Source organism: Arthrobacter sp. 05T47 (assembly GCF_056395825.1).
Map to the genome: position 1 here is coordinate 1 of NZ_JBFTKG010000027.1, position 57,671 is coordinate 57,671.

The following is a 57,671-nucleotide window of genomic DNA, read 5'->3' on the forward strand; positions in this document are numbered from 1 at the left end:
CCATGGCGTTCCACGGCCTCCACGTCCCCGGCTGACCCTGGCCCGTGGCGCCACGGAGTCGCATTGACGCCGCGGCGCCCCGGGTCCACGCTGTGAGGATGGCCACCAGATTATCGAAGGTGCTTATTGGCGCTTTCCCCCACCTGCGCTACGAACCCACTGCCAAAAGGATCCGCGCGAGCCTGGACGGGACCCCCCTCGTCGACACGACACAGGCATGGCTGGTCTGGGAACCGCACCGGGTCACCCCCATCTTCGCCGTGCCGGAGCAGGACCTGCTGGCGGAACTCGCCCCACCGGCCCTCCCGGCTGCCGCGGTGCAGGAGCATGCCTTCGCACTCCGGCAAGGCGAGGCACGGACCTCCCTGGACCCCGGAACGAAGTTCGGCAAACACACCTGCGCCGGCGAGGAACTCGACGTCGTGACTGCGAAGGCAACGGCCCCCCGGGCAGGCTTCCGGCCCGAGGACCCGGACCTGGCYGGCTACGTSGTGCTGGATTTCTCCGCCTTCGACTGGCTGGAAGACGATGAGGAAATCATCGGCCACCCCCGGGACCCGTTCCACCGCGTCGATATCCGCGCGTCGGGCCTGGATGTGGAGGTGGCGCTCGACGGCGTGACGCTCGCCCGGACGACCGGCGCACAGTTCCTCTACGAGACGCTGCTGCCGGTGCGGTACTACATCCCGCCGTCGGACGTGCGGCTGGATCTGATGGAGGAGAGCGCAAAGCGGACCGTCTGCCCCTATAAAGGCCAGGCGAGTTACTGGAGCTTCCCGGGGTCGGTGGAGGGCCGGAACGTCGCGTGGAGCTACGACCGCCGGTACCGCGACGCCGCCCAGATCCACGGCCTCATCAGCTTCTTCAACGAGCGCGTGGACCTGAGGGTCGACGGCGTCCTCCAGCCCCGCCCCGTGACGCCCTGGTCCCGCCGGGACACTCCGGGCGGTCCGGGCGGTCCGGGCGGTCCGGGCGGTCCGGGGGCACTTTGACGACTGCTGCCCGCTGTTCGCCGGCAAACATCGGCGTGTCCGCGTCAATGTGGCCCCGCCCGGCAGGCTCGGGCAGAGAAGAAGCGCCCCSGCTCTCGCCGGGGCGCTTCTCCTGTGGCGCTACTTCTGTGGCGCTTCTTCTGTGGCAGACCACCCAGGGCTGGGCTCAGAGCTGGTAGTCGGCCGCCGTGGTGATGTCCTCGTGCACGCACAGAATGTTGTGCTCGGAGTCCATGAACCAGGCACACTTCTCGGAATCCGTCGTACAAATGTGGTTCTCGGTCTTGAGATCCGGGAGGTCGTAGTCCTGGAACATGACTCCCTTGGCTTCCATCTCCTGTACGGTGCGTTCGATCTCGCTGACTTCGAAACTCAGGGTGGTGTGCTCTGAATGCTTACCATCCTTGACTGGCATGAGCTGCAGCATGGGGCCGCCTGCCGAGCCGAACAATTCACTTCCGTCTTCTGCCACTCCCCGGTGCGGGAGGCCGAGCGTCTCGGCATAGAAACGCCGGGCGCGTTCGGCATCATCGACTGGCAGGACTGTTGTGGCTTTGTTGAGTACTAGGGTCATTTCGCCACCTCCTACGAGCAAGATTTTACGCCGCAGCGGGGTGGAAAGAGCCTGCAAATTGGCCCGCAGACACGTGCCGCCCGCCCCGGCCCCTCTCCGGTTGAGCTATCACTTGTGGCTGCCATTTCGACCCTTTGACAGCCACAAGTGATAGAGCACCGGGGAAGGAAGCGGCTACTTCTCGACGAGGGTCAGGACGTCGTAGGTCGCCACGATTTCGTCGTTCTGGTTGGTCAGGACGGCGTCCCAGGCCACCTCGCCGTATTCGTCGGTCTCGCGCGGGGTGATCTTCTTGGCCGTCAGCGTGACCCTGATGGAGTCGCCTGCGGCCACCGGGGTGATGAAGCGCAGGTTCTCCAGGCCGTAGTTGGCCAGCACCGGGCCCGGCGCGGGCTCCACGAACAGGCCCGCCGCCCAGCTGAGCAGCAGGTATCCGTGCGCCACGATGCCCGGGAAGAACGGGTTGGCCTCGGCGGCTTCCTGGTTGGTGTGGGCGTAGAAGGTGTCGCCCGTGGAGTTCGCGAACTTGGTGATTTCCTCCAGGCTCACTTCGCGCAGCTCCGAGCGGATGGCGTCGCCGATGTGCAGCGTGGCCAGGGACTTCCGGAACGGGTGCTGGCCCTCGGTCTCGAGCGTGAAGTTGCGGTCCGCGCCGGTGTGCCAGAGTCCGGTGACGGCGGTCAGCATGTTGGGGGAACCCTGGATGGCGGTGCGCTGCATGTGGTGCATCACCGAGCGGATGCCACCGAGCTCTTCGCCGCCGCCGGCGCGGCCGGGCCCGCCGTGGACCAGGTGCGGGACCGGGGAACCGTGGCCGGTGGAGCTGCGGGCGTCCTCGCGGTTSAGCATGAGCACGCGSCCGTGGTGGGCGGCAATTCCGGTGACGAGTTCGCGGGCAACCTCGGGATCRTTCGTGCAGACCGAGGCGACCAGCGAGCCGCCGCCGCGGGCGGCGAGGCGGACGGCGTCRGYCAGGTCCGTGTAGCCGATCACCGAGGACACSGGRCCGAAGGCCTCGAGCGARTGGACCTCCTCGGCYTCCGGGTTSGCCCAGCTCAGCAGGACCGGKGACATRAAGGCRCCGCCGTCGACGACGCCGACGCTKCCGTCCGCGCTGGTGACCTTCGGCGCATCGAGGGTGCCGTAGGCAAGCTCCCCGCCGGCGTCGAGCATTGACTGGACGGCGGCGCGCACGTCGGCGAGCTGCTCAAGGGAAGCCAGGGCGCCCATGGTGACGCCCTCGGCGCGGGGGTCACCGAGCACGACGCGTTCGCGGATGCGGTCCCCCACGGCGGCGGTGACATCGGCGACGAGTTCCTGCGGCACGATCGCGCGGCGGATCGAGGTGCATTTCTGGCCGGCCTTGGCGGTCATCTCGGTGACGAGGGACTTGATGAAGGCGTCGAATTCCGGCGTGCCCTTGACGGCGTCCGGGCCCAGGATCGCGGCGTTGAGGGAGTCGGTCTCGGAAGTGAAGCGGACSCCGCCCTTGACYACGTTGGGGTGGGACTTCAGCGTGTTGGCRGTCGAGGCSGAACCSGTGAAGGCMACGAGGTCGCGGTAGTCCAGGTGGTCCAGCAGGGTGCGGACGGAGCCGGAAATCAGCTGCAGCGAGCCCGTGGGCAGGATGCCGGATTCGTCGATCGCCTTGACCACGGCGGCGGCCACGTAGCCGGTGGGGGTGGCCGGCTTGACGATGGTGGGAACGCCGGCGAGGAAAGCCGGGGCGAGCTTCTCGAGCATGCCCCAGACCGGGAAGTTGAAGGCGTTGATCTGCACGGCGACGCCGGGGATGCGGGTGTAGATGTGCTCGCCGGCGAACGATCCGTCSCGGGACAGCACCTCCATGGGGCCATCCACCACCACCTGGGMGTTGGGCAGTTCMCGGCGGCCCTTGGASCCGAASGTGAACAGGACGCCGATSCCGCCGTCGATGTCGATCATCGAGTCGATYTTGGTGGCRCCGGTCTGSGCCGAGAGCGCGTARAACTCCTCGCGSCGGCCGTTGAGGTACTGCGCCAGCTCCTTGAGCTTGAGCGCGCGCTGGTGGAAGGTCAGCGTGCCMAGTCCCGCCTGGCCGGTGGTGCGGCYGTARTCCACGACGSCGGCGAGGTCRAGYCCYTCGGTGCTCACCTTGGCCAGGAGCTCGCCGGTGCTGGCGTCCAGGACCGGCGCGGCACCGGCAGCGGAGGCGGCGTCGGGGGTCCACCAGGAACCCCGGATGAAGCTGGGGACGATCTCTACAGTGTCTATGGTGGGTACGGCTGTGGTGGTCATCGTTGACGGGTCCTTCCATCGCGGGGCAAGATCAACACGGCCGGAACATTACTGACCGTCCGTTCGGTAATATGTTCTAGAGTACATGAATGAGGCCTGCCGCACACTAGCCGCGGCGGCACCGACCGGCATGGCCCCTCCGCCGGCCGGCAACAAAGGAGACGCAATGACGCCCGAGACCGGCAGCACCGAGATGTGGAAAATCACSCTCGGGGAACTCGACGAGAAAATGGGCGTGAAGATCCTCGAGGAGTCCGTGGACCGGGTTGTGGCGACCATGCCGGTGGAAGGCAACCGGCAATCGTTCGGGCTCCTGCACGGCGGCGCCTCACTGGCAGTCGGCGAGGCGGTGGGCTCCTGGGCCGCCGTCATCCACGCCAGCACCCTGGGCAAGACGGCGGTGGGCGTGGACGTCTCGGCCACGCACCACAAGTCCGCCCGCGAGGGGCTGATCACYATCACGGCGACCCCCATCCACCTGGGCGGCACCCTGACCACGCACGAAGTGCTGATCACCAACGAGGCKGGCCAGCGGCTTTGCACGCTGCGGATCACCAACCTGCTGCTGGACCGCAAGGGCTGAGCCCCGGGGTCCCCGGCCCGCGGGTTCGCCCCGGCCCACCCCGGCCCGCGGGTTCGCCGGAACCCTGCGGGCCCGCCGGTTATTTACGGCGTTCTGGCAGCGTACCGGCGAACTCGGGCGCACTCCTTACCTCGATATTCCACAGCGACGTAGGGCCGATGGACCCGGAAGGCCCGCTCCCCGGACTGTTAGCTTGGAAGGGCCGAGTCGCCCGGCACCGCCGGGTTTCACCGGTCGCACCGGAAAGGGTCCGCCATGCTCTCAGACACCTCGCGTCCCGTCATCCAGGCAACGCTTCCTGTGGTCGGCGAGCACATAGAGGAGATCGCCAAGCGCTTCTACAAACACATGTTCGAAGCACGGCCTGACCTCCTGGACGGCCTCTTCAACCGGGGAAACCAGGCAGACGGCCGCCAGCAGCAGGCACTCGCCGGATCCATCGCGGCATTCGCCAGCACGCTCGTGGAGCATCCTGACCAAGTGCCGGATCATCTGCTCTCCAGGGTGGCGCACAAGCACGTGTCGCTAGGACTTAGTCCGGACCAGTACCAGGTTGTCCACGACCACCTCATGTGGGCGATCGTGGATGTCCTCGGGGACGCCGTCACTGACGAGGTCGCCGCGGCCTGGGACGAGGTCTACTGGCTGATGGCAAACCTGCTCATCAACAAGGAGCGCGGGCTGTACAACGCCGTGCACCTGTCCCCGGAGACCATCTGGCGGACGTGGAGGGTGGTACGGCGGATCCAGGAGACCGATGACGTCATCTCCTTCGTAGTTGAGCGGACCGACGAGCGCGACGTCAAGCCGTCCCTGCCCGGGCAGTACGTCACCATCAAGATGACCATGCCCGACGGCGTGCAGCAGCCGCGGCAATACAGCCTGACCAAGGCCGACGACGGCCAGCACCGGCAGTTCGCGGTCAAGCGGGTCCACAGTCCTGGGAAACCCGACGGCGAGATGTCCACGCTGCTCCACAACAACGTCCAAGTGGGCGACGAGGTGGTGCTCTCGGCACCGTTCGGCGACGTGGTGCTGGAGTACACGGACCGGCCCCTCGTCATGGCCAGCGCCGGAATCGGCGTCACTCCGATGGCAGGAATGCTCTCCCATCTAGTGCAGTCCACTTCCCAACGCCAGGTGATGCTCCTGCATGCCGATGACAGCGAGGCATCCTTCCCGCTCCGCGCGCAGGTCCAAGAGGATCTTGCGAAGCTGGCTGACGGGACGCTAAAGACGTGGTTCCTGACCCCTGCTGAGGCCGGAGAGTCGTCCGGAGCCGCGTTTTCCGGCTTCATGGACGTCAGTGCTGTAGAGCTCCCCGACGACGCCGAATACTACCTCTGCGGTCCCCTGCCGTTCCTGAAGTCGGTTCGCAGTGCCTTGATCGCCGGCGGTGTCGCTGCCAAGGACATTCAATACGAGGTATTCGGCCCGGATCTCTGGTTGGCTGATTTCCAGTAGCCGCGGCTCGCTGCCCTGCCCTCCTGCCCCCGAGCCCTCGAATTCGCCGGAACGCTGCGGGCTCGCCGATTAATTGCGGCGTACTGGCAGCTTTCCGGCGAACTCGAGCCAGGAGCCGGAGCCCGGTAGGCCCGCGGCCCCGAGCCAGGAGCCGGTAGGCCCGGAGGCCCGGAGTCCCGGAGATTCTGCTAGCGGCGTGCCCGGCGCCGGCCGAAGGCCACGAAGGCCGCGCCGAGCAGCAAGGCCGCGGCGCCGAGACCGGCAGCGGGTAACAGCCCGGCGGCGCCCGTGCTGGCCAGCTGGTCCGCATTATCCGGCGAACCGCCCGGCGTTTGGCCGCGGGCCGTCACGGAGGCGTCCGACGGCGGGACGGGAGACGGCGCCGGGGCGGCCGAGGTTACCGGCTGCTGCGGAAGCGGTTGCTGAGCGATCGGTTGCTGCGCGGCCGGCGCGGTTGGGGTTACCGGCTGCTGCACGGCCGGTTCCTGCGGGAGCGGCTGCTGCGCGGCTGGCGCGGCCGGGGTTACCGGCTGCTGCGCCGCCGGTTGCCCCGCGATCGGCTGCTGCGCGATCGGCTGCTGCGCCGCCGGTTGCCCCGCGATCGGCTGCTGCGCGATCGGCTGCTGCGCCGCCGGTTGCCCCGCGATCGGCTGCTGCGCGATCGGCTGCTGCGCGATCGGCTGCTGCGCCGCCGGCTGCTGGTTGGCCGGCGGGCCGGGAGCTGCGGGCTGGCCCGGCGCCGGGGTCCCGTCAGGGCTGCCCGCCGAAACAGCTGCGGCGTCGACGGTGAACGCAACGGTGGCCGGAAGCGATGTGACACCGTCAATGGCTTGGGTCACCGTCAGAGTGTGCGCTCCGGCGGCCAGTTCTGCGGGGAACGCGACACTCCACTGGGCACCGCCGGCCAGGTTTCGTGGAATCCGCGGCTGAAGCGCGGCCAGCGTCCCTGCCGCTGACCCGCCGGAGCCGGCCTGCGCTGATCCAACGGGCGCACCGTCCACGGCCACGGTCACCGTGGCACCGTCAATGGCTGTGCCGGACATGCCGGCGGGCAGGGCGTCTTGGCGCACACGTCTGCCATCCCGGGGGCTCGACACCGCCGGGGCCGGCGGAATGATGGAGAGCGTGCGGGTCACTGCGGGACTGTCAGATTCCCCGGGAGCCGTGAGCACCGCCGTGAGCGAAACCTTCCCGAAGACCGGCTGGTCGGCCACCTTGATGCTCCACCGGCCGTCTGCGGCGACTTTGCCCGTTCCGGTGAAGCCGCCGGAAAGTCGTACCGTGCGGCCGGCTTCACCGGTGCCCTCGATCGTGTCGACGGCGGTAAGCGCCGGGCCCTCCGCCGGAGAGGTGATGGCAGGGGCGGCGAGGACGGATACGTCGACGGACAGGGAGACTGCCCCGGAGCGGCTGAATCCGTTCACCGTTTCAGCCGAGAACGTGTAATGCCCAGCCTTTGAGGGCGCGGGGACCCGCCAGTTTCCCGATGCGTCGATTGGTACTGCCACCGATTGGGCGGCCTTCTGGCCAGATTTCTGGCTTTGGACCGTGATGCGGACTTTGGAATTGGGAGCCACCACGGAGGCCGGACCGGCGTCCACATGCCCGGTAATGGGCTCGCCGGCCGTGACAGCTCCGTTGGCGGCCTTCGTGAGCGTTGGCTTGGTCAGGAACAGCTGCAGCTGGACGCCGCCGGGGACCCGTCCGGTGGCGTCCACGAGAGTGGTAGCGATGGCCCGGGTCTGTACGCCGTTTTCGCTCTCGGCCCCGGTGTGCATGCCGACCGCGAAGTTCCCGCTGATCCATGGTCCGCCTGAGTCTCCGGGGCGGGATTTGACGGTGCTGGAGTCGAAGCCGTTGAGCGCACGGAGGTCGTTGTTGTAGTCCGGCGGGAGGGAGTGCGGTCCAGCGATGACCCAGGTTCCCACCGAGTCCACGGTCCCGCACGACCAGCCGAGCGTCCGGCCGGACCGGCACACGGGCTGGCCCTGAAACGGGGCCACGGTTCCGACGATCTTTACGGACGTCGGCCCCGGGTTGGCGGGGTTGTCCCACCGCGTGATGGCGGGCTGGAGATCCACGCCGCTCCGGATGCCCTTGAGGACGGCGATGTCCGTTCCGACGTTGGTACCGTCCGACGCCACAGTGGTGTTGCCCGGACCGCCGAACTGGCTGAACCCGAACGTCCCCAGGATCCCGGCGGCCTTGCCCGAGCCCGGGGTGGCTGAACCGGCGGCGCTGGCCGCCGGCGCCCCTGCCGGGTCTTCAATCCGGGCCTGTTTCGCGGCACCGTCATCGGCGCAGTGTCCTGCCGTCAGGACCAGCGGCTCACCCGCGGGGTCGTAGGCACCGAACCCGGCCGAGCACAGTGTGCGCCCGTCAATGATGTAGCCCTGGCCGCCAAAGAAGTCCCCCTCCGTGGCGACCCGCGATCCTTGTTCCAGCGCAACGTTTGCGTAGCGGGCCACGAAGTCGGCCGCGGACATCTTCGCCGTCGCATTCGGCCCTGCCGCCGGTTGCCCGGCCAGGCTGGCGTCGGCGCCAGGGTCGGCGTGGGGCTTGGTGCCGGCGTCGGCCTCGGCGGCCGGAGCAGACTGCGCGGTGTTGGTGCCGCCGGTGCGGATGACGAAGTGGCCGTTGGTGTACGTGACCGCCTGCAGCCCGGCGGCCCCGACCTCGCGGACGTAGGCCTCGAACAGTTGCTGCGTGCTGGAGGCCAGGAGCTCCGCGGCAGACGGGACCGCAGCCGTGGCCGCAGGGGCGGAAAGCACGAAGTCGGCCGGGCCGGTCCGGTTCAGTTCGGCCACGCGGGCCAGGAGTTCGGGGCTGCTTCCTTCCACASCGATCTTGCCGCCGGCGAGGCTGATCCCCACATAGCCGGGGAGGGYGCGCAGGGAGGGTGCGGCGTCGGCSGCCCGCCGGGCCAGTGCACCGGCGGCGTCGAATTCCGCCAGGGTCATGCCGAGGTCCCGCTGCACGGCCTCAGCCAGGCCGGCACCGCTGATGGGCGCCGTGGAAGGCTCAGCGGAAGGCGCARTGGAAGGTGCAGCGGAGGGCGCCGAGGACGAGTCAGCCGGTGAAGCATTAGGGAATGAAGAAGCGGAAGTGTCCGACGGCGCCGGGGTCGCCGTCGTCGAGCCGGACGGCGCCGGTGCGGGCGTGCCGGAGCCGGCTTCGGCCAACRCCGGAACGGCGGACAAGGCACCGGCGGACACGGTACCGGCAAGCGCAATCGCGAGGGCCGCGGCCCGCACCATCGGCTGGAACTTCGGAGTCTTCACTGGGCCACCCTACCCGCGGGAGCCCTATCTGCCGAGCTTGGCAAGGATRGCCGCGAGCTCCCCGGACGTCACTCCATGGCGGATCAGGTAGTCCGCGGTGTTCAGGGACCGGACAAATTCCAGCAGACTTTCGCCCCGGGATTCCAGCAGGGGCAAMAGGACGGCGTCGGGCAGGAACCGTTCGTGGGGATGCGGGACAGCGGCGTCCCGGTGGTGCTCGTTGATGCCCCGCATGGAGCGCTGGTAGCCGCGCACAATGGCCTCGTCACTGTGCCCGGCGAGGTCCTGGAGCATGGCGGCAATCATGCCGCTCCGGTCCCGGCCAGCAGAGCAATGGATTACCACGCCGCCCTCCGCGGCGGCCACCGCCTTGAAGACGCCGGCCAGCAGGTCCGGGAACAGCCTGGCGTTGTCGGCGTAGGAGGCCGGGTCGTTCAGGTAGGGCACGCAGAGCGCGCGGAATTCGGCGTTGCCCGGATCTTCGGTGGGTGCCATCACGACGTCGATACCGGCCAGGGCGGCCGGCGCCACCGGCGGGTCGGTCTCCCGGCGCCGAATTTCGGTTTCGTTGCGGAGGTCGACGACGGTCCGGATGCCGTGGCGGTACGCCTGCCGCCAGCCGGCCTCGGTCAGCCATTCGCGGCGTCCCATCCGGTACACGTCCCCGGCCACATGCCACGCGTTGACGGCCCCGTCCCACTCCATCGCTCCGGGCGCCGCCGTCCCGGACCCGTCCGCTCCGCCTGCCCGCTGCAGGCCGCCGGCAGCCATTACCGGACCCTGGCCAGCCGGGCCTCCAGGCCGTTCCGGACCATGGGCCACTCGTGCTCGAGGATGGAAAACACGACAGTATCGCGCAGCGCACCGTCGCCGCTGCGGGTGTGGCTGCGCAGGATGCCGTCCTGCTTGGCGCCCAGCCGCGCGATCGCCTCGCGGGACTGGTGGTTGAGCCAGTGGGTCCGGAATTCGACGGCGGGGCAGCCCAGGGTCTCGAAGGCGTGCCGCAGCAGCAGCAACTTGGAGTCCGGGTTGCTGCCGCTGCCGTGTGCGGACGCCGCGTTCCAGGTGGAGCCGATCTCCACCCGGGGCGTGCCGGCGTCGATGTTCATGTAGGTGGTCATGCCGATCACCCGGCCCGGCCCGCCCGTGGCGGGGTCAAGGAGCCGCGTGGTGAAGGGCAGCATGGACCCCTGTTCCTGCAGGGCCAGGCGCCGCTCAATCTCGGCGGCCATCTGTTCCGGGGCGGGCACGCTGGTGTACCAGAGGTGCCACAGTTCGCCGTCGCGGGCCGCCTCGACCAGGCCGTCGTGGTGGTCCTGGCTCAGCGGCTCAAGGACGACGTATTTGCCGGTCAGGGTGATGGGGGCGATAGCGGGACGGTCCAGGGAAGTCACCGCACCATCCTAGGGGCACGGACCTGCGCCGGTCACTTGGTCCAGTCGAAGAAGCCCTTGCCGGACTTGCGGCCCAGTTCCCCGCGGGCCACCTTGTCGCGGAGGATCTGCGGCGGGGCGAACCGCTCGCCCAGGGTGGACTGCAGGTATTCCGCGATGCCCAGGCGCACGTCCAGGCCCACGATGTCGGTGGTCCGCAGCGGGCCCGTGGGGTGCTTGTAGCCCAGGACCATGGCGTTGTCGATGTCCTCGGCGCTGGCCACGCCCTCTTCCACCATGCGCATCGCTTCGAGGGCGATCGCGACGCCCAGCCGGGAGGAGGCAAAGCCGGGCGCGTCGTTGACCACGACGGCGGTCTTGCCGAGGGCCTCGACCCAGCCGCGGGCGGCCTGGGCCAGGGCCTCGGACGTCTGCTCGCCGAGGACCACCTCGATGAGTGTCGACGCCGGCACCGGGTTGAAGAAGTGCAGGCCCAGGAAGTTCTGCGGCCGCTTCAGCTCACGGGCCAGTCCGTTGACGGACAGCGATGACGTGTTGGACGCGAGGCAGGCGTCCTCGGCAAGCCGCTCCTCGATGCCGCGCAGGGCGGTGACCTTCAGGTCCCAGTCTTCGGGAACGGCCTCGATCACCAGCTGCCGGTCCTTGAAGTCGTCATAGTCCACGGTGACCGCTAGCCGGGAGACCATTTCGTCCAGGTTGCCGTCCACGGCGCCGCGTTCAATGCTCTTGGCGGCGGCGGATTCGACCCGTTCCCGGGCGGCCTCGGCCGAAGCCTCGTCGCGCTCGACGACCAGGACATTGGATCCCTTGATCAGGAACGCGTGGGCGATGCCGGCGCCCATGCGGCCGCCGCCCAGCACTCCGACGGTAGCGGGCAGGTTGGCGGGGAGTACGGGGTTGCCCATGGCTATTTCTGCTTTCCGGGTTCAGTGGCGGACGTCTTGGCGGCTTTCTTGGCTGCTTTCTTATCCAGGAAAGCCTGCATGCGGTCGAACTTGGCCTGGGATTCGAAGAGGATCCCCTGCGCCAGCTGGTCAATCAGGGGATGTGCCTCGGCCGGGGCATGGAACACGGATTTGGTGATCCGAACGGCGAGCGGGTCCTGAGTGGCGATCCTGTCCGCGAGCCTGTGGGCGGCGGCCATCAGCTCGGAGGGTTCATGGATTTCGGTGATGAGGTTGACGGCCAGGGCACGTTCCGCGCGCAGCACGGCTCCGGCCAGCAGCATTTCCTTGGCCACCGGCTCCCCCACCAGTTCCTTGAGGCGCCAACTGGCGCCGGCGGCGGCCAGGATGCCGAGACCGGTTTCGGGGTTGCCGATCCGGACGGACGGGGTGCCGATCCGGAAGTCGGCGGCGTACGCCAGTTCGGMACCGCCGCCGAGGCAGAAGCCGTCCAGGGCGGCGATGACGGGCATCGGCAGCTTGGCGATCCGGACGAAAATGGTGGAGTTAATGCCCTGCAGGGCATCATCGCGGCGGCGTTCGCGCAGCTGACCGATGTCGGCGCCGGACGCGAAAACCCCGTCGGCGCCTGCGATGATGAGGACTTTGGGATGCTGCTCAAGGTGGGCGCACACGGTGTGGAGTTCGTCGACCATCTGCTGGTCGATCGCGTTGCGGACCTCGGGGCGGTTGAGCACCACCACCACGCGGTCCTCGCGCTGGTCCACCAGCAGTGTGCTGAAGCCGGCCGGGTCGAGCGCCGGGGCCGCCACTAAACCCGCTCCAGCAGCATGGCCGTGCCCTGGCCGACGCCGATGCACATAGTGGCCAGGCCGATCTTGGCATCCTCGCGTTCCATCCGTCCCAGCAGCGTGATGGCGATCCGGGAACCGGAGGAACCCAGCGGGTGGCCCAGGGAGATCGCACCGCCGTCGCGGTTCACAATCTCCGGGTCCAGGCCGAGCCGGCGCATACTGGCCAGCGACTGCGTGGCGAACGCTTCGTTAAGTTCGACGGCGCCAAGGTCACCGACGCTGAGGCCGCTGCGCTTGAGGACCTTCTGGGTGGCCGGAACCGGGCCGATGCCCATGATTTCGGGCTCRCAGCCGGCGGAGGCGCCGTCGATGATGCGGGCGCGGGCCGTGAGGCCAAGCTTCTGGATCGCGGCTTCGGAGGCGACGATGATGGCGGAGGCGCCGTCGTTGAGCGTGGAGGAGTTGCCGGCGGTAACGATCGAACCGCCCTTGACCACAGGRCGGAGCCCGGCGAGCACGTCCATGGTGGTGCCGGCGCGGGGGCCTTCATCGGTGTCCACCASGGTTTCGCCCTTGCGGGTTTTGACGGTCACGGGGACGATTTCCTCGGCGAAGCGGCCGGCGGCGATGGCGGCYAGSGCGCGTTCGTGGGAGCGGACGGCGAAGGCGTCGGCGTCCTCGCGCGAGATCCCGTCRACCCGCCCCACTTCCTCCGCCGTCTCCGGCATGGAGTAGGTCATCTTGCCGTCGCGGGAGAGCTCGCCGGTGGTGAACTGCGGGTTGGCGAAGCGCCAGCCGATGGAGGTATCGAAGATTTCGCCCGGCTTGGCGAAGGCGGTCCGGGGCTTTTCCTGGACCCAGGGTGCCCGGCTCATGGATTCGACGCCGCCGGCGATCACGATKTCAGCGGCGCCGGACTTGATCATGTGGCTGGCCATGATGATGGCGCTGAGCCCGGAGGCGCAGAGCCGGTTCACGGTGATGCCGGGGATGTGCAGGGGCAGTCCAGCAAGGAGGGTGGCCATGCGGGCCACGTTGCGGTTCTCTTCGCCGGCGCCGTTGGCGTTGCCGAGGATTACCTCGTCAATGGCGTCAGGATCGACGCCGGCGCGGACCACTGCCTCGCGGACCACCAGTGCGGCCAGGTCATCGGGGCGGACTGCGGAGAGGGCGCCGCCGTAACGGCCCACTGGGGTGCGGGCGCCGCCAACAAGAAAAGCCTCGACCATGAGAACATCCTTCACCAAGAAAGCGGGGCCGGCAGCAGAGTAATTTACCGACCGTTCGTTCTATAAAGATTACACGGCARGGCAAGKGGGTCAACCGGATGCGGCCGGATTACGCGACGACGACGCCCAGGTGGCTTGCGAGCAGCGGCGCCAGCAGGGTGAGCTGGTAGTCGTCGATCACAAGGCCGGCCAGGCTGCCCAGGCCATTGATCGTGCGGAAGTCGGTGCCGCGGAGGTCGAAGTCCTTGAGCCTGGCTCCACTGAAGTCCACGGTGCCGATCGTGCAGTTCTTCAACGCCACCCGGGTGGCGGTGCARGAGCCCAGATCCAGCTCGTTGATGATGCAGTCGCTGATCTGCACGTCCGTAAGCTTGGATCCGCGCAGGTTCACGTAGTCGAGCTTGCCGCCGTCGATCCGCACCGACTGCCAGCCGCTTTCATAGAACTCCGCCGATCCCCAGCGGGGGTTGCCGATCTCCACATCCCGCAGGCTTGCCCGGGCCGCCGTCAGCACCGGCGCGTAGACCTCGGTGAGGATGCAGTCACGGAARGTGGCRCCRCGCAGCTGCGTCTCRYTGAAGGAGACRCCGGCGAATTCGCACTCGGCAAAGTCAGTGCCGCCSAGCTCCAGCCCGTCCGCCGAGGCGCGGCTRTACCGGACGCCGTCGTACCGYTCCCCRCGGCGGAAGTCCGGGGCAGGATCGTCCCGCAACTCCCCCGGCCGGACCGGCGCCAGGCGGGGCGCGGTGACCTTAGGGGCTTTTCCAGCTGCGCGCCCGGCCATYAGAGGGATTCRGCTTTGGCGGCGATTTCCGCCAGGTCTTTCGCAAGCGCCTTGCGGGTAATGCGCATGCCGAGGGGACCAAACACGGTGAGCATGATCTTGCTGAACCGGGTGGGCTTGATGACTTCGGCGCCAAAGGTCAGCGTGAGGTCAGTCCCGCCGTCGCGTTCGGCCAAGGAGAACCGGGAGGTGTAGTCGGCGCCGCCCTGGAGGGCTTTCACCGTGGTGCCGCCCGCCCGTCCGGGCGACGGCGGCTCGCACTGGGAAACCCACATCTCCACGGTTTCCGAGCGCCCCATCATGGTGCGGGTTTCCTTCCAGCGSGTGCCCTCGGCATAGGGCCCGTCGGTGAGCATCTGGATCGCATCGACGCCGGACAGGGTGGCGGCAGATCCGGGAATGTCCGACACCACCGCCCAGACCGAGTCAGCCGGAGCATTGATGTGCTGSGTGAGCGTGGTCTTGTGGTCCATGAYCTCGAGCCTATCGGATCGGYCCGCGSGAYTGACTTGAATTAGTAAGCATGCTTTGTGTTAGTCTGGACGGACAGCAATTTGGACCGGAAACGAAAGGTGGCCYGAACCATGGGTATCGGAGACAAGATTCAGAACGAAGCGGAGCACCTGGGCGGCAAGGCTAAGGAAGCCGCCGGMACTGCCACTGACAACGACCAGCTTCGGGCCGAGGGCCAGCGCGACCAGGTTGTGGCCGACGCCAAGAARGTTGGCGAAAACGTCAAGGACGCCTTCAAGAAGGACTAGTCCTTACAAAGTTTGGCGGCGCCGGATTTTCCTTTGGGGGATGTCCGGCGCCGCTTTTTTGTGCCCGGTTTTATGCCCGGCTTTTGCCCCTCTTTGGCCGCCAGCCTGCAAGAATGGCCGCACAGACCGACGGAGGGGACACCATGGCGGGAACAGGGACGGACCACGGCAGGCACGCGAGCCGGGATCGCAGCAACGTCGACCTGAGCCGGGCCAGCGTTGCCGCCGGCGGGTCGCCGGTGTTGCGCGGCTACCTGGCGGCCCCGGCGGGCGAAGGGCCTTTTCCGGCCGTCCTGATGGTCCATGAAGCCTTCGGCCTGGATGACATCACCGTCCGCCACGCTGACCGGATGGCTGCGGCGGGCTACCTGACGCTGGCCGTTGACCTGTACAGCGACGGCGGCGCCCGCCGCTGCCTCGTGGCCACCATGCGTGCGCTGGCGGCAGGCGARGGCCGGGCCTTCAYCGATCTGGCGGCRGCCCGGGACTGGCTSCAGGAATCCGGCCGGACCACAGGCAAGRTCGGAGTGATCGGCTTCTGCATGGGCGGCGGCTTCGCCCTGCTCCTGGCCAATGACGGCTTTGACGCCGCAGCCGTCAACTACGGCCGGCTCCCCAAGAACCCCGAAGAGACGCTCGCCGGCGCCTGCCCGATCGTGGCCAACTTCGGCGGCAGGGACCGCACGCTGCGCGGCGGGGCGGCGAAGCTCGAGTCCGTGCTCGACCGCATCGGCGTGGCCCACGACGTCAAGGAATTCCCGCACGCTGGGCATGCCTTCCTCAACGATGCGGAGACCGGMCCWAAGGTRCTCCGGCCGCTCTCCCGGGTYATGGGCATCGGCCCTGACYCGCAGTCCGCSCCGGAAGCCTGGCAGCGGATCGAGGACCACTTCGCCMGGYAYCTGRMGGGCTGAGTACCTRAMGGGCTGAGTACCTGACGGGCTCAGCACCTGGGTTGRGCACCCGCGCGCCGGATGGCGCGCGGGTGCYCGGATGTCACACGGTCTTGGTCAGCCCTGTCCGCAGGAGGGGCKCGAAGAACGCGGCCAGGTCCGYCGTCGCCGTCAGCGGCAGGACGTTCGCCACGTACTGGTCCGGGCGGACCACCACGACGACGCCGCCGCGGTCGAKRYCGCGCAGTTCGAAGATGTCCGCCGTGGGATCGGTGCCGTAGACCTTCTCRAGRTAGGTGAGCTTGAACGGCCCGACTTCCGGCTTGAACACGGCAGGCACGGCGCCGATGTCGATGCCTGTGTGGTCCTGCTGGTAGATCACCTTCACGTCGAACCACGCGTCACGGTCSGCCCCATCGGGGGTGGCGGCGAGCGGSGARTCCGGCGCRTTGGCCAGCCACGCGGCGAGGTCGGCGGTCGGCGACGGCGCTCCAGCAACGGCCGCGTCCGCGAAGACGTAGATCCGCCAGCGGCCGTCCGCCGTGGCCTGGTGGCCGAGCTGGACCGGGTTGGTGTCACAGACCCGCACAACGGGCGCGGACTTGAAGCGCTTGCCGACGGGGAAACCGGTGGCCAGGTTCTGATGTGTCGCCTCGGCGACGATCATCGACGGCGAGTACTCGGTCATGAAGCCCGCGGGGAACTCCGCGGTGCGCACGTAGAAGTCCTCAAGCTCGGAGGGGTTCTCGAACTCCTCGGGCTTCTTTGCCATCAGCGTCGACCACACCTTGTCGAAGTCGATCAGGTTCTTCGCGACGACCTGCCGCTCGGCCGAATAGGTGGAGAGCAGGCTTTCCGGGCTGCGGCCCTCCAGCACATGGCCAAGCTTCCAGCCGATGTTGAAGCCGTCCTGCATGGAGACATTCATGCCCTGGCCGGCCTTGGCGCTGTGGGTGTGGCAGGCGTCGCCGGTGATGAAAACCCGCGGCGTGCGGGTGCCGAGCTGCTCCGGCAGGACGTCATCGAACCGGTCGGTGAGGCGGTGGCCCACCTCGTACACGCTGTGCCAGGCCACGTTGCGCACATCGAGCGTGTAGGGCTGGATGATCGCGTTGGCCTTGGCGATGATCTGCTCGATGGTGGTCTTGCGGACGGCACCGTTGTCGTTTGCGGCCACCTCGCCAAGGTCGACGTACATGCGGAACAGATGCCCGCCTTCGCGCGGGATCAGCAGGATGCTGCCGCCGTCGTGGGACTGGATGGCGCACTTGAGSCGGATGTCGGGGAAGTCCGTGTTCGCGAGCACGTCCATGACGCCCCACGCGTGGTTGGCCTGGTCGCCGGCCATGGTGCAGCCGATCGAAGCCCGCACCTTGCTCCGCGCGCCGTCCGCACCCACAACGTACTTCGCCCGGACTATGCGCTCCTGACCCTCGTCGGGGCCGGCCGTGTGAACGAGGGTCACGGTGACCGGGTACTCCCCTTCACCGGTGACCTCAAGGCTGCCGAACTCCAGGCCGTAGTCGGGCGACATGCGGGTGGGTGAGTTCGCCATGAACTCGCCGAAGTAGTCCAGCACGCGGGCCTGGTTGACGATCAGGTGCGGGAACTCGCTGATCCCGCCCGGGTCATCGAGGGTGCGGGCGCTGCGGACGATGCTCGAGGGGTTCTGGGGGTCCGGCTTCCAGAACGCCATCTCAGTGATGCGGTACGCCTCAGCGATGATCCGCTCGGCGAAGCCGAAAGCCTGGAAGGTCTCCACGCTCCGGGCCTGGATGCCGTCGGCCTGGCCGATGGCGAGCCGRCCTGCGCGGCGCTCCACAATGCGGGTTGTGACGCCCGGGAACTGGGACAGCTGGGCGGCCGCGAGCATCCCTGCCGGGCCGGTGCCCACAATGAGCACGTCAACSTCGTCAGGAAGCTGTGTGGGTCGGTCGATGCCGGCGCCGGCGGCCGGCTGGACGCGCGGGTCTCCGGATACGTAACCGTGATGGTGGAAATGCACGGGCTTTCCTCACTTCGTTGTGTGGCGGCCTGTCGCCGTCTTGCGTGTTCGATAATAGAACTTCGTGTTCGATAATCGAAATATATTCTGTGATCCAGAACTGTACGGCAGACATGACGCGGGTTACAAGTGCCTTGAAAACCCCCGGAACAAGGGGTTGACGATCGGCGTTTCTTGGGACATAGTYATCGTATACGATTTCGTACTCGATGAGGAGACAATCTTGGAACAGGTCACCGACCACATCCTGGCCGCGGCCCGCAAGGTCATCGCGGTGCATATCAACTACCCCAGCCGGGCGGCCCAGCGCGGCCGCACACCGGAGCAGCCCTCCTACTTCCTGAAGCCCTCCTCCTCCCTGGCTATCGGTTCGGCGGAGGCCCCTTCATCGGTGGAGCGCCCGGCCGGCTGCGAGCTCCTCGGCTACGAGGGCGAAATCGCTTTGGTCATCGGCAAGGCCGCCCGCCGCGTGGGCATCGAGGACGCGTGGAGCCATGTCGAGTGGGTCACGGCCAGCAACGACCTCGGCGTCTACGACCTCCGCTACGCGGACAAGGGCTCCAACCTCCGGTCCAAGGGCGGCGACGGCTTCACCCCGGTGGGCCCTGGACTGATCGCCGCGGACACCGTTGACCCCGCGGCACTGCGGATCCGCACCTGGCACAACGGCGAACTGGTCCAGGACGACACCACCGAAGACCTCCTCTTCCCCTTCACCCGGCTCGTCGCCGACCTGTCCCAGCTGCTCACCCTCGAAGAGGGCGACATCATCCTCACCGGCACCCCGGCCGGGGCATCCGTGGCCAAGCCGGGGGACGTCGTCGAGGTGGAAGTCAGCACCGAACCCACCGGGCTCTCTACCGGCCGGCTGGTCACCCGGGTTGCGGAAGGCACGACGCCGTTCGCGGACTTCGGCGCCGGGCCCAGGACCGATGATCTCCAGCGGGAGGAAGCGTACGGCTCCCGCGAAGCGGCCGGCCTTCCCGCMGTCGGGCCSGTTACGGTCCTGACCCCGGAGCTGAAGGCGAAGCTGGAAAGCGTCTGCACCGCCACCCTGTCCTCCCAGCTGCGCAAGCGCGGCCTGAACAACGTCAGCATCGACGGCCTGACCTCCACCCGGCCGGACAAGCGGATCGTGGGCCTGGCCCGGACCCTGCGCTACGTGCCCAACCGCGAGGACCTGTTCAAGACCCACGGCGGCGGCTTCAATGCCCAGAAGCAGGCCATCGATTCCGTCAACGAGGGCGAGATCCTGGTGATGGAAGCCCGCGGCGAAAAGGGCACCGGCACCATCGGCGACATCCTGGCCCTCCGCGCCCAGGTCCGCGGCGCCGCCGCCATCATCACCGACGGCGGCGTGCGCGACTTCTCCGCCGTCGCCGCCATGGACATGCCCACCTACTATGCCAACCCGCACCCCGCCGTCCTTGGCCGSCGGCACATCCCGTGGGACACGGACATCACCATCGCCTGCGGCGGCACCACCGTGCAGCCCGGGGACATCATCGTGGCCGACGCCGACGGCATCCTGGTGATCCCGCCGGCCCTCGCCGACGAGCTCGCCGACGAGTCCATCGCCCAGGAACGCGAGGAAACCTTCATCGCCGAGATGGTGCAGCAKGGCCACAGCGTGGACGGGCTCTACCCGCTCAACGCCGCCTGGCGGACCCGCTATGAGGCATGGGAAGCAGGCAAGGCCAATGACTGACACAGCCGCCGCCGCAGGCACCAACATAGCCACCACCGTCAGCAAGTCCGAGCAGGCCTACGCGGCCGTCAAGTCCCGGATCGTGGACGGGACCTACTCCCCCGGCTACCGGCTGGTGCTCGCCAAGATCGCCGAGGACCTGGGCGTCAGCGTGGTCCCGGTCCGCGAAGCCATCCGCCGGCTCGAAGCCGAAGGCCTGGTCAAGTTCGAACGGAACGTCGGCGCCACCGTCTCCGGGATCGACCCCACGGAGTACCTCTATACGATGCAGACCCTCAGCATCGTCGAGGGCGCCGCAACAGCCCTCTCGGCTCCGTTGATCGGGGAGGCAGACGTGGCCCGCGCCCGGGCCGTCAACGCCGAGATGCGCGACTGCCTGCAGCACTTCGACCCGGTCCGGTTCACCGCGCTGAACCAGGACTTCCACAGCGTCCTGTTCGAACACTGCCCCAACCCGCACATCCTGGACCTGGTCCACCGGGGCTGGAACCGGCTCGCGTCACTGCGCTCATCCACGTTCCGCTTCGTCCCCGGCCGCGCCCATGAATCCGTGGAGGAACATGAAGCGCTGCTGCAGCTCATCGAGTCCGGCGCCAGTCCGGACGACATCGAAAAAGCCGCTCGCCGCCACCGCAGCGCCACCCTGGACGCGTACCTCGCCCAAACCACACAGCAGTAAGGAAAAACAATGACGTTCACTGCACCTGAGACCACCACCCACTACGTTCCGCAGGACCTTCCCACCCACATCCAGCACTACATCAACGGCGAGTTCGTTGACTCCGTGGGCGGCAAAACCTTCGACGTCCTGGACCCGGTCTCCAATCAGAATTACGCCACCGCTGCCGCAGGGCAAAAGRAGGACATCGACCTCGCCGTCGCCGCCGCCCGCAACGCGTTCACCAATGGCCCGTGGCCGAAGATGAAGCCCCGCGAGCGCGCCCGCGTCCTGAACAAGATCGCCGACGCCGTCGAGGCCCAGGAGGCCCGGCTCGCCGAGCTGGAAACCTTCGACACCGGCCTGCCGATCACCCAGGCCAAGGGCCAGGCCCTGCGCGCGGCGGAGAACTTCCGCTTCTTCGCGGACCTGATCGTGGCCCAGTTCGACGACGCCATGAAGGTCCCCGGCGCCCAGATCAACTACGTCAACCGCAAGCCGATCGGCGTCGCCGGGCTCATCACGCCGTGGAACACCCCGTTCATGCTCGAGTCCTGGAAGCTCGCCCCCGCCCTTGCCGCCGGCAACACCGTGGTGCTCAAGCCGGCCGAGTTCACCCCGCTCTCGGCCTCGCTGTGGGCACAGATCTTCAAGGACGCGGGCCTGCCGGACGGCGTGTTCAACCTGGTCAACGGCCTGGGCGAGGAGGCAGGCGACGCCCTGGTCAAGCACCCGGACGTGCCGCTGATCTCCTTCACCGGAGAGACCACCACGGGTCAGACGATCTTCCGCAACGCCGCGGCCAACCTCAAGGGCCTGTCCATGGAGCTCGGTGGCAAGTCCCCGTGCGTCGTGTTCGCCGACGCCGACCTCGACGCCGCGATCGACTCGGCCCTGTTCGGCGTCTTCTCGCTCAACGGGGAGCGCTGCACCGCAGGCTCGCGGATCCTGGTGGAGCGCGCCGTGTACGAGGAATTCTGCGAGAAGTACGCCGCCCGCRCCAAGAAGATCGTGGTCGGGGACCCGCACGACCCCAAGACCGAGGTCGGCGCGCTGGTCCACCCGGAGCACTACGCCAAGGTGGCCTCCTATGTGGAGATCGGCAAGTCCGAGGGCCGGCTGCTGGCCGGCGGCGGCCGCCCGGAGCACCTGCCGGAGGGCAACTACATCGCCCCCACCGTCTTCGCGGACGTCGCCCCGGACGCGCGGATCTTCCAGGAGGAGATCTTCGGCCCCGTCGTCGCCATCACCCCCTTCGAGAACGACGCCGAAGCCCTCGCCCTGGCGAACGACACCAAGTACGGGCTCGCGGCCTACATCTGGACCCAGAACCTGACGCGGGCGCACAACTTCTCGCAGAACGTCGAGGCCGGCATGGTCTGGCTCAACAGCCACAAYGTCCGSGACCTCCGCACCCCGTTCGGCGGCGTCAAGGCCTCCGGCCTGGGCCACGAAGGCGGSTACCGCTCCATCGACTTCTACACCGACCAGCAGGCCGTCCACATCACCCTCGGCTCAGTCCRCACCCCYAAATTCGGCGCCTGAATTCCAGCTAGCGCCAACCAGCCCCCTTTCAAMGAAGAGAGAAYMCCATGACCAACTTTGTCCCCACCCCSWCSGTCCCGGCYCCGGACATCGTCCGCTGCGCYTACMTGGAAMTCGTSGTCACSGACCTCGCSAAGTCCCGCGAGTTCTACGTGGACSTCCTCGGMYTGCACGTCACCGAGGAAGACGARAACRCSATCTACCTGCGCTCCCTSGAGGAGTTCATCCACCACAACCTGGTGCTGCGCAAGGGACCTATCGCCGCCGTTGCCGCGTTCGCGTACCGGGTGAAGTCCCCCGCCGAGGTGGACGCCGCCGAGGCCTACTACAAGGAACTGGGCTGCCGCACCGAGCGCCGCAAGGAAGGCTTCACCAAGGGCATCGGCGACGCCGTCCGCGTCGAGGATCCGCTGGGCTTCCCCTACGAATTCTTCTACGAGACCGAGCACGYGGAGCGSCTYACCCAGCGCTACGAYCTCTACTCCGCCGGCGAGCTGGTCCGSCTGGACCACTTCAACCAGGTCACCCCGGACGTCCCCAAGGGCCGCAARTACCTKGAGGACCTSGGCTTCCGCGTCTCSGARGACATCMAGGATTCCGACGGCGTCWCSTACGCCGYSTGGATGCACCGCAAGCARACCGTGCACGACACCGCMCTGACCGGCGGSAACGGCCCGCGSMTGCACCACRTYGCSTTCGCCACSCAYGAGAAGCACAACATCATCCAGATCTGCGACAAGATGGGCGCCCTGCGCATCTCCGAYCGGATYGAACGCGGCCCCGGCCGGCACGGCGTCTCSAACGCCTTCTACCTCTACATCCTGGACCCGGACGGSCACCGCATCGAGATCTACACCCAGGACTACTACACCGGCGACCCGGACAATCCCACCATCACCTGGGACGTCCACGACAACCAGCGCCGCGACTGGTGGGGTAACCCCGTGGTCCCGTCCTGGTACACGGAGGCCTCCCTCGTCCTGGACCTCGACGGCAATCCGCAGCCGGTCATCGAACGCACTGATGCCTCCGAAATGGCCGTCACGGTCGGTGCCGACGGCTTCTCCTACACGCGCAAGGACGCAGACAGTGCTGCCGAGGGCTTCAAGCTCGGCGCGCAGCTCTAGGCCCTCATCGCCCTGCCGGTCCCGCATCCCCCAGATGCGGGACCGGGCCCCAGCTTCCCCCACACTGAGCTGCCCAACCACCTGAGGAGCACCCGAATGCTTGACTCCGCGACCATCGAGGCCATTGCCGACGAGCTGCTGGAGGCCGCCCGGTCCCGGACTCCGGTCCCGCGGCTGACGGCCCGGTACCCGGACATGACGGTGGAGGACTCCTACGCCGTCCAGCAGCTGTGGCGGCGCCGCAACGAGGACGCCGGCCGGAAGCTCGTGGGCCGCAAGATCGGCCTCACGTCCAAGGCCATGCAGGCGGCCACCGGCATCACCGAACCGGACTACGGAGCGATCTTCGATGACATGGTCCTMGAGACCGGGTGTTCGGTGCAGTGGGACCRRTACACCCACCCSCGGGTCGAAGTGGARCTGGCSTTCGTSCTCAARAASGSMCTGRMMGGYCCCGGCTGCACCATCTTYGAYGTCCTSAACGCCACCGACTACGTGGTCCCGGCCCTCGAGATCCTGGACTCCCGGATCGAAATGGAGGGCCGGACCATCGTGGACACCATCGCCGACAACGCGGCAATGGGCGCCATGGTGGTCGGCGGCAACCCGGTGAAGCCGGACGCCGTGGACCTACGCTGGGTCTCCGCGATCCTGTACAAGAACCAGACCGTSGAGGAAACCGGCGTCGCGGCWGGGGTCCTGGACCACCCGGCCAACGGAGTGCACTGGCTGGCCAACAAGATCGCCGCCCACGGGGACGGCATGAAGGCCGGMGACATCATCCTCGCCGGWTCCTTCACCCGGCCSCTCTGGGTGTACCAGGGCGACACCGTCCACGCCGACTACGGACCGYTGGGGAGCATCRCATGCCGCTTCGAGTAGACCCCGACCCCACGTTCCGCGACGCCCTGCGCAACCAAACGGGCGCTGCCGGCCGGCCGCTGGYGGGGATGTGGGTSTGCTCRGGCAGCCCGCTSGTGGCMGARCTSTGYGCCGGKGCCGGCCTGGACTGGCTGCTGATCGAYGCCGAACACAGCCCCAACGGGCTCGAATCGATCCTCGCCCAGCTGCAGGCCGTCCGCGGCTACCCGGTCCAGGCCATGGTCCGGCCGCCGGTCAACGACACGGTGCTGATCAAGCAGTACCTKGACCTCGGGGTCCAGAACCTGCTGRTYCCCATGGTGAACTCCGCCGCCGAGGCCMRGGCCGCGGTGGCCGCCACCCGCTACCCGCCGCACGGCGTCCGMGGGGTGGGCTCCGCCCTGGCCCGGGCCKCGCGCTGGAACCGGATCCCGGACTACCTYGCCCGCGCCTCCGAGACCATCAGCCTCACCGTCCAGATCGAATCCGACGCCGCGGTCGCGTCGGTGGAGGAGATCCTGGCCGTCGASGGCGTGGATGCCATCTTCCTGGGCCCCTCCGACCTCGCCGCCTCCATGGGCGTCCTGGGAGAGCAGGAACACCCCCAGGTGCGCGCCGCCGTCGAACACTGCCTMGCCGCCGCCAAAGCGGCCGGCAARCCCGCCGGCGTGAAYGCCTTCAACCCWGCCACCGCGCWCCATTACMTGGCGGCCGGCGCCGCCTTCATCCTGGTGGGCGCCGAYGTCGCACTGCTGGCCCGCGGCTCCGAAGCACTCGCCGCGGAATACGTCCSGCCGGGCCCGGCGGCCMAGCCTGGCRACGCYCCCGCCAGCTACTGAGGATTCCGGGGTTAACCGCGACGGCGGCAGCCACCTGGTGAAGGTGGCTGCCGCCGTCGCTGCGCKTWGGAGCAGTTAGCTGTAGAGCTCGTTCTTGGGCGCGTTGTTCTTGACCTTCTGCCAGCCCAGCCACAGCACCAGGGCGAAGAACGGAACSGTGGCCAGGGTCCAGAGACCCAGGTGGAAGACCTCGCCKGTCTTGCTGGTCATGGTGTCGAAGCCGATCAGCACGGTGATGGCCAGCAGCGCGAGAAGTCCGGCCCAGCTGGTCCAGGGCGAGCCCGGCATGGGCAGGCTGGACACGCGGCCCTTCTGGTGGCGSAGGGCGATCTGGCTGGCGAAGATGGCTCCCCAGGTGAAGATCACGCCGATCGAGGCGGTGTTCAGTGCGAGGTCGAAGGCGTGCGAGCCGCCCAGCCAGATGTTCAGGAGGATGCCCACCAGGTAGAAGGCCGCGATGGCCAGGATGGCCGCGTACGGCACGTGGCGCTTGGACATCCGGGTGAGCCACTGCGGGGCATGCCCGTTGTTGGCCATGGTGCGGAAGACACGGCCGATCGAGTACAGGCCCGAGTTGCAGGAGGACAGCGCGGCGGTGATGACGATCATGTTCATGACGTCGCCCACCCAGCCGAGGCCCATCTGGCCAAACACGGTGACGAACGGGGACACACCGGCCTTGTACTGGTCCGAGGGCAGCAGCATGGCCAGCAGCAGCACGGAACCGACGTAGAACACCACAATGCGCAGCACGACGGCGCGGATCGCCTTGGGCACTTCGCGCTTGGCGTTTTGCATCTCGCCGGCGGTGATGCCGACGAGTTCGATGCCGTTGTAGGCGAAGATCACGGCGTTGAGCACGAGGACCATCACGAGGGCGCCCTTGGGGAACATCCCGCCGTCGTCGGCAAAGAGGTTGGCCACCGAGGCATGGCCGTCGCCCACCTTGGCGTTGGTGACCACCATGAAGGTGCCAACGGCCAGGAAGATCAGGATGGAGCCGACCTTGAGGCAGGATGCCCAGAATTCAAACTCGCCGAACGCCTTGACGCTGAGCAGGTTGACGGCCACCAGCATGGCGAGCGCGGCAATCGCGGACGCCTCCACGGGCACGTTGGGGAAGAAGAACTGGAAGTACAGGCCGATCGCGATGAGCTCGGCGATCCCGGTCATGCCCCAGTTGATGAAGTACATCCAGCCGGAGATGTAGGCGCCCTTCTTGCCGAACATTTCGCCGGCGTAGCTGACGAAGGAGCCCGAGGTCTGGCGGTACATGATCAGTTCACCGAGCGCGCGCATCAGCAGGTAGGCGATGACGCCGGCGATGGCGTAGGAGAAGATCAGCGCCGGTCCCGTGGAGGCCAGGCGTCCGCCGGCACCCATGAACAGGCCAACGCCGATTGCGCCGCCCATCGAGATCATGGTCACGTGGCGGCCGCTCAGGGTCTTCTTGTAGCCCTCGGCGCTGAGGGTCGAGTCGACGGCGGATTCCGCTGGCGCGCTCTGGAGTTCTGTGGGGGTAATTGATGGCACAACGGTTCCTTGTAGGTCGGATTATGGCCGGGACGGGACCGGGATTCGGTGACGCAGCAGTCGGTTTTTTGCCCCGGTGGGGCATCAACATGTACCGAACCTCACGAGAGTCAAACCTTCGCGCGGCTCATCCATCGTACTAGAATTCCCGGCTTGACCGTGACGAGGGCAACAACAGGCGGATACTATTCCCAATTAATGACGCATGATTTTCGAAATCGCCGAATAATGTTCTATTTGGGTACCAAAAATACCGGTGCATCCGGCTGTCAGGCCAGTGCGCCGTCCCTCATCGCGAACCGGAGCCAGTTCCCGGCGCCGTCCCCAGGCCCGTTTGCGCTGTCCCTGGCGCACGTGCTGAACCAGTCCCCCAGCGCGCGGTCGTGGCTGACCATCACCAGTGTCCCCGCGAAGCCGGACAGGGCCGCTTCCAGCTGTTCCACCAGGACGGGCGCCAGGTGGTTGGTGGGCTCATCCACCAGCATCGTTCCGAACCCGCCCAGCAGGAGCCGGGCCAGGGCCAGCCTGCGCTGTTGACCTGCCGAGAGGCCTCCCACCGGGACATGGAATTCGCTGGCCCGGAAGAGTCCCAGGCGCAGCAAGGCCTCCACGTGCTCATCGATGTTGCCGCCCAGTCCCGCGGCAAAGGCGGGCAGCAGGCGCAGCCCCGGGCGCGGCGGGAGTTCCAGTTCCTGCTGCAGGTAGCCGATCCGGCCGTGCCGCACCACGGTGCCCGTGGCCGGTTCCAGCGTGCCCGCGAGGACGGAGAGCAGCGTGGACTTGCCCGCCCCGTTGGGACCGGTGATGAGGATCTTCTGGGCAGCCTCCACCCGGAAGTCCGACGTTTCCAGGCGGCCAGGCACGGCCACCCCCTTCGCTTCAAGGGCGGGGCCCCCGCCAAGGTCCGCCCGCAGGTCCGCCGCCAGCTTCAAGGGCACCGGCGGGCGGTCGATGGGGTTTGCCTCCAGCCTGCGGAGGCGCTCCTGGGCATTGCGGACCTTGCTGGTGGCCGCCTTTTGCCACGTGCCGGCCTTGAAGTCGAACCCCATCTTGTCGCCGTCGCGCTGGCGGGCGTAGCCCATCCTCCCCGCGATGGTGTCCGCCTGAAGCCGTTCGGCGGCCATCGCGTCCAGCCACCCGTGGTACTGCTGCGCCCAGCGCTGGCGTTCGGCTGCTTTTTCCCGCAGATATCCTTCATAGCCGTTGCCGTAGCGGTTGACCGTCCGGCGTTCGGCATCGACCTCAATGACGGTGGAGGCAACTTTGCGCAACAGGACGCGGTCATGGGAGACCACCACCACGGTGCCGCGGTGGGCCGCCAGCCGTCCCTCCAGCCAGGCCGTGCCGCTGGCGTCCAGGTGGTTGGTGGGCTCGTCCAGGAGGAGGATGTCCGCGGGATCGGCCAGAACGCAGGCCAGTGCCACGCGTTCCTGTTCCCCGCCGGAGAGCGAGCCCAGTGTCCGCATCCGGTCCAGGCCGCCCAGGCCAAGCCGGTCCAGCGCCGCCTCCACCCGGGATTCCGCGGCGTAGCCCTCCCTGAGCTGGTACTGCGTCTGCAGGTTTCCGTAGCGCTCCAGGTCCTCCGCATCCGCGCCGGCCAGCCCGTCCTCCAGCCGGTCCAGCTCGGCCTCCAGTGCGCGGAGCGATTCCAGTGCGGCGTCGATCGCGTCGCTGACGGTGAACTGCTCAGGCATGCCATGGGTCTGGGCAAGGTAGCCCACGCGGCCCTGGCTGACGGCGGTCCCCTCGTCCGCGGCCTCGATCCCGGCCAGAATCCTGAGCAGCGTGGATTTGCCCGCGCCGTTTTCGCCGACGATCGCCACATGCTCACCGGCAGTGACAACGAGGTCGACGCCGGCAAAGAGCTGGCGATCCCCATAACCGTGGGATACGCCCGTAAGGCGGAGATGTTCGCTCAAGGGGTCCTCGCAAGTCGGTGCCAGCCTGCCCGGCGGCGGCTTGAGTCCCCAGTATGGCACCGCCGCCCGGCACTGGGGGCACCGGGGCGCCTGCCGCCGTCGGACTTGCCTGCTGCCGTCGGACGGGCTCACGCGGCAGGCACCACCGCGCAGCCTCGCCTCGGCGCTAGGCTGGGGACATGGGCACAGCTCTCCGCACACCACCCGCGCCGCAGCCGGAGCTTTACCGGTTCTCCCGGCTCGATTTCATCACCGCCGGACTCTATGTTGCGGTGGCCGCCTTCTTCGCCGTGGCAGGCGGGCTGTTGGTGCCGCTGCTGCTGCAGATTTCGCCCAATCCCGCGGTGGCCTCCTACGCGGTGAACCTGGTCTTCTACGCGACCATCGGCGTCCTTGCCCTGACCGCCGCGCACCGCGTTGCCGGCCGCGACCTCCGTGTCCTTGCCACACGGCCCTGGTTCACGGTGCTCATGGTGCCGCTGGCCGTGGTGGCGATGCTCATCCTCACCGCGATCTTCGTAGCCGTCAGCGGGCCGGTGCAGACCTCCGCCAACCAGGCCGGGCTCCAGGCGCTCATGCAGCAGGTACCGGTCTGGCTCATGGTGCCCCTGCTGGTGATCGTGGGACCCTTCGTCGAGGAATACATCTTCCGCCACCTGCTGATCGGCAAACTGAGCCGCCGGGTCAACCTCTGGCTCTGCTGTGCCCTGTCGGTGGTCCTGTTCGCGGCCCTGCACATCGTTGGGCAGGAACAAATGACCCTGCAGGTGCTGATGCCGTACCTCGCCATGGGCGCCGTCCTGGTGTTCGTGTACGTCTGGACCGGGAAGAACCTGATGTTCTCCTACTTCGTCCACGCTTCGAAGAACCTCCTGGCGGTCGTCTTCATTTACGCGATTCCACCGGAGGTCCTGGACCAGTTGCAGCAGGTCCAGGGCTAACCAACCCAACGTGGTGCCACTTCCGGCGCGGGCGCCGACGTCGTAGGTTCTTTCCATGACACTGAACATCCAGATCGCCGTTGACTGCCGAAACCCGCACGAGCTCGCCGACTGGTGGGCCGAAACACTGGAGTGGGCCGTGGAGCCGCAGGATGAGGTTTTCATCCGCTCCATGATCGAGCAGGGCTTCGCTACCGAGGCGGAAACCATGACCCACCAGGGCAGGCTCGTGTGGCGCGCCGGCGCCGCCATCCGGCCGCCCGAAGAAATCGACGCCAAAGCCCCTGCCCGCCGGATCCTGTTCCAGACTGCCCCGGAGGAGAAGACCGTCAAGAACCGCATCCATTGGGACGTCAGGCTCGCCGGCGCGGACAAGGACGCCGCGCGGGCTGCGCTCGAAGCGCGCGGCGCCACCTACCTCTGGTCGGCCAACCAGGGACCGCATTCCTGGCACACCATGGCAGACCCGGAAGGCAACGAGTTCTGCATCAGCTGACGCCATTACTAGACTCGGACTGTGAGCAACGAAATCCCCGCCAAGGTATCCGACGTCTTTGACCCCACCCGGTGGCGCACCGTGTCCGGTTTCGACGACTTCCAGGACATGACCTACCACCGGCAGGTGGAGCGTGGGGCGGACGGCTCCGTGGTCCGGGACCTGCCCACCGTGCGCATCGCCTTCAACCGTCCCGAGGTCCGCAATGCCTTCAGGCCCGGCACCGTGGACGAGCTCTACCGCGCCATGGACCACGCCCGGATGACCCCGGACGTGGCCACCGTCCTGCTCACCGGCAACGGCCCCTCCGCCAAGGACGGCGGCCACTCGTTCTGCTCCGGCGGGGACCAGCGGATCCGCGGCCGTGACGGCTACCGGTACGTAGTACAAGACACAGATGGGGAAACGACAGAAACCATCGACCCCGCCCGGGCCGGCCGGCTGCACATCCTGGAAGTCCAGCGGCTCATGCGCACCATGCCCAAGGTGGTGATCGCCGTCGTCAATGGCTGGGCGGCCGGCGGCGGACACTCCCTCCACGTGGTCTCGGACCTCACCATCGCCTCCCGCGAGCACGGAAAATTCAAGCAGACAGACGCCACCGTGGGCAGTTTCGACGCCGGTTACGGCTCGGCCCTGCTGGCGCGGCAGATCGGCCAGAAGGCCGCCCGGGAAATCTTCTTCCTGGCCCGCGAATATTCCGCCGAGGACATGGTCCGGATGGGCGCCGTGAACGAGGCCGTGGACCACGAACGCCTCGAGGAGGTCGCGTTGAAGTACGCCGCGGACATCGCCCGGCAGTCCCCGCAGGCCATCCGCATGCTCAAGTTCGCCTTCAACCTGGCTGATGACGGCCTGGCCGGCCAGCAGGTCTTCGCGGGCGAGGCGACCCGGCTGGCGTACATGACCGACGAGGCCGTGGAGGGCAAGGAAGCCTTCCTCGAGAAGCGCGACCCCGACTGGTCCGCGTTCCCGTACTACTTCTAAGGCGCGCTGTGAACTCCGGACCCACGAACATCGAGCCCGTCCTCAAGGCGCTGGCTGCTGCCCTCCACGGCGAGGGACCCGCCGTCGAACTCTCCGCCGGGCACGACGGCTCCCCGGAGCTGGGATTCCCTGACACGGCCGGAATCGAGGACGCGGCCGTGGTGGTCCGTACCTCCGGGTCCACCGGCGTACCAAAGGCGACCGTCCTCACCGTCGAGGCCCTGGCGGCCTCGTCAATGGCAACCGCCTTTGCGCTCAAGGGCGAAGGCCAGTGGCTGCTGGCCCTCCCCGTGCAGTACGTGGCGGGCGTGCAGGTGCTGGTCCGCTCGCTCTTCGCGGGGACCAGGCCGTGGGTGATGGACCTCTCCGGCGGCTTCACGCCGGAGGCCTTCACCGCCGCGGCCCTGGAACTCACGGACAAGATCAGGTTCACCTCGCTCGTCCCCACCCAGCTGCAGCGGCTCCTGGACGCGCCCTCGGCCGACACCCTGGCCGTGCTGCGGCGCTTCAACGCCATCCTGCTCGGCGGCGGCCCTGCCTCTGCGGAGCTGCTCGCGGCAGCCCGGGACGCCGGCGTGCGGGTGGTGACCACGTACGGCTCGTCCGAGACCTGCGGCGGCTGCGTGTACGACGGCTTCCCGCTCGAGGACGTCTTGGTCCGGGTGGAGGACGACGGCCGCATCCTGCTTGGCGGGGCAACCATCGCCGCCGGGTATCTTCAGGCCCCCGAGCTCTCGGCCGCGACGTTCATCGAAGAAGACGGCGTCCGCTGGTACCGGACCAACGACCTCGGCGAGCTCGACGCCGACGGCCGGCTCACCGTACTCGGCCGGGCCGACGACGTCGTCATCACCGGCGGCGTCAAGGTTTCCGCCGCGCATGTCCAGGCCGAGCTGGAAAAGCTCGACGGCGTGCGGGCGGCTTTTGTCGCCGGCGTGCCCTCCGCCGAATGGGGCCACGCCCTGGCCGCGTACGTTGCCGTGGCCGACACTTCCCCGGAAGCCCTGGCAGCGTTTACGGACCGCCGGGACGAGACCTGGGGGCACATGCTGGGCGCTTTGGCCCCGAAAACGGTCCTTCCCGCCGCGGACCTGCTCATGCTCCCCAACGGCAAACCGGACCGCCTGGGCATGACGGTCCTCCTGGATGCGCTCCATCAGGGAAAATAGACAAGCAGCTTCCGGCTTCCTGCCGACCATGCACCAACCAACGAGTATTCAACGAACCAACGAGGTACTGACCGTGGCCACAGCCGCACAATGGATCCAAGGCGCCCGACTGCGCACCCTGCCCGCCGCGATCGCGCCGGTGCTGATCGGCAGCGCAGCCGCCTACGAGATGGATTCGTTCATCCTGCTGAACGCCGTGCTGGCCGCCCTGGTCGCCCTGCTCCTGCAGATCGGCGTCAACTACGCCAACGACTACTCGGACGGCATCCGCGGCACGGATGAGGACCGGGTGGGTCCCCTCCGGTTGGTGGGCTCGGGCGCGGCCCGCCCGGAGCACGTCAAATGGGCGGCGTTCGCGGCGTTCGGCCTGGCGATGCTGTGCGGCCTGGTCCTGGTGATCATCACGCAGGCCTGGTGGCTCATCCTGGTCGGCGTCGGCTGCGTGCTGGCCGCCTGGGGCTACACCGGCGGCAAGAACCCCTACGGCTACCTGGGCCTGGGCGATGTCTTCGTGTTTGTGTTCTTCGGGCTCGTCGCGACGCTTGGCACCACCTACACGCAGGCCGGGCAGATCAGCCTCGCCGCCATCATCGGCGCGATCGGCACGGGGCTGATCGCGTGCGCGCTGCTCATGGCCAACAACGTCCGCGACATCCCCACCGACAGGAAGGCGGGGAAGAAAACCCTGGCCGTCCGGCTCGGGGACAAGCATGCGCGTGAAAGCTACGTGCTGATGCTGGCCGTGGCGATCCTGCTGGTGATCGTCCTGGCGCCCGCACGGCCGTGGATGCTGATCGTGCTGCTGCTGATCCCCGCCAGCCTCATGCCGTCCTGGCTCATGATCGCCGGGCGGCGCCGCAAGAGCCTGATCCCCGTCCTGAAGCAGACCGGGTTGATCAACTTGGGCTTCGCCGCGCTGTTTTCAGTCGGACTAGTCCTCAGCCACGGGTTCTAGGACCCGGGCTGCCCGGAATCCTTGGGGCGCTGGTCCGCGCGGACCGCAATGTCGGGGTTCGCGTCCACGAGGCGGTCTTCGGCCTCGGCGTCGGCCACCTCGCCGGCGCTGCGCAGTGGCTTGGCTTTGCCGGAGAACCGGTGGTGCAGCGTCGCGGTGGCCGCGTCACGCTGCCTCTGGAAGAACAGGAAGCTGACGGCGAAGGACATCATCCCGGCGCACAGGGCCGCCAGGAGCACTCCCAGCTGCAAGTAGAGGAAAAGCGCAAACAAGGGCGCAAACAGCGCCAGCCGAATCAGGGTGTATTTGAGGAAAGCCACCCCACAAGTTTAGCCGCCGGGACGGCGGCCGCGCTTCGGCCCTCATCCTCCCGCGCCGGGAACGCCGGCGGCCCGCACCCGCACACAGTGACCGACGCCGTCGGGCCGCCCGACGGCTAGACTGAAGGTATGCTCCGTGTAGTGGTTCCGATCGTCATACTGGTCGTGTTTGTCTATGGACTGGTCGACCTCATCCGGACTGACGCGCGGCTGACCAGAGGCATTTCCAAGACCGCCTGGATCTTCGTGCAGATCCTTCTCCCTGTGGTCGGCGCAACCCTGTGGTTCCTCCTTGGACGCCCCCGCGCTACGGACACCGCCCCGGTGGCCTACAGCCATCCAGTAGCGCCCGACGACGACCCGGAATTCCTGCGCAACCTTGAAATCCGCCGCCGCAACCAGACCGAGGCCGCCAGGCTCAAGAAGCTCAAGGACGAACTCGACGCCAAGGAGCGCAAGCCCGACGCCGGCAACGCCGAAGCCGCAGGCACAGCAGGCACCGGCGACGCCCACGAACCCGGCGACGCCGGGACGCAAGGTACCGACGAGGTTAAATAGCGCGGGGTTCAGTGGCGCGGGGTTCAGTGGCGCGGGGCTAAATAGTCCCTGTTTCCGCCACGGGGACCGCTCACTTGGCAATCCTGTTTGCGGCCAGTAGCCACAGATGGCCGGAATCCCAGCCTCGAAGCGGCCTTCTGCGGCGAACGGCCACCACTCATCCGCTCGCGCTCGTGCTGCCCACGGGGCTTACTCTTCCCCCCACCGTGCCCGCTCTGTGGATAACCTCCGAGCCCCCTCGGCACGGGCGCAGAATCCTCTTATGCGCCAGCCCAGTAAGCTTCCCCCGCAGCTTGGAAACCAGCCCTTCACCGTGGCCGAGGGGCGCGCTGCAGGCCTGAGCCGGCGACGGACCCGGGCCACGGATCTGGTCAGCCCGTGTTATGGAGTGCGCGCCCCGGCCGCCAACCCCGAAAGTTTGCTGGAACGCGTTCATGCCCTGACTGCGGTGACGGGGGCAGTCGTGAGCCACCTGTCTGCGGCCGTGCTGTGGGGCTTCCCCCTTTCTCAGGCCTTTGAGAACGCTGCTGTCGTCCACCTGACAAGTCGGCCGGGCCAGCGGGCCGTGCGCCATAAGAATGTGGTGGGCCATCAGCAGTCACTTGAACCGGACGAGATCGCGCGCGGGAGCAGGGTGAGCTGCACCTCGCCGCTGCGGACGTGGTTCGATCTCACAGGCATGCTGAGCCTCGATGAACTGGTGATTGCCGGGGACTTCCTGCTGCGGCGGCGGAATCCCTTGACCACGATCCAAAAGCTGGACGCATTCCTCGAAAGGAAACAGGGCAGGGCGGGCTACCGGCGCGCTATGCGTGCCCGCGCCCTGATCCGGACCGGCACGGACTCCCCCAAAGAAACCGAACTCCGGCTACTTTTGGTTCGGCATGGCCTGCCCGAACCCGGAATAAACGTCCCCATGTTCGACGAGACCGGCCGTTGGATCCAGGACCCTGACCTCTCCTACGAGCAAGAAAAGATCGCGATTCAGTACGACGGCGGGCATCATGCCAGTCCGGCTCAGCGCCGCAGCGACATATTCCGGGATGAGAACGCCAGGGATGCCGGGTGGCGCGTCGTCGTATTGACCCAGTGGCATTTGACCCCGGTCTCCCGTGGGGTGGAGCCGCCTGCGGTTACCCGCGTGCGTGCGGCGCTGACCGAACGGGGCTGGACTCCCGGCTCGGGTGCGAGGCCAGGCCGACGTAAAAGTGCTCGCCCCTAACCGCCCCGTCCCACACTCATCTGTCCCACACTCATCTGACACGAATGGGCGCCAAGCGGGTTAGCTTGGCGGCCATCTGCGTCAAATCGTGCACTGGGCTGGTGGTTACAGCCCCGAGTAGGAGTGCAGGCCGTTGAAGAACTGGTTCACGATGGTGAAGTTGAAGACCACGCACAGGTAGCCGACGATCGACAGCCAGGCAGCCCGGGTTCCGGTCCAGCCGCGGGTGGCGCGGGCGTGCAGGTATCCGGCGTAGACCACCCAGATCACGAACGTCCAGACTTCCTTCGTGTCCCAGCCCCAGAACCGGCCCCAGGCCTTCTCCGCCCAGATGGCGCCGAACATGAGGGTGAACGTCCAGCCGACGAACGCGATGGCGTTGATGCGGTAGGAGAGGTTCTCCAGGCTGAGGGCGTTCGGTACGAGGCGCATGAACCCGAGCTTGTCGGTACCGCCGGCGGCGATGGTCTTCTGCCGGTGCGACTGCACGAGCTGCAGCGCGGACATGGCGAATGTCAGCGTGAAGAGCGCCGAGGACATCACGGCGATGGAAACGTGGATGATCAGCCAGTAGCTCTGCAGCGCCGGCACGAGGTGGCCCACGGGCGTCCAGAAGGAGATCGAAGCCGCAACCAGCATGATGATGGCCAGGCCGATCACGAAGGTGCCCAGGAAGCGCAGGTCGCGGCGGATCAGCACCAGCAGGAAGACAGCCACGGCCACGAACGCGCCGGTGGTGAGGAATTCGTACATGTTGCCCCACGGCACCCGGCCCGCACCCAGCGCGCGGGTGATCACGCCGGCCGCATGAATGGCGGCGCCGAGGACGGTCAGTGCGACGGCCACCCGCGCGGGGGCACGCCGCTCGCCGCCGTAGCGCATGCTGCCGTCGGCGGTCTGGCCCGCACCCGCCGACGCCCCGCGGCCGGAGACGGCCGACGTCGGACGCTCCGCACGGCCGGCAGGTCCGCTGATGTGTGCATCGGAGCGGTCAGTGGCGCCTCCGGCGGCTCCTGCTCCGACGCCGACGGGGATCCGGGCCGCATCGGTCCCGGCCGCCTGCCCGGAGAGCTCCGCGGCCTTGAGCTCGACCGCGCGCAGCATTTTGCTACTCTTGGCCAGGTCCCAGGCGAAGGCGATGAACGCCACCGTGTACGTGCCGGCCGCCAGCAGCATGAAGAGCTCGCTGTACTGGCCCATGGTTTCGTTGATCGGGAACGACATTACTGATCCTTCTTCGACTCGGACGAGCCGGCTGTTGACTGGATGAAGTCTTCTGCGGGTTGTTCAGTGACGGCGTGCGTGCCGCCGGCTGCCGTGCTGCCTGTTGCCGTGCTGCTTCTTGCCGTGCCGGCGTTGTCCGCCCGGTCATTATCCGCCGTCGCGCTGGGAGCTGGCTGGGAGCCGGGCGCGGTGTCCTCGCCCAGCTGCCATTCGCCGGACAGGAGTTTGCGGATGGCGGCGGCTTCGCCGGCGAGCCGGTGGTCTTCGCCGCGGGCCAGGAGACCGTACTCCACCATGGTGCGGCCGTCCTCGTGGGTGCCCGTGCGGACCCAGACGCGGCGGCGGTTCACATAGAGCGAGGTCACCAGCCCGGCGACGGCCAGGAGCGCGAAGATCAGGGCGTACAGCTGGCCGGGGTTGTGGTGGATGTCCACGCCGATGTAGCGCTTCACGCCGTCGAAGCTGATGGAGCCCTTCCCGTTCGGCAGCGTGTAGCTGCCTCCGGGCGCCAGGACGATGCCCTTGGTGTCCAGGTTGCGGGCGTTGAGCGGCGTCAGTTTCTTGACGTCGAGTTCGAAGACGTTCTGCGGGGAGCCGGCGTCCAGGCCGAGGTCGCCGAAGTAGGAGTTCAGGGTCAGCTGCGGGTTGATCAGCTCCGGATCGCCGCTGAAGGACACGCCCTGGTCGGTGACGAACGCAGTCGGCAGGAAGAACCCGGCGAAGGCGAGCTGTTCCGGCTTGGCGTCCGGGACCTTGATGACCACGGAGGAGTAGTAGTTCTCGCCCTGCAGCTTGGCGACCACGGGACCCTGCATGGCGATATTGCCGGCGCCGTCGCGGATGGTGACCACAGGGGCGTAACCGTTGCCCGTGAGGTACACGCTGGTGCCGCCGAGGCTGAGCGGGTCGTTGACCTTGAGCACTTCCTTCTTGGCGGGCGCGTCCGGGTTTTCCTTCGTGGTCACGGCCGCCTTGAAGTCGATGGGCTGGCCGAATTTGCCCTTCGATTCACGGTCAAAGGTGATGTCGAACTTGTCCAGCTGGACCGAATACGGCTGGAGCTGGCTGCTCTGGAAGTTGGTGCCCGGGGTGAACTGGTCGTAGCCSACSAGSGTGTTGACGAACGTGTCGCCCTCCACCAGGATCCGCTGCCCGCTGTAGCCGAAKARGCCTCCGGCGGCCACCGAGACCAGCACACCGATCAGGGCTGTGTGGAAGACGAGGTTGCCCACTTCCTTCAGGAAGCCGCGTTCGGCGCCCAGGGAGGGGCGGTCGCCGTCGCGGTCCCGGACGTCCACGCGGTAGCCGCGTTTCTTCAGCAGCTCCGCGGCGTCGGAAATCGCTTCCGACGCCGGGATCCCGGCGTCGGCCGGCAGCACCAGGGTGCCGTATTCGGGGAGCCGGGACAGCCTTGCCGGGGTGCGCGGCGGCTGGGAGCGCATCGCCTTGAAGTGCGCGATGGCGCGCGGGATCACGCAGCCGATCAGCGAGATGAACAGCAGGATGTAAATCGCGGAAAACCAGGCCGAGGAGTAGACGTCGTAGAGCTGCAGCGAGTCCAGGATCTTCCCGTAGTCCGGGTGGTCCTTGATGTACTGCGTGACGATGGCCGGGTTGGCCGGGCGCTGCGGGAACAGCGATCCGGGCACGGCCGCGACGGCCAGCAGCAGGAGCAGGAACAGGGCCGTGCGCATGCTGGTCAGCTGCGTCCACGCCCACCGGAGCATGCCCAGCGGACCCAACGAGGGCAGGACTGCCTCGGACTTCGGGGACTTCTTCTTCTTTACGTTCACGCGCTCGCTCATCAGATTGGCAATTTCACATCGGTTTGGAACCAGTACTGCAACCCGGAGACCCAGGTGCCCCACACGCCGGTGGCCATCAGGATCCCGAGGAGGACCAGGATGCCGCCGCCGGTGCGCTGGATGGCGAGCCGGTGCTTTCGGAAGAAGGACATCACGCCGATGCCGCGGCGCACGGCCAGGGCGATCAGCAGGAACGGGATTCCCAGCCCAAGGCTGTACACGAACGCCAGGAACGCCCCCTTGGCCGCGGACGAGCCGCCGGAGAGGCTGAGCAGCTGGACGGCGGAATATGTGGGACCGATGCACGGCGCCCAGCCCAGGCCGAAGGTGACGCCCAGTAGGGGCGCGCCCCACAGCCCGGCCGGCGGTTTGGCATGGATCTTGGCATCGCGCTGGAGCCAGCCGAAGCCGCCCATGAACACCACGCCCATGACGATCACCAGGACGCCTAGCAGCTGGGTGATCCACCTGTTCTGCGTTCCGGTGATGAGGCTGCCCAGCTGCCCGAAGGCCCCGCCGAGCAGCACGAAGATCACGGAGAAGCCGAGGACGAACAGCCCGATGCCGGCCAGCATGCGCCCGCGCCGTTGCTTCTGCAGGTCGACGCCGGTCAGTCCCGTGACGTAGCCCAGGTATCCGGGCACCAGGGGAAGGACGCAGGGCGAGAGGAAGGAGACGAGTCCGGCCAGCAATGCGACGGGAATGGCGAGCAGGAGCGATCCGTTGAGGATGGCTTCGGCGAAGGGGCTGTTCACTGTCCGGACCGCGCTACTCGGCCACGGCGGAGGCGATGAGGGATTTCAGGGTGCCCGGCTGGATTTCGCCCAGGACCCGGGAAGCGACGCGGCCCTGCTTGTCCAGCACGAGGGTGGTGGGCACCGCGCCGGGCGGCACGAGTCCGGAGACGGCCAGCAGCACGGCGCCGTCCTTGTCGTTGAAGCTCGGGTAGGTCAGGTTGAAGGTCTTGTCGAACGCGTCGGCAGTGGCTTTCTCGTCGCGCAGGTTGACGCCGAAGAACTGCACGCCCTTGCTCTTGAACTCCTGGTTCAGCGCCTCCAGGGAGGGCGCCTCGACCCGGCAGGGGGCGCAGGCGGCGAACCAGAAGTTCAGCACGGTGACCTTGCCGGGGAAGTCCGCCGAGGTGACGGCCGTGCCGTCGAACAGCGTCCCCTTGAGCGCCACCGGACTCTTGCGGTCCGCGACGGCGAATTCGGTCACGGAACCGTCGCCGGCCACGTAGTTCTTGTTGTCCCCGGCCTTGGCCTGCTTGGCGAGGGCGTCGTCCTGGGCGCAGCCGGACAGCCCAAACGCGGCGGCCAGGGCGGCGCCGCCGGCGGTCAGGACATGGCGGCGGGACAGTGGAGTCCCTTCGTGGCGGTTCCTGGCCATGGTCAGGCTCCCGGGGTGCTGGCGGCACCGGGCAGCAGGGCGGCAGCRGGYTCGCTGTAGTCGACSCGCASGAGSYCGCCGGCGTCGTCGAACACCAGGGAGGTCAGGGACGTCAACGTGCACTCGCGTTTGCGCGGGTCGTGCCACAACGGCCTGCCCTCGGCGCTGAGCCGCGTGGCCCAAATGGGCAGCTGGTGGCTGACAAGGATGGCCTCGGCCCCGTCGCCGCCCAGCTCGATGGCCCGGAGGCGTGCATCCTGGACTGCCGCGATCACGCGCGCGGCCTGCACCTTGTACGGCTCGCCCCAGGATGGCCGCAGCGGGTTGTACAGCTTGGCCCAGTGCTTCGGGCGGAGCAGTTCGGCCTTGGAGACGTGCATGCCCTCAAAGTAGTTGGCGGCCTCAATGATGCGGGACTCGGTGGCGATCTCGAGGCCCAGGGCATCGGCGATCGGCTGTGCCGTCTCTTGCGCGCGGGTCAGCGGCGACGCGGCGAGGTGGACAATCCGGGCCCCTTGTGCGGAACGCACGCTGAAGTGTTCCGCCAGCGTGCGGGCCATCTCCCGGCCGAGTTCGGAGAGGTGGAATTCCGGCAGCCTGCCGTACAGGACACCATCGGGATTGTGGACCTCGCCGTGGCGGAGCAAATGAACAGTGGCTTGGGGCATGTCTACCAGTTTCTCAAAGATGACGGTCGATCTGAAATCTTCTACGAGAAGTAGAACTGAGGAGTTTGGAAAAATGTTCCCCGGAGTTGGAATAAAAGATGCAAATGCATGTTTATACTGGGTGAAGCAGTTAGTTGAGAGTTCAACCAATGATGCTTCGACTAACGATCAGACGGACCAACCGCAGTAGAACCCGACTCAAGGAGAATCATCATGGCACTTCCCGCAAACGTCACCACCGGCACCTGGACCCTCGATCCGTCACACAGCGAGATCGGTTTCACCGTCCGCCACGCCGGCATCAGCAAGGTCCGCGGCCAGTTCACCGACGCCGCAGCCACCCTGGATCTCGCCGAGAACGTCACCGACTCCAAGGTCAGCGCCTCGATCAAGACCGCCAGCTTCGACTCCGGCGACGCCAACCGCGATGGTCACGTCCGCGGCGAAGACTTCTTCGACGTCGAGACGTTCCCGGAGATCTCCTTTGTCTCCAACACCATCGTCCCCAAGGGCGACGCGTACGAGCTCCAGGGCGACCTCACCATCAAGGGCATCACCCGCCCCGTGGCCCTCGAGACCGAATTCAACGGAGTGGCCGTCGATCCCTTCGGCAACACCCGCGCCGGCCTCAGCGCCGAAACCACCATCAGCCGCAAGGACTTCGGCCTGACCTGGAACGCCGTCCTCGAAGCCGGCGGCGTGCTGGTCAGCGACAAGGTTGCCATCAACCTGGAACTGGCCTTCATCGCTCCCGCAGCCTAGTCAGCAGCCCAGTAAGGACCGCTTTGGCCCGGTAAGCGCCTTCCGCGGCACCTCACTCCAGCGCCCTGTTTCCTCCCCGCGAGGAAGCAGGGCGCTGCCGTTTCCGGCGCCGCAGCTTCCGGAGTTTCTGCCAGTGATGGGGCCGCGGAGGATCCCTTGATAACGGCACCGCGACAGGCCCGGGAGTCCCCGGATAGCTTCCTAGATATCAAGGAATCGGCGGTCTACAGTGAGAGCCATGAGCAACCCGAGTGATGTACCGCCGCAGCAGCCGGGCGCGCAACCTCCCGCGTCGGGCAACGTCCCGCCAGCCGGCCCAGGGCAACCGCCGGTCAACCAGCCGCCCACGCCGGGGTATCAGGCGCCACCGCCCGGATACCAGGCACCACCGCCCGGATACCAGGCACCACCGCCCGGATACCAGGCACCACCGCCGGGGTACCAGGGCCAGCCCGCGCCTACGGGCGGATTCCGCTTCGAGATACCGGCCGACCGGCCCAGGAACTTCAGCGAGGCCCTGCCTGTAGGAGGCCTCTCCGGCATGTTCAAGGTCGCCGCGATGCCCACTGAACTGAAGGTCTCGTACTGGATCTGGCTTATCGGCGGACTCCTGGGCCTTCTGGGTGGAATCATCGGATTGTTCGGGTCTTTTGTCCTGATCGCCTTCGCGCCGCCAATCGGGCTCCTGGTGCTGCTTCTTGTCATCGTTGCCCTTGCACTGGCAACTGCCCAGATCGTCCTGGCCATGAAGATGAAGGAAGGCAGGGAGTGGGCCCGCTTTGCCCTCACCATTCTTGTCGGCGTCTCCCTGGTGCTCACGATCATCAGTGCCGGCGTCGCCGACGGGCGGGGCGGCGGAAGCCTGCCGGGCTTCCTCATCAGCCTGGTGGCCACCGTGCTCATGTGGCTGCCGAACGCACAGGCCTGGTTTGTCGCAAACCGGGGCCGAATCTAGGCCCGCCGCTCCAGGGGAATCCCGGCCAATCCTGGCGGCGCCGGCCCTTCCCTGGGGCCGTCAGGCCAGGTTCGTGCCGTGGCCGTGATGGAGTTCGAATGAGGGTTGAGAATACCTCTCCGGAATGATCCACACGGCGGCCCGCCCGCGGTACGGTTGAGCTAAACCATGCTGGGGGCAGGGCACGAGCGCTGGTCCCGGTGGCCGATTCAGTGATCGACACGCAAAGGACCGCTTCATGAGCAACCCTCCAGTCCAGCCACCGCCCCCGAACGGCTCCGAGCCGGGCGGGGAGTCCACTCCCCAGTTTGGCCAGAACGCGCCGCAGGCCCCCCAGTACGGCCAGAACGCGCCGCAGGCACCGCAGTACGGGCAGCAGACGCCGCCGCCGGCCTACGGCCAGAACGCACCGCAGGCACCGCAGTACGGTCAGAACGCACCGCAGGCACCGCAGTACGGTCAGAACGCCCCGCAGTACGGGCAGCAGACGCCGCCGCCGGCCTCCGGCCAGAACGCCCCGCAGTATGGTCAGAACGCACCGCAGTACGGGCAGCAGCCCCCGGCCTACGGCCAGTCCCCCTATGCCCAGTACCCGTCCGAACAGCCGCAGGCTCCGGGCGTAGTTCCCCAGCTGGTCAACACGTCGTTCTGGCTGATCATCGCAGCCGGAGCCGTGTGGGTCATCTCCATGCTGGTGTCCCTCGGAACCCTGGACACCCCTGCCGTCCGGGACCTGTTCGAGCAGCAGATGGCATCGAGCGGCACGAGCGTCGATTTCGAGTCCATCAGGGGCATCCTGGTCGGCACCATCGTGGTGTTCGCCGTCATCAGCGCCGGACTCTACGCCCTCGTCGCATTCAATGTCCGCAAGGGCAAGAACTGGGCCCGAATCCTGGGCACCGTGTTCGCCGCTTTGTCAGTCTTCAACATCGTCCCGCTCAGCCTTGCCACCCTGGCGGCGCTGGTCGGGATCGCGGCGATCGTCCTGCTGTACCTGCCCGCATCGTCGCCCTATTTCCAGAAGCGGCAGTCCTTCGCCAACCCCTACGGGCAGCCCGGGGCCCCCTTCGGGAAGTAGCCGCAAAAGCGAACCGTGCAGCGGGCGCGGGAACCGGAAGGCCAAGCCGAACTAGTCGGCGCCCTCCGGATCCTGCGCCCTTTGTGCGTGATAGGCCAGAATCTGCAGTTCGGTGGCCATGTCCACCTTGCGGAGGTTGACCCCCGGCGGGACCTGCAGCATCACCGGCGCGAAGCTGAGGATGCTCCGCACGCCTGCGGCAATCACCCGGTCGCAGACGTCCTGGGCCACCGCTGCGGGCAGTGCCAGGACCACCATATTGGCGCCGGTCCGTTGCAGTACCGGCTCAAGGTCGGCGGCGTCGCTGACCCGCAACCAGCCGACTTCGCTTCCCACCACCATCTGGTCGGCGTCGAATATCGCCACGATGTCAAAGCCCCGCGACTCGAATCCGCCGTACCGTGCCAAGGCTTTGCCCAGGTTGCCGGCACCGACGATCGCGACTTTCCAGTCATGGGTCAGCCCGAGGGCGGCAGCGATGTTGCGGTTAAGGTACTGGACCTCGTAACCGACACCCCGGGTTCCATAGGAGCCGACGTAGGAGAGGTCCTTGCGCAGCGTCGAGGAACTGACCCCGGAGGCCTCGGCCAGCGACTCGGAGGAGACGCGGTCCACCCCGTCGGCCAGCAGTGTGGTCAGGGCGCGCAGATAGATGGTCAACCGGGCCACGGCCGCGGGTGGTATCTGTTTGGCGGCAGTTCCGGCTCCCCCGGGCACAGCCTCGGAAAATGAATCCAGCGAAGTCACTATCTGCTCCATTGCGTCGCGTTGTGCTTCCCACTCTAGAGCCCCCGCGCATCGCGCAACAAAGCAGGCGGGCGTCAGGACGGCTGGCTGAGGACCCGCTGCAGCGTCCGCGTCAGGCGGGCCTCGTCAATCTTCCAGAAATCCCGTTGGACACCGTTAACCAGCACCACCGGAATCTCCTCGGCAAAGCGTTCGCGCAGTCCGGCGTCGTCGTCCACCGACTGCTCCGACCAGCCGATTCCGAGCGCGGCCGTGACGCGGCCGACGGCGGCGCGCGCCTCCGCGCACAGGTGACAGTCAGCTTTGGTGATCAGCACTACATCGGGGACAGACGCGGATTTGGCCATGCATCCACCGTAGCCCGGTGGCCGCTTCCGCGTCGACGCGCGGCGCAGCGCACCGGGAGGCGGGCCTTCCTGCCGCCGCGTCGCGCGCCCCGCGGGCGGCCCGGGGCCCGTCATTGACTAGACTCGTGGCATGCCCGAGGAGAAATACGTCACTGTGGCCAGCGAGCCTGCTGCATCGACGCAGCACGGCGAAGCCGCATTTTTCGACGTCGACAACACCCTCATGAAGGGCGCAAGCCTTTTCCACGTCGCCCGCAAGCTTTACCAGCGCGGCGCATTCACGCTGCCGCAGGCCGCCGGTTTCGCCTGGAAACAGTTCATGTTCGTGCTGCGCGGCGAAAACATGGATGACGTCCATGCCGTCCGCGATTCCGCCCTGACGCTCGCCGCCGGCATCACTGCCAGCGACATAGAGGCCCTGGGCGAAGAGGTCTACGACGAAATGATTGAGTCGAGGATATGGCCGGGGGCCAAGGCCCTGGCCGAGCAGCATCTCCGAGTCGGGCGCAAAGTATGGCTCGTCACGGCCACGCCGATCGAGGTGGCCACCGTCATCGCGGCCCGGCTGGGCCTCACCGGGGCGCTGGGCACGGTGGGCGAGATCCTGGACGGCTCCTACACGGGGCGGCTGGTGGGAGAGATCCTCCACGGCCCGGCCAAGGCGGTGGCGGTCCAGAAAATCGCCGAGGACCAGGGCCTGGACCTCGGCCGCTGCTGGGCCTACAGCGACTCCTACAACGACATCCCGCTGCTGAGCATGGTGGGGCACCCCGTGGCCATCAATCCGGACTCCAAGCTGCGCCGCTACGCCCGCGAGCACAACTGGCCTGTCTACGACTTCCGCTCCGGCCGGCGCGCCGCCACTCTCGGGTTCAAGGCCGCGACGGTTGGCGGGGTCATCTACGGCCTGTGGCGGGGGTTCTCCCGCTTCCGCGGCCCCAGCCGCTAGGCCCGGCGTCTTTTCCGCTGCGGTTCCGGACACGCGCGGCGCGGATCCTGGCCGCCGTCGTCCGATCCCGCAGCCCAAGTCCGTTCCCGCCGCCGCATTCGGACACCGCCGGCAGGAAGGCAAGAAAAATGCCCGCCGCCTGGAAGGCAACGGGCATTTCATGCAGTGCGAAGTATTGCTACTTCTTATTGCGACGCTGGTGGCGCGTCTTGCGAAGCAGCTTGCGGTGCTTCTTCTTGGCCATACGCTTGCGACGCTTCTTAATAACTGAACCCACGAAAGTTCCTTACCGGCTAGATGCAGTACCTGCCTGTTGGGAAGGGTCCGCGGGCTAAGCTGCAGACTGAAACAACTGACAGGTTCTTACAATGACGTAAAACGTTCCTTAACAGGGTACCGCCTCCGCGAGGCACCCCACGACCGCGGGCCCGGTGAGGGCCCAAAGCAGCCGATTGATGTTGTGAATGTTGCCGCGGACTGTTCAGCCAGTCCCGGCGTGACCGTCGTTCCGGTCGACGACGGCACCCTTGAGGTACTGTTCGACGGCGTTTTCCGGAACGCGGTAGGAGCGGCCGAACCGCACGGCCGGCATCTCCCCTGAATGTACAAGTCGGTACACGGTCATTTTTGATACCCGCATCAGTTCCGCGACYTCGGCCACGGTSARAAARCGSGCSTTGGAGAAGTTGGCCTCCGWAGACATTTCCCTATTCCTTTGCTCCAGCGAACGGCWGCCCCACCTGTTGACATGGCGGTGTGCCGATGCTGAGCCATCAAACAACCATGTGTTAGCAACACTAGTTGCTCATGGTGCCAATGTGAAAGGCTTCCGCAGGAATCCCCACACGATTTCCGCAGGAATCTCGAAATTCCCTACCGCGCCGGCACCACCCTTTCGCGGCTCAGGAACGCGTCCGGCGCGTGCGGGCCGAGGCGGCCAACTGGCTGAGGACCGACGCCGTCACGTCCCAGTCCATGCAGGCATCGGTGACGCTCTGGCCGTAGACCAGCTCGTCCCGATCCGCGGCGGGCACGGAGACGTCCAGGTTCTGCGCCCCGCCCACCAGGAAGCTCTCCAGCATGACGCCGGCGATGGCCCCGGCAGCGGCTCCCGCACTTTCCAGCTGGGAGCCAATTTCGAGGGCCACCTCGGCCTGGCGGTGGTGGTTCTTGCCGCTGTTGGCATGGCTGGCGTCGACGATCAGGCGGGGGTTCAACTGCTTCGCGGCCAGCTTGGCGGACGCCGCTTCAACGTCGGCGGCGGAGTAGTTGGGCCCCTTGCGTCCGCCGCGGAGGATGATGTGCGTGTCCGGGTTGCCGGCAGTGGCCACGAGCGCTGCCCGCCCGTCGTCGTCAATGCCGAGGAACGCCTGGGCGGCGGCAGCGGCGCTGCACGCATCCAGCGCGACTTGGAGGTCGCCGTCGGTGCCGTTCTTGAAACCGATCGGCATCGACAGCCCGGAGGCCAGCTGGCGGTGGATCTGGCTCTCCGTGGTGCGGGCACCGATCGCGCCCCAGGCGACGAGGTCGGCGACGTACTGGGGGCTGATGGGCTCCAGGAACTCGGTGGCTGTGGGCAGGCCGAGGGCGGTGACCTGCCGCAGGAAGGCCCGGGCAGCGCGCAGGCCCGCTGCGATGTCGTGGCTGCCGTCCAGCCGGGGATCGTTGATCAGGCCCTTCCAGCCCACCGTGGTGMGCGGCTTCTCGAAGTACGTGCGCATGACGATCAGCAGGTCCTCGCGGTGCTTCTCGGCCTGGCTGACCAGCCGGCGCGCGTATTCCAGCCCGGCCTTGGGGTCATGAATGGAGCAGGGGCCAACAATGACCAGCAGCCGGTCGTCCACGCCGTCCATGATGGCCCGGACCTCGTCCCGGCCCCGCCCGACAACATCTGCCATGCGGGCTTCCAGCGGCAGTTCCGCCATGAGGTCCTGGGGGGTGGGCAGCGGGGTGAACTCGCTGACGCGCAGGTTCGAGGTGGAGTTCTGGGTGTCGGCTGCTGCTTCGATGCTCATTTTCGGGTCCTGTTCCGGATGCGGAGCGGGCCCTGATCAGAACCCGCCGGAGAAATGGCGAAGGGCAGAGAATGATCTCTGCCCTGTTGGCTCTGAAGGAAAGTTGGATGCGTGTCAGTTAGACGCGGGCCCCTCCAGAGCCAACGAAAAATACGCATACCAACGGTTAGTCATAGCCCCGACCATAGCCCGGGAGCCGCAGCCGGGGCAAACGCCCGGCGTAACATTTCACCGGCACAGGCCCGCGGCAGCCCCCGGCCACGGAGCCGCAAGCCGCCGAGAGAGCAGTTCACGGCAGTGTTTGGCGCCGACACTGCCGCGACGTGTCATCTCGGCGCAGTACCCTGCGACGGAGCCAGCAGCACGTCGACAAGCTGGGTCAGGCCGTCAGCCATGTCGACATCCTTGTCATATAGCCACTGCAGCTGCAGGCCGTCAAAGGCTGCGATCACCAGCCTGGCCAAAACGTCCGGCGCAACGTCCGTCCGGACAGTCCCGGCGTCCTGGCGGCGCACGATGTCCTGGCTCAGTTCCTCCACCAGCTGCGCATACCTGTCCTGGAAGTAGCTGTGGGAATCATGCCCGGGATCATTGGCGGTCGCCGACGCCACTGCGTACAGCGTGGTGAGGCCCGGCTCGTGCCGGTTCCGCTCGGCAACGACGGCCAGCGAAGGCAGCCCTACGTCCCCGGCCCCGCCGACTTCCCGGCTGCGGCGGTCGCGTTCGGCGAGAACCGCCGTCAAGAGTTCCTGTTTGCCGGTGAAGTAGTGGAAGAGCGTTGCCTCCTTGACCCCGACCAGTTCGGCAACGCGCTTCAGGGCAGTGCCCTCAAAGCCCTCCGTGGCGAACACGTCCGTGGCTGTCCGGACGATCTGCTCGCGGCGTTCGGCCCCTTTTGCGTAGGGTCCGCGGGTCTTCGACATTGACATTGGTCCAGCTTATTTCACTTTTTTCAGTAAAAACCTAGTCACACTCGGTTTTTGTGGCTACGATCATTCGCAGGGCCCAACGGAGGGCCACTTTTCGTCAGGAGGCAATGTGGCCGTCAGGACCATCAACCAGGATTTAGCGGCTCAGTCCGCCCGCCAGGCTCCCAGCAGCCTGGACACTTCAAGCAGCAAGGCCCCGCGCGCCTACGTGATCGGGATGCCGATCGCGAGCGCCGGCCTCTGGATGGCGGTGCTGGCGCCGGCCATCGTTGTCCTGGCCATCAAGGTTTCCGAAATCACGACGCCGGACACCCGCGCCGGGGCCCTGAGCCTCGTCGCCGGAGTCGGCGCTGTGGTCGCCCTTCTCGCCAATCCGTTCTTTGGCCGGCTGAGTGACCGCACGACGTCCCGCTTCGGGATGCGCAAGCCCTGGATCATCGGAGGCTCACTGACGGGACTCGTTGCGCTGTTCTTCCTGGGTTCGGCCACCGGCGTTCCGGGGGTTCTGGTCGCGTGGATCTTTGCCCAGCTGGGGTTCAACGCGGCCCTCGCGGCTCTCGTCGCCACCCTTCCGGACCAGGCCGCCCCGTCGGAACGCGGCCGCCTGTCCGGGCTCATCGGCATGACCCTGTCGGTCGGGCTTGTAGCCGCGGCGTTCTTCGCGCAGCTCTTCGACAACGCCCTGCAGATGGCCGTTGTACCCGGCGTCGTCGGGACCGCCCTGGCCATCGGCTTCGCCTTCACCTTCAAGGACCGTGTCCTTACCGAGAAGCCCGCGCCGCTGAACCTCAAGGAGGTCCTGGGCTCGTTCTACTTCAATCCCCGCACCTACCCTGGCCTGGGCTGGGCCTGGCTGACCAAGTTCATGGTCTACGTCGGCTACTGCGCGGCCCTGCTCTACCTGCCGTACTTCTTCACCGACCAGCTCCACGTAGCCCCGTCCCAGGTCACCACCCTGGTCTTCCAGGCGACGCTGATCAGTTCCGCAGGCACGGTGCTGACCAGTGTGGCCGGCGGTTGGCTTAGCGACAGGATCGGCAAACGAAAAGGCATGGTGATCGCCTCCGCGCTGATCATCATGGTGGGCCTGATCGTCATCGCCACCTCCAGCACCACCGACCAGGTCCTGGTGGGCCAGGCCATCGCGGGACTCGGCTTGGGCTGCTTCGGCGCCGTGGACGTGGCCCTCATCGCCGACCTCCTGCCGGGCACGCAGTCCGAAAACGCCAAGACCTTCGGCGTATTCAACATCGCCCAGGCGCTCCCGCAGTCCCTGGTGCCCGCTGTCGCCTTCCCCGTGATCGCCCTGGGCGGATACCCCGCCCTGTTCCTCGGCGGCGCTGCCGTCGGCATCGTCGGCGCCATCCTCGTCACCCGCATCAAAGGAGTCAAGTAAATGAATCCCGCCCTGTCCCCCGCCGTCCTGGCCCTCTCCCCGGATTCCCCGGACGCGGAGGCCCGGATCCGCGAGCTCGCTGCCGGGCTGAGCCTGGCTCAGCAGATCCAGCTGCTGACCGGCGCCGACGTGTGGTCCACGCACGCCATTCCCGAAATCGGCCTCACCCGCGTTGTCATGTCGGACGGCCCCGCCGGCGTCCGCGGCGAGGACTTCGATGAGCGCCACGACTCCGTCTCGCTGCCGTCCTCCTCCGCCCTGTCCGCGACGTGGAGCGTTGAGACCGCCCGCCGCTACGGCCAGGTCCTCGGGCAGGAGGCCCGGCGCAAGGGCGTGCACGCCGTCCTCGGCCCCACCATCAACCTCCACCGTTCGCCGCTGGGCGGACGGCACTTCGAATGCATGAGCGAGGATCCCCGCCTGACCGCGACGCTGGCTGCCGGGTACGTCTCCGGCGTGCAGTCCATGGGCGTCGGTGCCACCCCCAAGCACTACCTCGCCAATGAGGCCGAGACGGACCGTTTTACCTCAGATTCCGTTGTGGCCGAGCGCCCGCTGCGCGAGCTCTACCTCGCCGCCTTTGAAGATGCCATCACTGAAGCCCGCGCCTGGCTCGTGATGAGCTCGTACAACTCCATCAACGGCACCACGGCCAGCGAAAACAAACTCCTCGAGACCCCGCTCTCCACGGAATGGGGGTTCGACGGCGTTGTGGTCTCTGACTGGACCGGTGTCCGGTCCGTGGAAGCCGCCAACGCACACCAGGACCTGGAAATGCCCGGTCCCGTGGGCCACTGGGGCCCCAAGCTGCTCGAAGCGGTCCGCGACGGCCGGGTCAGCCGGGACGCCATCCTGGAAAAGGCCACCCGCATCCTGCGTCTTGCGGCCCGGGTGGGATCCCTCGAAGGTTTCACTCCCGCTGTGACAGGCCTGCCCGCTCAGCTGGATGGTGCCGCCATCGCCCGTGAAGTGGCGGTGCGCGGCGCGGTGCTGGTCCGCAACGAGGGCGGGATCCTGCCACTGGACGCCGCGAAGCTGGGCAGCGTGGCCGTGATCGGCCACAACGCCCAAGAGGCGCGGACCCAGGGCGGCGGCAGCGCCACGGTGATGCCCAAATACACCGTCTCGCCGTTGGAGGGACTCCGGAAGGCCCTGCCCGACGACGTCGACGTCACCTACGTCCGGGGCGCCAAGGTGGCCGAAGGCATCCAGGCGTTCCCGCGCACGTCGCTGCACAACCCGGTATCCGGCGTGCCCGGACTCCGCGTCACGTTCCTCGCAACGGACGGAACGGAGATCTCGGGCGAAGACCGGCTTGCCTCACACCTGATCTGGTTCGGCGTGGGCATTCCCGAAGGCACCGCAGCCATCCGGATGGAGGCCGACTGGACCCCGGAAACGGCCGGCGTCCACCACCTCGGCGTCGGGACGGTGGGCCAGATCCGGCTCGCCCTCGACGGGGACGAGGTCTTCAACGGCGAGCTTGAGGACGACACCGACGTCCTCGGCGCCGCCTTGTTCGACCCGCCCAAGACCGTCCACATCCTTGAGGCCGCGGCCGGCCAGAAGGTCCGGATCGAGGCAGAATACCAACTGCCGAAGCAGCAGGTCATCCCGTTCACGGCCATCCTGCTCGGCGAGGAAACAGTGGTCACCGATCCCCAGGCGGAAATCGACGCCGCCGTGGCAGCCGCACGGAACGCTGACGTCGCGGTCGTCGTCGTCGGCACCAACGCGGCGATCGAATCCGAGGGTTTCGACCGCAAGGACCTCGATCTGCCCGGCCGGCAGAACCAGCTGGTGGAGGCTGTTGCGGCGGCCAATCCGCGCACCGTTGTTGTGGTCAACTCCGGTTCCCCGGTGCTCATGCCGTGGCTGGAGAAGGTGGACGCGGTCCTGCTGGGCTGGTTCGGCGGCCAGGAATTCGGCACCGCGGTGGCTGACATCCTGCTGGGCGCCGAGGAGCCGGGCGGCCGGCTGCCCACGACGTGGCCCGCGGCCCTGACGGACGTCCCGGTCCTGGACACCACGCCGGTCGACGGCAAGGTGGTGTACTCCGAAGGCATCCACATCGGCTACCGCGCCTGGCTGCGGCAGCAGGCCGGCGGCGGAGCTGCACCGGCCCTGCCGTTCGGCTTCGGCCTCGGGTACACGACGTTCGAACTGGGCAGCCCGCACGCTCCGGCCTCCGTTCCCGCCAACCAGGATGTCCTCGTGCACGTCCCGGTCCGGAACACGGGGACGCGCACCGGCCGCGACGTCGTCCAGGTCTATCTGGACCGCGCCGACTCCGCCGTGGAACGGCCGGTGCGCTGGCTTGCCGGCTACGCCGGAACGCACCTCGCGCCCGGCGGCACGGAGAGCGTTGAAATCCGCATTCCGGCACGGGCGTTCGGCCACTACGACGGCGGCTGGCAGTTCGAGACCGGCACCTTCCGGTTGCTGGTGGGCCGCCACTCGGCGGACGATTTCCAGGCCCTGGACATCGAACTGCGCTAGCTTCCTGGCCGGCACCGTCGACTGAACGGGCTGTTGGCGGCAGTGTCCCTCCGCGGGCGCTGCCGCCAACTGCGTTCCGGGCGCGCACACGGGCAGGGAAAGCCGCCGAAACAATAAGGACGAAGGGGCTCGGAAAACATCCCCGCTAGAGTGTTCTGGAGCACACGCTGAAGATCCTGCAGAACCGGAGGCAGCAATGAGGCAGACCGTCCCGCCCGGCAACCCCGAGGCTCCCACCACTCCCAAAGCCACCGCGCCGGACGCTGGGGCCTCCTTATCCGGGCAAGGCACAGCCGCGACGGCCGCCGGCGGGGTCCCTGCCGCGCTGAAGCGCCGCGTGCCCAGGTACGCGGACCTTGCTCCGCTGATGCAGTTCAAGAAGCCGGGGTTCAGCCGGGCCGCCAGGCTGCGCCGGGCAAGCACCATCTGGGACCTCCGCGACATGGCTAAACGCCGCACTCCGCAGGCCCCGTTCGACTACACCGACGGCGCCGCCGAGGCCGAAATCAGCCTCCGACGCGCCCGCCAGGCCTTCCTGGACATCGAGTTCCGGCCCGGAATCCTGCGGGATGTCTCCAGCATTGACCTCAGCACCGACATCCTGGGCGGACCCTCCCGCCTGCCGGTGGGGATCGCGCCCACCGGCTTCACCCGGATGATGCAGTCCGAAGGCGAATACGCCGGTTCCCGGGCCGCCGAAGCCGCCGGCATCCCCTACACCCTCTCCACCATGGGCACCGCGTCCCTCGAGGACGTCGCCACCGCGGCACCGGCGGGCCGCAACTGGTTCCAGCTCTACCTATGGACGGACCGGGACCGTTCGCTGGAACTGATCCAGCGTGCCGCCGCCGCGGGCAACGACACCCTCATGGTCACCGTGGACACCGCCGTCGCCGGCGCCCGGCTCCGCGACGTCCGCAACGGCATGACCATCCCGCCCGCGCTGACCCTCAAAACCGTCCTGGACGCCTCCTACCGGCCCGCCTGGTGGTTCAACTTCCTCACCCACGAACCGCTGACCTTCGCCTCCCTGTCCCGGTACACCGGCACGGTCGCGGACCTCATCAACTCCATGTTCGACCCCACCCTGACCTRCGCCGACCTCGACTGGCTCCGCGAGACCTGGAAGGGCAAGCTCGTGGTCAAGGGCATCCAGACAGTCGAGGACGCCCGCAAGGTCGTGGACCACGGCGCGGACGGGATCGTGCTCTCCAACCACGGCGGCCGCCAACTGGACCGCGCCCCCATCCCCTTCCACCTGCTCCCCGAGGTCTCCGCCGCCCTGAAGGCAGACCACAGCGACGCCGCGATCATCCTGGACACCGGCATCATGAGCGGCGCGGACATCATCGCCGCCCTGGCCCTCGGCGCCGACTTCACCCTGATCGGCCGCGCCTACCTCTACGGCCTCATGGCCGGCGGGCGCGCCGGAGTGGACCGCGCCCTGCAAATCCTGGAAAAAGACATGCAACGCACCATGGCCCTGCTCGGCGTCACCCGGATCGCGGACCTCACCCCGGACCACGTACGGATCCTCACAAAGTAGCCGGCCGGCACCCAACTGACTCGCAGCAAAGGCCGTTCTGAGCACCCAGAACGGCCCCTGCTGCTAGCTAGTTGGGTTACTTCTTGCGGCCGAACTTGGGCAGGTTGGCCAGGAGGTCAGCGGCCTTGGTGGCGGCGCGGCCCACGGTCCGCCCGATCTGCTGGGGCATCTTGTCCTCGCCTGCGGTACCGACCGGGATGACGACGGCGGGGCTCAGCGAGCTGCCGGCGGGGCGCCCCGCCAGTGCGGCGGCAGGCTGTGCGGCGGCGGTCTGTGCGGCCGCCTGTGCGGCGACGGCCTGCGCGGAGACGGGTTGCGGGCTGGCCGCCGCAGCCAGTCCAACGGCCAGTCCATCCGGGGCGGCGACGGGGCGGGATTCAGGCAGGCGCGCTGCGGCCGGGTCGGCTGTCGCCGCGGGGCCGACGTCGAACGCCTGCAGCCAGGTGGCGATCCCGGCAAGGGGTTTGGGGTTGAGCGTGTAGAAGCGCTTCTGGCCCTGGGCGCGCATGCTCACCAGGTCCGCTTCCCGCAGGACTTTGAGATGTTTGGAAATGGTGGGCTGGCTTGCTTCAAGCTCCTGGACCAGTTCCCCCACCGCTTTGTCCCCCTTGCGGAGGGCTATCAGAATGTCACGCCTGGTTGCCTCAGCAATGACGGCAAATACGTCGTCTGTCACCATGTCCTCCACACTAGCGACATATACGCCAGATGGCATCCACCAATTGATGCCCCCAAACAGGGTTGCAACCCCGGCCCGGAATTAGTCGAACCAGGGGTCCAGTCCGTGCAGGGGAAAGACTTCCTTGCGGGTGGCCATGATGGTGCGGTCCACCGCGTCGTTGGGGTCGAAACCCACTTCCCAGGACCGCCACCAGAGGTCGACGTCGTCGCCCATCGCTTCCGGGGGCTCCACACCGAACCGGTCCCCGTACTTGTCTTTGACGTAGCTTCGCCAGTCCTCCGGCACCGGGGTCCGCAGCGGTATAGGGCGGCCGGCGGCGATGGCGATGAGGTGGCTCCAGGACCGCGGCACCACGCTGACCACGTTGTACCCGCCGCCCCCCGTGGAAATCCACCGGTTCTCGCAATAGCGCGCGGCGAGGTTGCCGATTGCCGTGGCGGCCTCGCGCTGGCCGTCCACGCTGATGTTCAGGTGGGTGAGCGGGTCAAGCCGGTGCGAGTCGCAGCCGTGCTGGCTGACGATCACTTCCGGTTCGAACGCGCCAATGAGCTGGGGCACGACGGCGTGGAAGGCCCGCAGCCACCCGGCGTCGGCGGTGCCGGCCGGCAGTGCAACGTTCACCGCGCTGCCCTGGGCGTTCGGGCCGCCGATCTCGTTGGCAAAGCCGGTGCCCGGGAAGAGGGTCAGCCCGGACTCGTGCAGCGAAATAGTCAGCACGCGTGGGTCATCCCAGAAGATGCTTTGGGTGCCGTCGCCGTGGTGCGCGTCGATGTCGACGTAGGCCACACGCCGGACACCGCCGTCGAGCAGCCGCTGCACCGCAAGGGCAGCGTCGTTATAAATGCAGAAACCGCTCGCGCGGTCCCGGGAGGCGTGGTGCATCCCGCCGCCGAAGTTCACGGCCCGCACCGCACTGCCGTCCAGCACGGCAGCTGCCGCCAGCAGGGACCCGCCGGCCAGCCGGGCGCTGGCTTCATGCATGCCGGCAAAGGCGGGGTCATCCTCGGTGCCCAGGCCCCTGGCGTGGTCAGGAGTGTCAGGGTTTTCGCTGACCTGCCGGACGGCGGCCACAAACTCCGGACTGTGGACCGTGCACAGTTCCGCGTCGGCCGCGACGTGCGGAGCCGCGACCGTGACGTGGTCAAGATCCAGAAGTCCCAGGCTGCCGGCCAGCTTCGCGGTGAGCTCCATGCGCTCCGGCGCCATCGGGTGCGAGTGGCCGAAGTTGTAGGCGGTCATGGCAGGAGCCCACACCACCGTCGTCGGCAGCGCGGTCTGAGCGAGTCCGGGCAGGAATGTCATCAATCACAGGCTACCTGAGCGGTTCCCGGCTTCCCGCGCGTGCAAGGGTGCTTCCCCGGCCATTACCCGGCGTTTAGTGGTTTACTACTTGGGGAAGAAGTTTCAACCGAGGAAAAACATGACGCAAAGCCAGTCGAGGTCTACGAGCCCGGCCAGCTGGCAGCCAGGCATGCCGGAGCGGGAAGGCCTGTGGATCTTCACACGCCTGCGCGACTTCATTGACAGCATCGCAAACAGCTCGCCGGCCCGCCTGGCGCTTACGGCCTTCGGCGTCGTAATCCTGGTCTTCACCGTTTTGCTCTCGCTGCCCTTAGCTTCCGCGACGGGACAGGTCACACCACTGCATCAGGCGTTCTTCACCGCGGCGTCCGCTGTCTGCGTCACGGGCCTGACGGTGGTCTCCACGGCTGTGCACTGGTCCTTCTTCGGCCAGCTCGTGATCCTGGTCGGCATTTTCGTGGGCGGCTTGGGCACCTTGACCCTCGCGTCGCTGCTGGCGCTCATGGTCAGCAAGAGACTCGGTGTCCGCGGCAAGCTGATCGCCCAGGAAGCCATGAATGCCGGCCGGCTCGGCGAAGTGGGTACGCTGCTGCGGATCGTGATCGTGACATCCGTGGTGATCGAGGCCGCCCTGGCGCTGACTCTTATCCCCCGTTTCCTCATCCTCGGGGAGAGCTTCTGGCAGTCCGTCTGGCACGGCGTCTTCTACGCCATTTCGTCCTTCAACAACGCTGGATTCACGCCGCATTCGGATGGAATCGTCCCGTACGAAACAGATCTCTGGATCCTCGTCCCGCTCATGCTCGGGGTATTCCTGGGCAGCCTGGGCTTCCCCGTGGTCATGGTGCTGCACCAGAACGGGCTGCGGTGGAAGAAATGGAACCTTCACACCAAGTTGACCATCCAGGTGTCCTTGATCCTCCTGGCCGCCGGGACGGTCCTGTGGGGCTTCCTGGAGTGGGACAACCTGCGCACCATCGGGGACATGGACCTCGGCGACAAGATCACGCATGCGCTGTTTGCCTCAGTCATGCTGCGCTCCGGCGGCTTCAACCTGGTGGACCAGAACCACATGGAGTCCACCACCATGTTGCTCTCCGACGCCCTCATGTTTGCCGGCGGCGGCTCCGCATCCACGGCCGGCGGCATCAAGGTCACCACCATCGCCGTGATGTTCCTGGCGATCACCGCCGAGGCCCGCGGCGACGCTGACGTGAAGATCTATGGCCGCACCATCCCCGAGGGCACCATGCGCGTGGCCATTTCGGTGATCGTCGCCGGCGCTACCCTCGTCTCGGTCTCGGCCCTCCTGCTCCTGCACATCAGCCACGCATCCCTGGACCGGGTCCTGTTTGAAACGATTTCCGCCTTCGCCACGGTAGGCCTAAGCACCAACCTCAGCGCGGAGTTGCCGCCGTCGGGGGTTTACGTCCTCGCTTTGCTCATGTTTGCCGGGCGCGTCGGGACGGTCACCCTTGCCGCCGGCCTGGCCCTGCGCCAGCGCAGCCAGCTGTACCACTACCCGGAAGAGAGACCGATCATTGGCTAGTTCCTCAGGCGCCGTCAACCGCCCCGCCCACAACGCCCCCGTGCTGGTGATCGGGCTGGGCCGTTTTGGCGCATCCACCGCAGAGCAACTGGTCAAGCAGGGCCGGGAGGTCCTGGCCATTGAACGGGACCGCACCCTGGTCCAGAAGTGGGCGAGCGTCCTGACCCACGTCGTGGAAGCCGACGCCACCAACATCGATGCCCTCCGCCAGCTTGGCGCCCAGGAATTCAGCTCCGCGGTGGTGGGCGTGGGCACCTCGATCGAATCCTCGGTGCTGATCACGGTGAACCTCGTGGACCTCGGGATCGAACACCTCTGGGTCAAGGCGATCACGCCCTCGCACGGCAAGATCCTGACCCGGATCGGCGCCAACCACGTCATCTACCCGGAGGCCGACGCCGGCGTCCGGGCCGCGCACCTGGTCTCGGGCCGCATGCTGGACTTCATCGAGTTCGACGACGACTTCGCGATCGTGAAGATGTACCCGCCCCGCGAGACGGTGGGCTTCACCCTCGATGAGTCCAAGGTCCGCTCCAAGTACGGCGTGACGATTGTGGGCGTGAAGTCCCCGGGCGAGGACTTCACGTACGCGCGGCCCGAAACCAAGGTGTCCTCACGGGACATGCTCATTGTTTCCGGCCACGTGGACCTGCTCGAGCGGTTCGCGGCGCGCCCCTAGGGCACAACAGGAAGCGCCGTCGCCGGCGGGCAGGGCCGATCAGCGTCGTCCCGCTGCCGGCCGGGCTGGCTCAGGCGAGCTGCCGGGTGATTTCCGCTGCGCGCGCAGCGGCGGCGCGGGCGCCGTCGGCGATGATGGCCGGAAGTCCCCGCTCGTCGAAGGTGGCGATGGCCCGTTCCGTGGTCCCGTTCGGGCTCGTGACCGCCTTGCGCAGCGCGGCAGGATCCGCACCGGGCTCGGCCAGCATGAAGCCCGCCCCGGCGACCGTCTCGCGGGCCAGCAGGAGCGACAGCTCCGGGTCCAGGCCCAGTTTCGTCCCTGCATCAGCCATGGCCTCCGCGAGGTAGAAGGCGTAGGCCGGTCCCGATCCGCTGAT

Annotated in this window: 55 protein-coding genes (1 of these 55 running past the window's edge); 27 read left to right on the top strand and 28 right to left on the bottom strand. The window is 67.5% G+C overall.

All coding sequences use genetic code 11. From position 1 onward, the window contains the following. Positions 1 to 98 precede the first annotated feature (98 nt). Positions 99 to 992 (top strand): DUF427 domain-containing protein, encoded by an 894-nt coding sequence (locus tag AC1DEY_RS16755; protein WP_476868952.1) that lies wholly within the window; start codon positions 99 to 101, stop codon positions 990 to 992. A gap of 166 nt (positions 993 to 1,158) precedes the next feature. Here AC1DEY_RS16755 and AC1DEY_RS16760 read toward each other — a convergent pair whose 3' ends face one another. Then, positions 1,159 to 1,566, bottom strand: a complete 408-nt coding sequence (locus AC1DEY_RS16760) for a VOC family protein (protein ID WP_390204198.1) — start codon at positions 1,564 to 1,566, stop codon at positions 1,159 to 1,161. A 174-nt stretch (positions 1,567 to 1,740) separates the two neighbouring features. Continuing rightward, positions 1,741 to 3,843, bottom strand: a complete 2,103-nt coding sequence (paaZ, locus tag AC1DEY_RS16765; RefSeq protein WP_476868953.1) for a phenylacetic acid degradation bifunctional protein PaaZ — start codon at positions 3,841 to 3,843, stop codon at positions 1,741 to 1,743. Between the two features lie 166 nt (positions 3,844 to 4,009). On the opposite strand from paaZ, the gene AC1DEY_RS16770 reads away from it, so the two are divergent. Both AC1DEY_RS16770 and AC1DEY_RS16775 read left to right on the top strand, forming a co-directional pair. Further along, positions 4,010 to 4,426: a PaaI family thioesterase gene (locus tag AC1DEY_RS16770; protein ID WP_441409727.1), complete on the top strand. Its 417-nt coding sequence runs from the start codon at positions 4,010 to 4,012 to the stop codon at positions 4,424 to 4,426. A 255-nt stretch (positions 4,427 to 4,681) separates the two neighbouring features. Beyond that, the gene (locus AC1DEY_RS16775; RefSeq protein WP_476868954.1) at positions 4,682 to 5,890 is read left to right on the top strand and encodes a globin domain-containing protein; all 1,209 of its coding nucleotides are present in this window, start codon (positions 4,682 to 4,684) and stop codon (positions 5,888 to 5,890) included. A 188-nt stretch (positions 5,891 to 6,078) separates the two neighbouring features. Here the strand turns inward: AC1DEY_RS16775 and AC1DEY_RS16780 are convergent, their stop codons facing one another. From AC1DEY_RS16780 to AC1DEY_RS16815, 8 genes are all read right to left on the bottom strand, one after another. Continuing rightward, entirely contained in the window at positions 6,079 to 9,171 is a 3,093-nt protein-coding gene (locus tag AC1DEY_RS16780) for a S1 family peptidase (RefSeq protein WP_476868955.1), read from the bottom strand. Between the two features lie 24 nt (positions 9,172 to 9,195). Further along, entirely contained in the window at positions 9,196 to 9,876 is a 681-nt protein-coding gene (locus AC1DEY_RS16785) for a tyrosine-protein phosphatase (protein WP_476868993.1), read from the bottom strand. A 65-nt stretch (positions 9,877 to 9,941) separates the two neighbouring features. Beyond that, entirely contained in the window at positions 9,942 to 10,565 is a 624-nt protein-coding gene (locus tag AC1DEY_RS16790; protein WP_476868956.1) for a GNAT family N-acetyltransferase, read from the bottom strand. Positions 10,566 to 10,597: 32 nt separating this feature from the next. Then, complete coding sequence (locus AC1DEY_RS16795) at positions 10,598 to 11,470, bottom strand: 3-hydroxyacyl-CoA dehydrogenase family protein (RefSeq protein WP_476868957.1); 873 nt, start codon at positions 11,468 to 11,470, stop codon at positions 10,598 to 10,600. 2 nt (positions 11,471 to 11,472) lie between these two features. Then, positions 11,473 to 12,282, bottom strand: a complete 810-nt coding sequence (locus tag AC1DEY_RS16800; protein WP_476868958.1) for an enoyl-CoA hydratase/isomerase family protein — start codon at positions 12,280 to 12,282, stop codon at positions 11,473 to 11,475. Continuing rightward, on the bottom strand, positions 12,282 to 13,493 hold the full coding sequence (locus tag AC1DEY_RS16805; RefSeq protein WP_476868959.1) for a thiolase family protein: 1,212 nt from the start codon (positions 13,491 to 13,493) through the stop codon (positions 12,282 to 12,284). Before AC1DEY_RS16805 ends, AC1DEY_RS16800 begins: the two co-directional genes overlap by 1 nt. A 109-nt stretch (positions 13,494 to 13,602) precedes the next feature. Continuing rightward, positions 13,603 to 14,277, bottom strand: a complete 675-nt coding sequence (locus AC1DEY_RS16810; protein WP_476868960.1) for a pentapeptide repeat-containing protein — start codon at positions 14,275 to 14,277, stop codon at positions 13,603 to 13,605. After that, complete coding sequence (locus AC1DEY_RS16815; protein WP_476868994.1) at positions 14,277 to 14,750, bottom strand: SRPBCC family protein; 474 nt, start codon at positions 14,748 to 14,750, stop codon at positions 14,277 to 14,279. Before AC1DEY_RS16815 ends, AC1DEY_RS16810 begins: the two co-directional genes overlap by 1 nt. Before the next feature lie 111 nt (positions 14,751 to 14,861). On the opposite strand from AC1DEY_RS16815, the gene AC1DEY_RS16820 reads away from it, so the two are divergent. Continuing rightward, positions 14,862 to 15,038, top strand: a complete 177-nt coding sequence (locus AC1DEY_RS16820) for a CsbD family protein (protein WP_441409718.1) — start codon at positions 14,862 to 14,864, stop codon at positions 15,036 to 15,038. Positions 15,039 to 15,181: 143 nt separating this feature from the next. Continuing rightward, positions 15,182 to 15,952, top strand: a complete 771-nt coding sequence (locus AC1DEY_RS16825) for a dienelactone hydrolase family protein (protein ID WP_476868995.1) — start codon at positions 15,182 to 15,184, stop codon at positions 15,950 to 15,952. 82 nt (positions 15,953 to 16,034) lie between these two features. Here the strand turns inward: AC1DEY_RS16825 and AC1DEY_RS16830 are convergent, their stop codons facing one another. Further along, complete coding sequence (locus AC1DEY_RS16830) at positions 16,035 to 17,936, bottom strand: FAD-binding monooxygenase (RefSeq protein ID WP_476868961.1); 1,902 nt, start codon at positions 17,934 to 17,936, stop codon at positions 16,035 to 16,037. Between the two features lie 223 nt (positions 17,937 to 18,159). Between AC1DEY_RS16830 and AC1DEY_RS16835 the strand changes: the two genes are divergently transcribed. The 6 genes from AC1DEY_RS16835 to AC1DEY_RS16860 all read left to right on the top strand — a co-directional run bounded on the left by AC1DEY_RS16835 (position 18,160) and on the right by AC1DEY_RS16860 (position 24,674). Then, positions 18,160 to 19,644 carry a fumarylacetoacetate hydrolase family protein gene (locus AC1DEY_RS16835; RefSeq protein WP_476868962.1) on the top strand — a complete coding sequence of 495 codons (1,485 nt, stop codon included), beginning with the start codon at positions 18,160 to 18,162 and terminating at the stop codon, positions 19,642 to 19,644. Beyond that, the gene (locus tag AC1DEY_RS16840) at positions 19,637 to 20,323 is read left to right on the top strand and encodes a GntR family transcriptional regulator (RefSeq protein WP_476868963.1); all 687 of its coding nucleotides are present in this window, start codon (positions 19,637 to 19,639) and stop codon (positions 20,321 to 20,323) included. Before AC1DEY_RS16835 ends, AC1DEY_RS16840 begins: the two co-directional genes overlap by 8 nt. Before the next feature lie 9 nt (positions 20,324 to 20,332). Beyond that, entirely contained in the window at positions 20,333 to 21,847 is a 1,515-nt protein-coding gene (gene hpaE, locus AC1DEY_RS16845) for a 5-carboxymethyl-2-hydroxymuconate semialdehyde dehydrogenase (protein WP_476868964.1), read from the top strand. A gap of 47 nt (positions 21,848 to 21,894) precedes the next feature. Continuing rightward, a complete protein-coding gene (hpaD, locus tag AC1DEY_RS16850; protein WP_476868965.1) occupies positions 21,895 to 22,974 on the top strand; it encodes a 3,4-dihydroxyphenylacetate 2,3-dioxygenase in 1,080 nt (359 codons plus the stop codon). A 96-nt stretch (positions 22,975 to 23,070) separates the two neighbouring features. Next, positions 23,071 to 23,856: a 2-oxo-hept-4-ene-1,7-dioate hydratase gene (gene hpaH, locus AC1DEY_RS16855; RefSeq protein ID WP_476868966.1), complete on the top strand. Its 786-nt coding sequence runs from the start codon at positions 23,071 to 23,073 to the stop codon at positions 23,854 to 23,856. Beyond that, positions 23,841 to 24,674 carry an aldolase/citrate lyase family protein gene (locus AC1DEY_RS16860; protein ID WP_476868967.1) on the top strand — a complete coding sequence of 278 codons (834 nt, stop codon included), beginning with the start codon at positions 23,841 to 23,843 and terminating at the stop codon, positions 24,672 to 24,674. Before hpaH ends, AC1DEY_RS16860 begins: the two co-directional genes overlap by 16 nt. Positions 24,675 to 24,749: 75 nt before the next feature. Here AC1DEY_RS16860 and AC1DEY_RS16865 read toward each other — a convergent pair whose 3' ends face one another. Then, the gene (locus AC1DEY_RS16865) at positions 24,750 to 26,207 is read right to left on the bottom strand and encodes an amino acid permease (protein ID WP_441409710.1); all 1,458 of its coding nucleotides are present in this window, start codon (positions 26,205 to 26,207) and stop codon (positions 24,750 to 24,752) included. Between the two features lie 269 nt (positions 26,208 to 26,476). Further along, positions 26,477 to 28,126 (bottom strand): ABC-F family ATP-binding cassette domain-containing protein, encoded by a 1,650-nt coding sequence (locus AC1DEY_RS16870; RefSeq protein WP_476868968.1) that lies wholly within the window; start codon positions 28,124 to 28,126, stop codon positions 26,477 to 26,479. A 179-nt stretch (positions 28,127 to 28,305) separates the two neighbouring features. Here AC1DEY_RS16870 and AC1DEY_RS16875 point away from each other — a divergent pair, with 179 nt between their 5' ends. From AC1DEY_RS16875 to AC1DEY_RS16895, 5 genes are all read left to right on the top strand, one after another. Beyond that, positions 28,306 to 29,067, top strand: coding sequence for a lysostaphin resistance A-like protein (locus AC1DEY_RS16875; protein WP_476868969.1), 762 nt, complete (start codon positions 28,306 to 28,308; stop codon positions 29,065 to 29,067). A gap of 55 nt (positions 29,068 to 29,122) precedes the next feature. Next, positions 29,123 to 29,563, top strand: coding sequence for a VOC family protein (locus AC1DEY_RS16880; protein WP_441409707.1), 441 nt, complete (start codon positions 29,123 to 29,125; stop codon positions 29,561 to 29,563). 21 nt (positions 29,564 to 29,584) lie between these two features. Further along, positions 29,585 to 30,550, top strand: a complete 966-nt coding sequence (locus AC1DEY_RS16885) for a 1,4-dihydroxy-2-naphthoyl-CoA synthase (protein WP_476868970.1) — start codon at positions 29,585 to 29,587, stop codon at positions 30,548 to 30,550. A gap of 8 nt (positions 30,551 to 30,558) precedes the next feature. After that, entirely contained in the window at positions 30,559 to 31,719 is a 1,161-nt protein-coding gene (locus tag AC1DEY_RS16890; protein WP_476868971.1) for an AMP-binding protein, read from the top strand. Positions 31,720 to 31,792: 73 nt separating this feature from the next. Continuing rightward, entirely contained in the window at positions 31,793 to 32,674 is an 882-nt protein-coding gene (locus AC1DEY_RS16895) for a 1,4-dihydroxy-2-naphthoate polyprenyltransferase (protein ID WP_441409704.1), read from the top strand. On the opposite strand, the gene AC1DEY_RS16900 is transcribed toward AC1DEY_RS16895, so the two are convergent. Beyond that, on the bottom strand, positions 32,671 to 32,994 hold the full coding sequence (locus AC1DEY_RS16900) for a DUF4229 domain-containing protein (RefSeq protein ID WP_476868972.1): 324 nt from the start codon (positions 32,992 to 32,994) through the stop codon (positions 32,671 to 32,673). The two genes, AC1DEY_RS16895 and AC1DEY_RS16900, sit on opposite strands and share 4 nt — an antisense overlap. Before the next feature lie 129 nt (positions 32,995 to 33,123). Between AC1DEY_RS16900 and AC1DEY_RS16905 the strand changes: the two genes are divergently transcribed. Then, positions 33,124 to 33,552, top strand: a complete 429-nt coding sequence (locus AC1DEY_RS16905; RefSeq protein ID WP_441409702.1) for a PLD nuclease N-terminal domain-containing protein — start codon at positions 33,124 to 33,126, stop codon at positions 33,550 to 33,552. A gap of 418 nt (positions 33,553 to 33,970) precedes the next feature. Continuing rightward, entirely contained in the window at positions 33,971 to 34,774 is an 804-nt protein-coding gene (locus tag AC1DEY_RS16910) for a hypothetical protein (protein WP_476868973.1), read from the top strand. A 105-nt stretch (positions 34,775 to 34,879) separates the two neighbouring features. Here AC1DEY_RS16910 and ccsB read toward each other — a convergent pair whose 3' ends face one another. From ccsB to AC1DEY_RS16935, 5 genes are read right to left on the bottom strand one after another with little or no spacing between them, the layout of a single operon-like run. Then, positions 34,880 to 35,998: a c-type cytochrome biogenesis protein CcsB gene (gene ccsB / locus AC1DEY_RS16915; RefSeq protein ID WP_476868974.1), complete on the bottom strand. Its 1,119-nt coding sequence runs from the start codon at positions 35,996 to 35,998 to the stop codon at positions 34,880 to 34,882. After that, complete coding sequence (gene resB, locus AC1DEY_RS16920; RefSeq protein ID WP_476868975.1) at positions 35,998 to 37,803, bottom strand: cytochrome c biogenesis protein ResB; 1,806 nt, start codon at positions 37,801 to 37,803, stop codon at positions 35,998 to 36,000. The genes ccsB and resB overlap by 1 nt, the downstream gene beginning before the upstream one ends. Further along, positions 37,803 to 38,558, bottom strand: coding sequence for a cytochrome c biogenesis CcdA family protein (locus tag AC1DEY_RS16925; protein WP_441409698.1), 756 nt, complete (start codon positions 38,556 to 38,558; stop codon positions 37,803 to 37,805). The genes resB and AC1DEY_RS16925 overlap by 1 nt, the downstream gene beginning before the upstream one ends. 13 nt (positions 38,559 to 38,571) lie before the next feature. Next, positions 38,572 to 39,192 (bottom strand): TlpA family protein disulfide reductase, encoded by a 621-nt coding sequence (locus AC1DEY_RS16930; protein WP_476868976.1) that lies wholly within the window; start codon positions 39,190 to 39,192, stop codon positions 38,572 to 38,574. 2 nt (positions 39,193 to 39,194) lie between these two features. After that, positions 39,195 to 39,860 (bottom strand): histidine phosphatase family protein, encoded by a 666-nt coding sequence (locus AC1DEY_RS16935; protein ID WP_476868977.1) that lies wholly within the window; start codon positions 39,858 to 39,860, stop codon positions 39,195 to 39,197. A gap of 213 nt (positions 39,861 to 40,073) precedes the next feature. Between AC1DEY_RS16935 and AC1DEY_RS16940 the strand changes: the two genes are divergently transcribed. The 3 genes from AC1DEY_RS16940 to AC1DEY_RS16950 all read left to right on the top strand — a co-directional run bounded on the left by AC1DEY_RS16940 (position 40,074) and on the right by AC1DEY_RS16950 (position 42,655). Then, entirely contained in the window at positions 40,074 to 40,622 is a 549-nt protein-coding gene (locus tag AC1DEY_RS16940) for a YceI family protein (RefSeq protein ID WP_476868978.1), read from the top strand. A gap of 238 nt (positions 40,623 to 40,860) precedes the next feature. Then, positions 40,861 to 41,577 (top strand): hypothetical protein, encoded by a 717-nt coding sequence (locus AC1DEY_RS16945; RefSeq protein WP_476868979.1) that lies wholly within the window; start codon positions 40,861 to 40,863, stop codon positions 41,575 to 41,577. Positions 41,578 to 41,815: 238 nt separating this feature from the next. Further along, on the top strand, positions 41,816 to 42,655 hold the full coding sequence (locus AC1DEY_RS16950; protein WP_476868980.1) for a hypothetical protein: 840 nt from the start codon (positions 41,816 to 41,818) through the stop codon (positions 42,653 to 42,655). Between the two features lie 51 nt (positions 42,656 to 42,706). On the opposite strand, the gene AC1DEY_RS16955 is transcribed toward AC1DEY_RS16950, so the two are convergent. Further along, positions 42,707 to 43,402 carry a redox-sensing transcriptional repressor Rex gene (locus AC1DEY_RS16955; protein ID WP_476868981.1) on the bottom strand — a complete coding sequence of 232 codons (696 nt, stop codon included), beginning with the start codon at positions 43,400 to 43,402 and terminating at the stop codon, positions 42,707 to 42,709. A 74-nt stretch (positions 43,403 to 43,476) separates the two neighbouring features. After that, a complete protein-coding gene (locus AC1DEY_RS16960; RefSeq protein WP_476868982.1) occupies positions 43,477 to 43,749 on the bottom strand; it encodes a glutaredoxin family protein in 273 nt (90 codons plus the stop codon). Positions 43,750 to 43,879: 130 nt separating this feature from the next. On the opposite strand from AC1DEY_RS16960, the gene AC1DEY_RS16965 reads away from it, so the two are divergent. Further along, a complete protein-coding gene (locus AC1DEY_RS16965; protein WP_476868983.1) occupies positions 43,880 to 44,698 on the top strand; it encodes an HAD family hydrolase in 819 nt (272 codons plus the stop codon). 178 nt (positions 44,699 to 44,876) lie between these two features. Here AC1DEY_RS16965 and AC1DEY_RS16970 read toward each other — a convergent pair whose 3' ends face one another. The 4 genes from AC1DEY_RS16970 to AC1DEY_RS16985 form a co-directional block, all read right to left on the bottom strand. Next, positions 44,877 to 44,975 carry a 30S ribosomal protein bS22 gene (locus tag AC1DEY_RS16970; protein WP_003792170.1) on the bottom strand — a complete coding sequence of 33 codons (99 nt, stop codon included), beginning with the start codon at positions 44,973 to 44,975 and terminating at the stop codon, positions 44,877 to 44,879. Positions 44,976 to 45,179: 204 nt separating this feature from the next. Continuing rightward, positions 45,180 to 45,401 carry a helix-turn-helix domain-containing protein gene (locus AC1DEY_RS16975; RefSeq protein WP_476868984.1) on the bottom strand — a complete coding sequence of 74 codons (222 nt, stop codon included), beginning with the start codon at positions 45,399 to 45,401 and terminating at the stop codon, positions 45,180 to 45,182. 199 nt (positions 45,402 to 45,600) lie between these two features. Further along, positions 45,601 to 46,713: a 3-deoxy-7-phosphoheptulonate synthase gene (locus AC1DEY_RS16980; protein ID WP_476868985.1), complete on the bottom strand. Its 1,113-nt coding sequence runs from the start codon at positions 46,711 to 46,713 to the stop codon at positions 45,601 to 45,603. Positions 46,714 to 47,039: 326 nt separating this feature from the next. Continuing rightward, entirely contained in the window at positions 47,040 to 47,642 is a 603-nt protein-coding gene (locus tag AC1DEY_RS16985; RefSeq protein WP_441409689.1) for a TetR/AcrR family transcriptional regulator, read from the bottom strand. A 109-nt stretch (positions 47,643 to 47,751) separates the two neighbouring features. On the opposite strand from AC1DEY_RS16985, the gene AC1DEY_RS16990 reads away from it, so the two are divergent. From AC1DEY_RS16990 to AC1DEY_RS17000, 3 genes are all read left to right on the top strand, one after another. Beyond that, positions 47,752 to 49,038 (top strand): MFS transporter, encoded by a 1,287-nt coding sequence (locus tag AC1DEY_RS16990; RefSeq protein WP_476868986.1) that lies wholly within the window; start codon positions 47,752 to 47,754, stop codon positions 49,036 to 49,038. Continuing rightward, positions 49,039 to 51,537 carry a beta-glucosidase gene (locus AC1DEY_RS16995; RefSeq protein WP_476868987.1) on the top strand — a complete coding sequence of 833 codons (2,499 nt, stop codon included), beginning with the start codon at positions 49,039 to 49,041 and terminating at the stop codon, positions 51,535 to 51,537. Positions 51,538 to 51,733: 196 nt separating this feature from the next. Further along, complete coding sequence (locus AC1DEY_RS17000) at positions 51,734 to 53,083, top strand: alpha-hydroxy acid oxidase (RefSeq protein ID WP_476868988.1); 1,350 nt, start codon at positions 51,734 to 51,736, stop codon at positions 53,081 to 53,083. Positions 53,084 to 53,159: 76 nt separating this feature from the next. On the opposite strand, the gene AC1DEY_RS17005 is transcribed toward AC1DEY_RS17000, so the two are convergent. Next, positions 53,160 to 53,762: an ArsR/SmtB family transcription factor gene (locus AC1DEY_RS17005; RefSeq protein WP_476868989.1), complete on the bottom strand. Its 603-nt coding sequence runs from the start codon at positions 53,760 to 53,762 to the stop codon at positions 53,160 to 53,162. An 81-nt stretch (positions 53,763 to 53,843) separates the two neighbouring features. Beyond that, complete coding sequence (locus tag AC1DEY_RS17010; RefSeq protein WP_476868990.1) at positions 53,844 to 55,067, bottom strand: acetoin utilization protein AcuC; 1,224 nt, start codon at positions 55,065 to 55,067, stop codon at positions 53,844 to 53,846. A gap of 118 nt (positions 55,068 to 55,185) precedes the next feature. Here AC1DEY_RS17010 and AC1DEY_RS17015 point away from each other — a divergent pair, with 118 nt between their 5' ends. Continuing rightward, the gene (locus AC1DEY_RS17015) at positions 55,186 to 56,616 is read left to right on the top strand and encodes a TrkH family potassium uptake protein (protein WP_476868991.1); all 1,431 of its coding nucleotides are present in this window, start codon (positions 55,186 to 55,188) and stop codon (positions 56,614 to 56,616) included. Between the two features lie 40 nt (positions 56,617 to 56,656). Then, entirely contained in the window at positions 56,657 to 57,295 is a 639-nt protein-coding gene (locus AC1DEY_RS17020; RefSeq protein ID WP_026266712.1) for a potassium channel family protein, read from the top strand. A gap of 70 nt (positions 57,296 to 57,365) precedes the next feature. Here the strand turns inward: AC1DEY_RS17020 and proC are convergent, their stop codons facing one another. Then, on the bottom strand, positions 57,366 to 57,671 hold the 3' portion of the coding sequence (proC, locus tag AC1DEY_RS17025) for a pyrroline-5-carboxylate reductase (protein ID WP_476868992.1). It continues 528 nt past the right edge of the window; the window shows 306 of its 834 coding nt (coding positions 529-834); its start codon lies beyond the right edge, outside the window; the stop codon is at positions 57,366 to 57,368.

Coding starts and splice junctions, on each gene's coding strand:
- AC1DEY_RS16760 (WP_390204198.1), bottom strand. CDS start 1,566: ATGACCCTAGTACTCAACAAAGCCACAACAGTCCTGCCAGTCGATGAT.
- AC1DEY_RS16775 (WP_476868954.1), top strand. CDS start 4,682: ATGCTCTCAGACACCTCGCGTCCCGTCATCCAGGCAACGCTTCCTGTG.
- AC1DEY_RS16795 (WP_476868957.1), bottom strand. CDS start 11,470: ATGGGCAACCCCGTACTCCCCGCCAACCTGCCCGCTACCGTCGGAGTG.
- AC1DEY_RS16840 (WP_476868963.1), top strand. CDS start 19,637: ATGACTGACACAGCCGCCGCCGCAGGCACCAACATAGCCACCACCGTC.
- AC1DEY_RS16875 (WP_476868969.1), top strand. CDS start 28,306: ATGGGCACAGCTCTCCGCACACCACCCGCGCCGCAGCCGGAGCTTTAC.
- AC1DEY_RS16880 (WP_441409707.1), top strand. CDS start 29,123: ATGACACTGAACATCCAGATCGCCGTTGACTGCCGAAACCCGCACGAG.
- AC1DEY_RS16905 (WP_441409702.1), top strand. CDS start 33,124: ATGCTCCGTGTAGTGGTTCCGATCGTCATACTGGTCGTGTTTGTCTAT.
- ccsB (WP_476868974.1), bottom strand. CDS start 35,998: ATGTCGTTCCCGATCAACGAAACCATGGGCCAGTACAGCGAGCTCTTC.
- AC1DEY_RS16930 (WP_476868976.1), bottom strand. CDS start 39,192: ATGGCCAGGAACCGCCACGAAGGGACTCCACTGTCCCGCCGCCATGTC.
- AC1DEY_RS16940 (WP_476868978.1), top strand. CDS start 40,074: ATGGCACTTCCCGCAAACGTCACCACCGGCACCTGGACCCTCGATCCG.
- AC1DEY_RS16945 (WP_476868979.1), top strand. CDS start 40,861: ATGAGCAACCCGAGTGATGTACCGCCGCAGCAGCCGGGCGCGCAACCT.
- AC1DEY_RS16950 (WP_476868980.1), top strand. CDS start 41,816: ATGAGCAACCCTCCAGTCCAGCCACCGCCCCCGAACGGCTCCGAGCCG.
- AC1DEY_RS16960 (WP_476868982.1), bottom strand. CDS start 43,749: ATGGCCAAATCCGCGTCTGTCCCCGATGTAGTGCTGATCACCAAAGCT.
- AC1DEY_RS16965 (WP_476868983.1), top strand. CDS start 43,880: ATGCCCGAGGAGAAATACGTCACTGTGGCCAGCGAGCCTGCTGCATCG.
- AC1DEY_RS16985 (WP_441409689.1), bottom strand. CDS start 47,642: ATGTCAATGTCGAAGACCCGCGGACCCTACGCAAAAGGGGCCGAACGC.
- AC1DEY_RS16995 (WP_476868987.1), top strand. CDS start 49,039: ATGAATCCCGCCCTGTCCCCCGCCGTCCTGGCCCTCTCCCCGGATTCC.
- AC1DEY_RS17005 (WP_476868989.1), bottom strand. CDS start 53,762: ATGGTGACAGACGACGTATTTGCCGTCATTGCTGAGGCAACCAGGCGT.
- AC1DEY_RS17010 (WP_476868990.1), bottom strand. CDS start 55,067: ATGACATTCCTGCCCGGACTCGCTCAGACCGCGCTGCCGACGACGGTG.
- AC1DEY_RS17015 (WP_476868991.1), top strand. CDS start 55,186: ATGACGCAAAGCCAGTCGAGGTCTACGAGCCCGGCCAGCTGGCAGCCA.